Annotated in this window: 45 protein-coding genes (1 of these 45 running past the window's edge); 22 read left to right on the top strand and 23 right to left on the bottom strand. The window is 54.3% G+C overall.

Annotated elements, in window-relative coordinates:
• Nucleotides 1–206: 206 nt before the first annotated feature.
• Entirely contained in the window at nucleotides 207–722 is a 516-nt protein-coding gene (locus CGZ80_RS04125) for a hypothetical protein (protein ID WP_094411653.1), read from the bottom strand.
• Between the two features lie 196 nt (nucleotides 723–918).
• Between CGZ80_RS04125 and CGZ80_RS04130 the strand changes: the two genes are divergently transcribed.
• Both CGZ80_RS04130 and CGZ80_RS04135 read left to right on the top strand, forming a co-directional pair.
• Nucleotides 919–1,143 carry a hypothetical protein gene (locus CGZ80_RS04130; RefSeq protein ID WP_094411655.1) on the top strand — a complete coding sequence of 75 codons (225 nt, stop codon included), beginning with the start codon at nucleotides 919–921 and terminating at the stop codon, nucleotides 1,141–1,143.
• Between the two features lie 142 nt (nucleotides 1,144–1,285).
• Entirely contained in the window at nucleotides 1,286–1,909 is a 624-nt protein-coding gene (locus CGZ80_RS04135) for a hypothetical protein (RefSeq protein WP_094411657.1), read from the top strand.
• Nucleotides 1,910–1,977: 68 nt separating this feature from the next.
• Here CGZ80_RS04135 and CGZ80_RS04140 read toward each other — a convergent pair whose 3' ends face one another.
• Nucleotides 1,978–2,664 carry a lamin tail domain-containing protein gene (locus CGZ80_RS04140; RefSeq protein ID WP_094411659.1) on the bottom strand — a complete coding sequence of 229 codons (687 nt, stop codon included), beginning with the start codon at nucleotides 2,662–2,664 and terminating at the stop codon, nucleotides 1,978–1,980.
• 206 nt (nucleotides 2,665–2,870) lie between these two features.
• Here CGZ80_RS04140 and CGZ80_RS04145 point away from each other — a divergent pair, with 206 nt between their 5' ends.
• The 3 genes from CGZ80_RS04145 to CGZ80_RS04155 all read left to right on the top strand — a co-directional run bounded on the left by CGZ80_RS04145 (nucleotide 2,871) and on the right by CGZ80_RS04155 (nucleotide 12,553).
• The gene (locus CGZ80_RS04145) at nucleotides 2,871–8,795 is read left to right on the top strand and encodes a lamin tail domain-containing protein (protein WP_094411661.1); all 5,925 of its coding nucleotides are present in this window, start codon (nucleotides 2,871–2,873) and stop codon (nucleotides 8,793–8,795) included.
• Between the two features lie 159 nt (nucleotides 8,796–8,954).
• Nucleotides 8,955–9,341 (top strand): hypothetical protein, encoded by a 387-nt coding sequence (locus CGZ80_RS04150; RefSeq protein ID WP_094411663.1) that lies wholly within the window; start codon nucleotides 8,955–8,957, stop codon nucleotides 9,339–9,341.
• A gap of 179 nt (nucleotides 9,342–9,520) precedes the next feature.
• The gene (locus CGZ80_RS04155) at nucleotides 9,521–12,553 is read left to right on the top strand and encodes a M28 family peptidase (protein WP_094411665.1); all 3,033 of its coding nucleotides are present in this window, start codon (nucleotides 9,521–9,523) and stop codon (nucleotides 12,551–12,553) included.
• Between the two features lie 32 nt (nucleotides 12,554–12,585).
• Here CGZ80_RS04155 and pheA read toward each other — a convergent pair whose 3' ends face one another.
• Both pheA and CGZ80_RS04165 read right to left on the bottom strand, forming a co-directional pair.
• Nucleotides 12,586–13,653, bottom strand: coding sequence for a prephenate dehydratase (gene pheA, locus CGZ80_RS04160; RefSeq protein ID WP_094411667.1), 1,068 nt, complete (start codon nucleotides 13,651–13,653; stop codon nucleotides 12,586–12,588).
• A gap of 160 nt (nucleotides 13,654–13,813) precedes the next feature.
• A complete protein-coding gene (locus tag CGZ80_RS04165) occupies nucleotides 13,814–14,512 on the bottom strand; it encodes a class I SAM-dependent methyltransferase (protein WP_233148223.1) in 699 nt (232 codons plus the stop codon).
• Nucleotides 14,513–14,892: 380 nt separating this feature from the next.
• On the opposite strand from CGZ80_RS04165, the gene CGZ80_RS04175 reads away from it, so the two are divergent.
• Nucleotides 14,893–15,498, top strand: a complete 606-nt coding sequence (locus CGZ80_RS04175; RefSeq protein ID WP_094411671.1) for an RNA polymerase sigma factor — start codon at nucleotides 14,893–14,895, stop codon at nucleotides 15,496–15,498.
• 26 nt (nucleotides 15,499–15,524) lie between these two features.
• On the opposite strand, the gene CGZ80_RS28465 is transcribed toward CGZ80_RS04175, so the two are convergent.
• Nucleotides 15,525–17,501, bottom strand: coding sequence for a BPSS1187 family protein (locus tag CGZ80_RS28465; RefSeq protein ID WP_233148224.1), 1,977 nt, complete (start codon nucleotides 17,499–17,501; stop codon nucleotides 15,525–15,527).
• Between the two features lie 182 nt (nucleotides 17,502–17,683).
• Here CGZ80_RS28465 and CGZ80_RS04190 point away from each other — a divergent pair, with 182 nt between their 5' ends.
• On the top strand, nucleotides 17,684–18,868 hold the full coding sequence (locus CGZ80_RS04190; RefSeq protein WP_094411673.1) for a sialidase family protein: 1,185 nt from the start codon (nucleotides 17,684–17,686) through the stop codon (nucleotides 18,866–18,868).
• A 53-nt stretch (nucleotides 18,869–18,921) separates the two neighbouring features.
• On the opposite strand, the gene CGZ80_RS04195 is transcribed toward CGZ80_RS04190, so the two are convergent.
• Nucleotides 18,922–19,551, bottom strand: a complete 630-nt coding sequence (locus tag CGZ80_RS04195; protein WP_094411675.1) for a hypothetical protein — start codon at nucleotides 19,549–19,551, stop codon at nucleotides 18,922–18,924.
• Between the two features lie 181 nt (nucleotides 19,552–19,732).
• Between CGZ80_RS04195 and CGZ80_RS27840 the strand changes: the two genes are divergently transcribed.
• The 13 genes from CGZ80_RS27840 (at nucleotide 19,733) to CGZ80_RS04260 (ending at nucleotide 31,964) form a co-directional block, all read left to right on the top strand.
• Nucleotides 19,733–19,888: a hypothetical protein gene (locus CGZ80_RS27840; RefSeq protein ID WP_158222543.1), complete on the top strand. Its 156-nt coding sequence runs from the start codon at nucleotides 19,733–19,735 to the stop codon at nucleotides 19,886–19,888.
• Nucleotides 19,889–19,990: 102 nt separating this feature from the next.
• Nucleotides 19,991–21,610 carry a type II and III secretion system protein family protein gene (locus CGZ80_RS04205; RefSeq protein WP_158222544.1) on the top strand — a complete coding sequence of 540 codons (1,620 nt, stop codon included), beginning with the start codon at nucleotides 19,991–19,993 and terminating at the stop codon, nucleotides 21,608–21,610.
• Nucleotides 21,607–22,266, top strand: a complete 660-nt coding sequence (locus CGZ80_RS04210; protein ID WP_094411681.1) for a hypothetical protein — start codon at nucleotides 21,607–21,609, stop codon at nucleotides 22,264–22,266. Before CGZ80_RS04205 ends, CGZ80_RS04210 begins: the two co-directional genes overlap by 4 nt.
• Before the next feature lie 81 nt (nucleotides 22,267–22,347).
• Nucleotides 22,348–22,980 carry a tetratricopeptide repeat protein gene (locus CGZ80_RS04215; protein ID WP_158222545.1) on the top strand — a complete coding sequence of 211 codons (633 nt, stop codon included), beginning with the start codon at nucleotides 22,348–22,350 and terminating at the stop codon, nucleotides 22,978–22,980.
• A 165-nt stretch (nucleotides 22,981–23,145) separates the two neighbouring features.
• Nucleotides 23,146–23,475 (top strand): hypothetical protein, encoded by a 330-nt coding sequence (locus CGZ80_RS04220; protein ID WP_094411685.1) that lies wholly within the window; start codon nucleotides 23,146–23,148, stop codon nucleotides 23,473–23,475.
• A 136-nt stretch (nucleotides 23,476–23,611) separates the two neighbouring features.
• Nucleotides 23,612–23,956, top strand: a complete 345-nt coding sequence (locus tag CGZ80_RS04225) for a Flp family type IVb pilin (protein ID WP_094411687.1) — start codon at nucleotides 23,612–23,614, stop codon at nucleotides 23,954–23,956.
• 221 nt (nucleotides 23,957–24,177) lie between these two features.
• Nucleotides 24,178–25,722 carry a hypothetical protein gene (locus tag CGZ80_RS04230; protein WP_143543735.1) on the top strand — a complete coding sequence of 515 codons (1,545 nt, stop codon included), beginning with the start codon at nucleotides 24,178–24,180 and terminating at the stop codon, nucleotides 25,720–25,722.
• A 58-nt stretch (nucleotides 25,723–25,780) separates the two neighbouring features.
• Nucleotides 25,781–26,959, top strand: a complete 1,179-nt coding sequence (locus CGZ80_RS04235; protein WP_094411691.1) for a hypothetical protein — start codon at nucleotides 25,781–25,783, stop codon at nucleotides 26,957–26,959.
• A 67-nt stretch (nucleotides 26,960–27,026) separates the two neighbouring features.
• Nucleotides 27,027–27,518 carry a prepilin peptidase gene (locus tag CGZ80_RS04240; RefSeq protein ID WP_094411693.1) on the top strand — a complete coding sequence of 164 codons (492 nt, stop codon included), beginning with the start codon at nucleotides 27,027–27,029 and terminating at the stop codon, nucleotides 27,516–27,518.
• Between the two features lie 64 nt (nucleotides 27,519–27,582).
• Nucleotides 27,583–28,770, top strand: coding sequence for a Flp pilus assembly protein CpaB (gene cpaB, locus CGZ80_RS04245; protein ID WP_094411695.1), 1,188 nt, complete (start codon nucleotides 27,583–27,585; stop codon nucleotides 28,768–28,770).
• Nucleotides 28,767–30,086 carry a CpaF family protein gene (locus CGZ80_RS04250; RefSeq protein WP_094411697.1) on the top strand — a complete coding sequence of 440 codons (1,320 nt, stop codon included), beginning with the start codon at nucleotides 28,767–28,769 and terminating at the stop codon, nucleotides 30,084–30,086. The genes cpaB and CGZ80_RS04250 overlap by 4 nt, the downstream gene beginning before the upstream one ends.
• A gap of 5 nt (nucleotides 30,087–30,091) precedes the next feature.
• Complete coding sequence (locus CGZ80_RS04255; RefSeq protein ID WP_158222546.1) at nucleotides 30,092–31,021, top strand: type II secretion system F family protein; 930 nt, start codon at nucleotides 30,092–30,094, stop codon at nucleotides 31,019–31,021.
• Between the two features lies 1 nt (nucleotide 31,022).
• The gene (locus tag CGZ80_RS04260) at nucleotides 31,023–31,964 is read left to right on the top strand and encodes a type II secretion system F family protein (RefSeq protein WP_094411701.1); all 942 of its coding nucleotides are present in this window, start codon (nucleotides 31,023–31,025) and stop codon (nucleotides 31,962–31,964) included.
• Between the two features lie 34 nt (nucleotides 31,965–31,998).
• On the opposite strand, the gene CGZ80_RS04265 is transcribed toward CGZ80_RS04260, so the two are convergent.
• From CGZ80_RS04265 to CGZ80_RS04295, 7 genes are all read right to left on the bottom strand, one after another.
• The gene (locus CGZ80_RS04265) at nucleotides 31,999–33,576 is read right to left on the bottom strand and encodes an AI-2E family transporter (RefSeq protein ID WP_094411703.1); all 1,578 of its coding nucleotides are present in this window, start codon (nucleotides 33,574–33,576) and stop codon (nucleotides 31,999–32,001) included.
• A 78-nt stretch (nucleotides 33,577–33,654) separates the two neighbouring features.
• A complete protein-coding gene (locus CGZ80_RS04270) occupies nucleotides 33,655–34,479 on the bottom strand; it encodes a DUF6690 family protein (protein WP_094411705.1) in 825 nt (274 codons plus the stop codon).
• Nucleotides 34,480–35,088: 609 nt separating this feature from the next.
• Nucleotides 35,089–36,924: an ATP-binding cassette domain-containing protein gene (locus CGZ80_RS04275; RefSeq protein WP_094411707.1), complete on the bottom strand. Its 1,836-nt coding sequence runs from the start codon at nucleotides 36,922–36,924 to the stop codon at nucleotides 35,089–35,091.
• Between the two features lie 271 nt (nucleotides 36,925–37,195).
• Nucleotides 37,196–38,368 carry a hypothetical protein gene (locus CGZ80_RS04280; protein ID WP_143543736.1) on the bottom strand — a complete coding sequence of 391 codons (1,173 nt, stop codon included), beginning with the start codon at nucleotides 38,366–38,368 and terminating at the stop codon, nucleotides 37,196–37,198.
• A 227-nt stretch (nucleotides 38,369–38,595) separates the two neighbouring features.
• Nucleotides 38,596–39,522 carry a YihY/virulence factor BrkB family protein gene (locus tag CGZ80_RS04285; protein WP_094411711.1) on the bottom strand — a complete coding sequence of 309 codons (927 nt, stop codon included), beginning with the start codon at nucleotides 39,520–39,522 and terminating at the stop codon, nucleotides 38,596–38,598.
• Nucleotides 39,523–39,634: 112 nt separating this feature from the next.
• The gene (locus tag CGZ80_RS04290; RefSeq protein ID WP_094411829.1) at nucleotides 39,635–39,814 is read right to left on the bottom strand and encodes a YqaE/Pmp3 family membrane protein; all 180 of its coding nucleotides are present in this window, start codon (nucleotides 39,812–39,814) and stop codon (nucleotides 39,635–39,637) included.
• A gap of 73 nt (nucleotides 39,815–39,887) precedes the next feature.
• Nucleotides 39,888–40,166, bottom strand: a complete 279-nt coding sequence (locus CGZ80_RS04295) for a hypothetical protein (protein WP_094411831.1) — start codon at nucleotides 40,164–40,166, stop codon at nucleotides 39,888–39,890.
• A gap of 459 nt (nucleotides 40,167–40,625) precedes the next feature.
• Here CGZ80_RS04295 and CGZ80_RS04305 point away from each other — a divergent pair, with 459 nt between their 5' ends.
• Nucleotides 40,626–43,232 (top strand): CheR family methyltransferase, encoded by a 2,607-nt coding sequence (locus CGZ80_RS04305; RefSeq protein WP_094411715.1) that lies wholly within the window; start codon nucleotides 40,626–40,628, stop codon nucleotides 43,230–43,232.
• Nucleotides 43,233–43,324: 92 nt separating this feature from the next.
• On the opposite strand, the gene CGZ80_RS04310 is transcribed toward CGZ80_RS04305, so the two are convergent.
• The 6 genes from CGZ80_RS04310 to CGZ80_RS04335 all read right to left on the bottom strand — a co-directional run bounded on the left by CGZ80_RS04310 (nucleotide 43,325) and on the right by CGZ80_RS04335 (nucleotide 51,665).
• Complete coding sequence (locus tag CGZ80_RS04310) at nucleotides 43,325–43,960, bottom strand: ANTAR domain-containing response regulator (protein WP_094411717.1); 636 nt, start codon at nucleotides 43,958–43,960, stop codon at nucleotides 43,325–43,327.
• Nucleotides 43,957–44,418: an ANTAR domain-containing response regulator gene (locus tag CGZ80_RS04315; protein ID WP_094411833.1), complete on the bottom strand. Its 462-nt coding sequence runs from the start codon at nucleotides 44,416–44,418 to the stop codon at nucleotides 43,957–43,959. Before CGZ80_RS04315 ends, CGZ80_RS04310 begins: the two co-directional genes overlap by 4 nt.
• Nucleotides 44,419–44,698: 280 nt before the next feature.
• Nucleotides 44,699–48,220: a PAS domain S-box protein gene (locus CGZ80_RS04320; RefSeq protein ID WP_094411719.1), complete on the bottom strand. Its 3,522-nt coding sequence runs from the start codon at nucleotides 48,218–48,220 to the stop codon at nucleotides 44,699–44,701.
• A 191-nt stretch (nucleotides 48,221–48,411) separates the two neighbouring features.
• The gene (locus CGZ80_RS04325; protein WP_094411721.1) at nucleotides 48,412–49,605 is read right to left on the bottom strand and encodes an AI-2E family transporter; all 1,194 of its coding nucleotides are present in this window, start codon (nucleotides 49,603–49,605) and stop codon (nucleotides 48,412–48,414) included.
• 7 nt (nucleotides 49,606–49,612) lie between these two features.
• Nucleotides 49,613–51,307: an ABC1 kinase family protein gene (locus tag CGZ80_RS04330; RefSeq protein ID WP_094411723.1), complete on the bottom strand. Its 1,695-nt coding sequence runs from the start codon at nucleotides 51,305–51,307 to the stop codon at nucleotides 49,613–49,615.
• Between the two features lie 193 nt (nucleotides 51,308–51,500).
• The gene (locus tag CGZ80_RS04335; RefSeq protein WP_094411725.1) at nucleotides 51,501–51,665 is read right to left on the bottom strand and encodes a DUF1328 domain-containing protein; all 165 of its coding nucleotides are present in this window, start codon (nucleotides 51,663–51,665) and stop codon (nucleotides 51,501–51,503) included.
• A 551-nt stretch (nucleotides 51,666–52,216) separates the two neighbouring features.
• Between CGZ80_RS04335 and CGZ80_RS04345 the strand changes: the two genes are divergently transcribed.
• The gene (locus CGZ80_RS04345) at nucleotides 52,217–52,627 is read left to right on the top strand and encodes a response regulator (RefSeq protein WP_158222548.1); all 411 of its coding nucleotides are present in this window, start codon (nucleotides 52,217–52,219) and stop codon (nucleotides 52,625–52,627) included.
• Nucleotides 52,628–52,823: 196 nt separating this feature from the next.
• On the opposite strand, the gene CGZ80_RS04350 is transcribed toward CGZ80_RS04345, so the two are convergent.
• The 4 genes from CGZ80_RS04350 to CGZ80_RS04365 form a co-directional block, all read right to left on the bottom strand.
• Complete coding sequence (locus tag CGZ80_RS04350; RefSeq protein WP_094411731.1) at nucleotides 52,824–53,306, bottom strand: pyridoxamine 5'-phosphate oxidase family protein; 483 nt, start codon at nucleotides 53,304–53,306, stop codon at nucleotides 52,824–52,826.
• Between the two features lie 144 nt (nucleotides 53,307–53,450).
• On the bottom strand, nucleotides 53,451–54,974 hold the full coding sequence (locus tag CGZ80_RS04355) for an SDR family oxidoreductase (RefSeq protein WP_094411734.1): 1,524 nt from the start codon (nucleotides 54,972–54,974) through the stop codon (nucleotides 53,451–53,453).
• Between the two features lie 67 nt (nucleotides 54,975–55,041).
• Complete coding sequence (locus tag CGZ80_RS04360; RefSeq protein WP_094411736.1) at nucleotides 55,042–56,079, bottom strand: polysaccharide biosynthesis/export family protein; 1,038 nt, start codon at nucleotides 56,077–56,079, stop codon at nucleotides 55,042–55,044.
• Between the two features lie 86 nt (nucleotides 56,080–56,165).
• Nucleotides 56,166–57,671 carry the 3' portion of an AsmA-like C-terminal region-containing protein gene (locus tag CGZ80_RS04365; RefSeq protein WP_094411738.1) on the bottom strand. The gene runs 1,338 nt beyond the window's last position, so 1,506 of the gene's 2,844 nt are visible here — the last part of the coding sequence; its start codon lies beyond the right edge, outside the window; the stop codon is at nucleotides 56,166–56,168.

Genomic DNA, 57,671 nt, shown 5'->3' on the forward strand with positions numbered 1-57,671 from the left:
GAATAGGTTTCTGCCAATGTCGTTGTGTGTCAGGCAAACGCAGCGAATGGAAATCAACAATCAGCCGAAGCCCAACACCATGATGTCCATTGACCAGCGTTTGGGATACTCGGAAGCCATTCAATTCGCTAGCGTGCATCGCCATGCAGATGCGTCGAACTTCGGGCAAGCTGGATCACCGTCACTTCCAGCACTCTTTACTGCATTCACCTCCGCGACCGCAGCAGCATTGCTATCGCGCGGACGGTCCAAACCGTTACGAGAATGGACGACGTCGTGACGACAAAGAAGAAGATCGATGTGATCGTTAATGGAATGGAGTCAAACCATCGTCCCGCATTTGGGAAGATGCTCATCGGCACCATCTCAATGACTGGTTCAAAGGCATAGGGCATCGCACCAAACGCAGCACCGCTGAGCGCCGAAAGTAAAAGCAGAACGCTCAGGCCGCTCGGTTTTATCAATTGGCGAATGACAAAAAACGAACCAATGCTACCAGCTAGAAAAAACGTCGTCTGCAAGAGGTGATCCGAGAAGGACTGCATTCCCCAAACAAAAAAGACCATGTTCGCTCCGACAAAAAATGCGGTACCTACCCAAGAAGCTGCAAACGCCGACAAGATGTAAATCAACGACGCCAGCACGATCCGTCGAATTTCGGAATCGTGTTCTTGCGAAATACAAATGGTCGATGATTCGTAGGGATTGTTCGGTGAGGTCATCGTGTGCCCAGGCAGTGTTCGCTATCTTCTTTGGGGGTTCTTCACGGATTTTCGTGGGTGCAACTCGGCCTTGCCAAGCTTATTGTGGGAAAGATCGGCGTGGATGTACTTTCAGAAGCTTTGTAGGGAAGGAATCGTGTCGCGACGAGTTCGATTGGTGTTGGTTTAATTACCGAACAGCTTGGGTGGGAATGTGATGGGGGACCAACAAATTAACGATCAGTTCTTGCCGGATGGGTTTGAACGTTTGATCGAGGGCGTGGAGGCGGAGATTCGTTTGGAGGTTGAGCAAAAATATGCTGGGCAACTGGAAGGTTGTCGTTTTGTGAAACGCTGGTTGTTGCTGCGGCAGATTCGTCACGAAGTCGCTGAGTTGGCCCGGCAACGCACGGAATCGGTTTCGCCACAGTCGCTTTTTTAGGGCTGGTAGAAAGATGAAGTTTTGGTGTAGTTCTCTTCCACACCCTTGATGCGGTCGAGATAGAATGTAGCTCCCGCCCGATCAGTGTTGGCTTGCATTACGCTGACGTGATCGCTCTTTTCCTCCTCTGATCTTTCGCTTCATGATGAAACGTCTTGGTTTTACTTTGCTGCTGGCGTCCTTGTTTGCCTTCGTTTGTCCATCGGACGGCCAAGCGGAAGTAATCTTCTCCTTCGACACCGATGGCTCAACAAGCATTGATGTTGGGGCTCCAAAAACGAATCAGATTTTCGATGTCTATATTTCACAGACCGTTGGCGATACCGACGAAGTGCTGGGGATTATCGCCGACTTTCAGTTGAGTGGCGGAAGCTACAGCAGCGGTCAAGTCAGTTCGGTGGGCACTGGAACCGCCGGTTTCTTTGGTGCCGGAAACTTACTGACCTCTCAAATCGTCAATGGCGGTGCGACCCTGTTTACGTTGAACCAGGAGTTCGACAATCCGCAATCGATTTCAAGTGTCACGCCAGAGCTGTTGTATCGAATCGAAGTTGACACGTCGGCACTGGCGTCTGGGACTTACGAATTGGCCTTCGATGACACGACGTCGGTGTTGTTTGACCCTGCCCTGAACCCCATCGCGGTAGGGTCGACGCCGTTGCAGTTCACGATCACTGCGATTCCAGAGCCAAGCTGCGGGCTGGCATTCTTGGCGATGGGATTTGTTTTGCGACGCCAGCGACGTTGCATCCACCGAGCATGCTGAAGTCCAAGTGATTCGTCGCTGCGGTTGGCAATGCAAGCCGATCTTGATCGCAAGAGAGTCTGCGTATTTTATCGGACCGTTGATCGCTTACGGCGTCCACAGCAAATGCCTGTGGCAAGGATCAGACATCCTGCCAGGCTTGAGGGTTCTGGGATCGCGGTGACGACAAAGCCTGGTGAGCCGATGTCAATTCCTGCGCCGCCCGCACCATCGAAGGTTGCTCGAAAAGCACCGTTGACTCCTTCGGCACTTTGTCCGAGATAGCTTCCTGACGAGTCGTAGGCAAAGGTAACGCCTTCGGTCGCGACGCCGAAGTCGACCGAGTAAACGAGTGCACCCGTGTTATCGAACAGGCGTAGCCCATCGCCGCCAGAGCCGAGGCCGGGGAATGTGTCGCGGTGAATAAGATTGACGGTCGGGTTGCCCCAGTCGGTCAGCCAGCTTGCTTCGGTGCCTTCCGGTTCTCCGGTCACGATCAAGGCCTGGCCTGCGGCAAGCGAGGTGACCGAGCCGAAGTTGGCTGTGCCCGCTTCTTCGCTTTCGTCGTCCCAACTCCATCCGGTCAAGTCGATCGTCGTGGTCCCGTTGTTATAGATTTCGAACCAATCGGCATTGCTGGTTCCGCCGCTGCCCGGATGCGCACTGTTTGCCATCACTTCGGTGATCACAATCGCAGCTTGCGAAGTCGTAGGCGAAATGAAAGAGACGGTTGCGGCGAGTAGGACGGCGATCAAATGCTTGGACGAAATAGTCATGCGTTTGCTCTTGAGAAGTGCGGATCCGGTGTGGAAGAAAAGTCCAGGGGATGCGGATTATAATCTCGTTAAAGATTGATGTGTGCTGTGTTTTGATCCGTTATGATATTAGCGGCAGGACATCTGGCGGAATCGACTTTCAGGTTGTTTGAGAAATCGCCCATGGTGTCGTTGCGATTTCCCTCCTCCTCGCTAGTCACACATCAATGATCTCACCCCGCCCGATCATGCGTCACCTGCGCGCACGCTCCCAGCAGTCTCTCCGCCGGACTAAGAAGCGACGTCGTTTTCAGCTGGAAGTGTTGGAATCACGGCGTGTGCTGGCATCCGTTCCGGTGATCAGCGAATTCCTCGCGTCGAATTCTGACGGTTTGCGAGATGAGGACGGGGAAAGTAGTGACTGGATCGAAATCTATAACCCTTCGTCCGCCCCCGTTGATCTTGAAGGCTGGGCATTAAGTGATGAGGAAGGCGACAGTAATAAATGGGTGTTTCCTGCGGTAACGATCGATCCCAATGATTTCTTATTGGTTTTCGCATCAAGTAAAAATCGAATGGACCCATTAGGCGAACTGCACACGAACTTTAATCTCTCGAGCGATGGCGAGTACTTGGCACTATTGATGCCGGATGGCACGCCAACGACATCGTTCGCGCCGGCTTATCCGGCGCAAACCACGAATGTCAGTTTCGGATTCGAATTTCTTATCGACACATTTGTCGGTGACAGAAGCCCGGCGAAATTGCATGTCCCGACCGACGATTCACTTGGCGAGACTTGGTATGCGGAAGGCTTTGACGACGCTTCGTTTGAGAACGTTGATCTTGGCATCGGCTATGGCGTCGGGACTCCCGGATTCGCACTTCGGTATGTGCGTGCCCAAGCGGGCGTTGGCTTCGATGGCACTGTCAGTAACTTGACCGAAGCGGAATTGGTGTTGTCCGTTCCGGAATACCAGGCATTGTCGACAACCGAAACCGTGCCTGTGATCAACTTGTTGGGGTCTGGGCCGGGAGGTCACTTTGGTGATGATTTGCCATTTCCCACGCAGTCGGTGGGAGACGATTACAACCATTTCGCGATCGAAGCGACAACGACGATTTCAATCCCTAGTGCGGGTGCGTGGTCGTTTGGCGTCAATAGCGATGACGGCTTCGGATTGGAACTGATGCGTGATGGCGAGGTTTATGCCTCGTCGTTTCCTTCACCACGCGCGGCGAACGATACGATCGCGACGTTTGATTTGCCAGCTGCCGGCGACTATCAGGCGCGTCTGGTCATGTTCGAAGCCACTGGCGGGGCGAGCGTTGAACTGTTCGCAGCCAGTGGGACCTTTCAAACTTTTTCAGACGAATTCCGGCTTGTCGGAGATATCGACTCCGGCGGCCTCGAAGCCGCGATTGCGTATATCGCGACGGAAAGCGATGTGATCGAAACCGACGTGCAAGCCGAGATTCAAGGAGTCAATTCGGGAGCCTATCTGAGAGTGCCTTTCCAAGTCAGCGACGTCGCTCAAGTGGAATCGCTTCTGCTTGAGATACAGTACGACGATGGCTTTGTGGTCTATCTAAATGGACTCGAAGTTGCTCGGCGTAACGCTCCAGAAAACATCGCTTTCGATTCCGCAGCGACAGTATCGCGTTCGTTGGAAGACGTTCGGACAAGTGAACGGATTCTGTTGGATGATAACGCAATTGCATCATTGCAGGACGGAGACAACGTGCTGGCGATTCATGGGTTAAATGATTCGCTCGACGACGACCGTTTTCTGATCGCGACGACGCTTCAGGGCATTCAGTTGTTGGGCGACAGTCCAAGTCACTTTGCCACACCGACCCCCTTGGCAGCGAACGTCGATGCGGTTGAAGGATTTGTCGAGCGTGTCACTGCGGACATGCCGGCGGGCTTTTACGATTCACCGCTATCCGTTTCGCTGGACTCAGCAACACAAGACGCGATCATCCGTTACACCATGGACGGTACGGAGCCCAGTTTGACCAATGGGTTTGATTACAGCATGCCGCTGGAGATCGACGCGACGACGAACTTACGTGTCGCGGCATTCAAGCCGGGCTATTACTCACTGCCGAGTCGTACCTGGACGTATCTGTTTCTCGACGACGTGTTACTGCAATCGAATGATGGGTCCGCACCCGACGGTTTTCCGCTGACGTGGAACACCAACGTGGTGGACTACGGGATGGATCCGGATGTGATCGCGTCCGAAACGGCCGGCGCGGTGAAAGACGCTCTGCTGTCACTTCCGACTTGGTCCGTGACCACGGATGTCGAAAATCTTTTCGGCACCACTGGCGTCTATGCCAACGCACAACAAGACGGACGCGATTGGGAACGCCCTGTATCGCTGGAAATCATTAACGCGGACGGATCGGATGGCACGCAGGTCAACGCGGGAATCCGCATTCGCGGCGGTTTCAGTCGTTCAGACAACAATCCAAAGCATGCGCTGAAATTCTTTTTCCGAAGTGCCTATGGCGATTCACAGCTTCAGTATCCGGTTCATGGGGATGCCGGAGTTTCCGAGTTCAAAAAGATCGACCTGCGGACACCACAGAACTACTCGTGGAGTTTCGATGGGAATGCGTCGAACAATTTTGTCGCCGAAGTCATGGCGCGAATCAACCAGCGAGACATGGGGCAGCCGTCCACACTCAGCCAATGGGTGCACCTGTATCTCAACGGGCAGTACTGGGGAATGTATCAAACTCAGGAGCGCGCCGATGCCAATTTTGCGGCCTCGTATTTCGGCGGCAATGCGTCTGACTATGACGTTCTGAAACCCGAACGAGGCGACTATCGAGCGATCGCCACCGATGGCAACTTTGACGCGTACACGGATCTGTGGAATCAGGCGACCGCACGCGCGGGCGATGGTGTCACGCCCGCGTTCGTAGACAATGCGGCATACCTGAGAGCTCAAGGCTTGAATCCAGATCGCACCGAGAACCTCGACTATCCGGTGCTGTTGGACGTCGATTCGCTGATCGTTTACATGATCGGGATTATCCGCGGCGGCAACCTGGACGCGCCGATCTCGAACTTCTTGGGAAACAACCGAACCAATAACTACTTTGCGATCCGTGATCGGACGTCACGTGTCGGATTCAAGTTCTTTCAACATGACGCGGAACATACGCTTCGCAATGTCAACGAGAACCGCAATGGGCCGTACAACCACCCCAACTTTGAATCAGACGTTGGCTACTTTAATCCGCAGTGGTTGCATCAGCAGTTGATGGCGAACGAAGAGTATCGTTTGCGATTTGCCGATAAAGTTCAAAAAGAATTCTTCAACGACGGCACGTTGACGACCGCCGCTCAAATTGCGAAATGGCAAGCGGAGGTTGCCAAAATTGAACAGGCCGTGATCGCCGAATCGGCCCGTTGGGGAGACGCCAAACGTACGATCCCATTGGGACAGGCTGACTTTCTGAACGCGGTGGCGCAAATGATCAACGATTATTTGCCGAGACGCACGCCAATCGTTATCGACCAACTACGGAACACGGTGTTGACGCTGAAAGATGATCAGGGCAACTACAGCGTGAATGTTCCTGCACCGCTGTTTCCGACGATTTCTGCACCTCAGTTCTTGATCAACGGGGCGTTCCAACATGGCGGAGTCATCGCCCCGCAAAGCGAGCTCGCCTTTAGCGCACCGCAAGGTCAGGTTTACTACACGACGGATGGGAGTGATCCACGCGAGTTCGGCGGTGGAATCAATCCCAACGCTTCGGTCTATGACCCGCAAACGACGAACACGACGCCCATCGCTGCTGGTGCGGTGTGGCGGTATCAAGATACCGGAGTCGACTTGGGATCCGCTTGGCGAAGCGAGGGATATGATGACAGTGCTTGGTCGACTGGGGATGCCGAATTGGGATATGGCGATGGCGACGAGAACACCGTTGTCTCCTACGGAAGCGACGCGGGCAACAAGTTTATCACGACGTATTTTCGAAAGCAGTTTGAGATTGATTTTTCAAACGGCATGGTCACGGCGGTCAGCCTGCGCTTGCGGCGTGATGACGGAGCGGCGGTGTACATCAACGGAACGGAAGTCGTACGCGACAACCTGCCTGGCGGAACGCTGACGGCCGGCACATTGGCCAGTTCCGTTGTCGGTGGCGCAAGCGAATCGGCCTTTTTTGAGTACTCGATTGATCCGTCACTTTTTCACGACGGCAGCAACACGATCGCGGTCGAGGTGCATCAGATCAGCGGCACGAGCAGCGACATCTCCTTTGACGCAGAGTTGCAGATCAGTCAACAAGACGCGCCGCCAATCGAAATCGATGACTCGGCCCGAATTCTGACGCGTGCGTTTGACGGTGTGAATTGGTCCCCGTTGGAACAAGCGGATTTTTCAGTTCCTCTCGTTCCCGCAGCGGCCGAGCATCTGCGTGTGACGGAGTTGCACTACCACCCAGCCGCACCGCCGGCGGGCCTGCCCGCGCCGCTGGATGACGACAACAGCTACGAATTCATTGAACTGCGAAATGTCAGCGACGAGACGATTTCGCTTGAAGGCGTGACGTTCACTGACGGAATCGACTTTACGTTCGATGGGAGCCGTCTTCCTTGGCTACGCAGTGGTGAGATCGCGTTGGTCGTGAAAAACATCCAGGCCTTCGAAGCTCGCTACGGGACAGGGTTGCCCATCGCGGGCGAGTACTTGAATACGTCGTTGAGCAACGGTGGTGAAACGATCACGATTCAAGACGCACTGGGGCAAACCATCCAGTCGTTTACCTATGACGATGGTGGCGATGGTTGGCATCCGACCACCGATGGTGACGGCCCCTCATTAACGATACTCAGCACCAACGGCGACTACGATCTAGGAACGAATTGGCGTCCCAGCTTCGCTTCCGACGGAACACCGGGAATGGAAGAGAACGATCCGCCATCGGACATCTTGGTCACTGGCGGATCAGTGGACGAGAACTTGTCAGGTGCCTTCGCCTTAAGCTTGACCGCGGTGGATGTCGACGATTTCGAAACGGCTGAATTTGAATTACTACCCGGCGCTGATGCCAACGCATTTGTCTTGACTGGCAACGAGTTGTACGTCGGGGGCAATGGTTTGGATTTCGAGGCTGGCGCATCGAGAACGGTTAACGTTCGTGTGACTGATTCAGCGGGTGCGGTGTTCGATAAAGCGATTGAGATTTTGATCAACGATTTGAACGAGGCACCGATGGCGGACGCGGGTGGACCTTACGCGGCTGTCGTTGGCCAGCCATTGGTACTTGCCGGCTTTGGTAGCGATGTCGACAACGGACAGTCATTGACGTACGAGTGGGATCTCGACTTTGACGGCACTTTCCAAGTCGACGCGGTCGGGCAATCACCGACCGTCACCTTTGATGGCGAGGGGACGGCCAACATCGCCTTGCGAGTTACCGATGACGGCGAGCCCGTTTTATCCGCAATCGCGACGTCAAGCGTTTCCGTTGCATCGCCTGGCGAAGTTGTCTTGGCCGGCGTCGCCTATGCGGGAGCGACGGCAGCGTTCGGTCCTGATGCGGTCGCGCCAGATATTCTGCCGCTCCGTCCGGGGCAAACGGCTGCCTATGAAAACATCACCAACTATGTCCGTGGTTTGAATCGCGTCGTGATCGACTTGGCGGGGGCTGCGAACGAGAACGTATCCGCTGAAGACTTCGAGTTTCGTATCGGCAATTCAGATGACGTCGACAACTGGACGGCCGCGCCGTCACCGATCGATATCCGAACCGAAGCCAGCGTGGGGACCGACGGGGCCACGCGTGTGACGGTGACATGGGCCGACCAAGCGATCAAAAATCAATGGCTGCAGGTGACCGTACGGGCAACTGAAACGACACGTCTATTGAACGATTCCGTGTTCTACTTTGGCAACCAAGTTGCCGATACCGATGGCGCCGCTGCTGGGCAGACGCTCCGGGTGACGGCAGTGGACACGTTGCGAATTCGGGCGAATCAGTCAGCGCTTCCAAATTCGGTGGGGATCACGAACGACTTTGACCTCGATCGGGACGGGCGTGTGACGGCGATCGATTCGATCCATGCGAGGCAGAACCAAGTACTCTTTGGCGGGCTAGTGATGATTTCGCCGCCCGCTTGATTTCGTTGTTTGGCAAGTCGATCTCGTGGGGACCGTAGCGTGGACGTGACATGGAAACGTGTTGGTGGTTGTCTGGCACGCTGCCGCACGGTTCAATAGTCAGTCCATCGACGGTGTTTTAGCCGTCGTTCCCGCCTGCCTGCACCATGCGCAATCAAGATGCGTTCGCTACTGAAGTACCTTGCCGAAAAGTGGAATAACTGGACCGGCGACCATGAGATGGAGCTTGCGATCCGCAAGCATCTGACCAAGAACGGCTATTTTGGTGGGACGGTCCAACTGGAAAATGTTCGATTGGTAGCCGTCCAGCGTCCCGGTTGGCTGCAAATTTATCGTTTCGATGCCACGGCGCGGCTTCAAGTGGAGCAAAGTGATGGCCCCGATCCCGATCCGGTTTATCATCAACTCTATGGGTTGGTCAAAGACGACATTCGTCACAAAATGACCATCGTCCGCGTTTTCCAGCACCCTGCCGAGCGACGCGAGCTGTACCGCCGCTGGGCGGAAGGCTTGATCGAGCTGCGTGGGGCGCACGGGCTGGGATAACGGCCTGTTGATTTTCGAGTGTCGTCTTTCGTTCTGCAAAAATAGCGTTCTGTACCGCTGCTTTTGCGCAACCAAACGGGACACAGGGACAGAACAAATTCGAAAATCAACAGGATGATTACCGTTGGTTTCAGGCGTCCTCCCCTACACCATTTCCTTTCTGATAAATAGACATCGTGATGCGAATTCACCAGCCATTGTTGGTCCTGCTGCTCGGAATCGGCGGGGTCGCTGTCGGACAAGACGCCGCGAAATCGTCGTCCACCGAGGCCGAGTTTTCACCTGAAAAGGAAGCCGAGCTGATTTCGTCGGCGCGGCAGATCACCTTCGAAGGACGCCGTGCGGGTGAAGGCTATTTCAGCAAGGACGGCAGTAAAATGGTGTTCCAAAGCGAGCGTGATCCGGCCAACCCGTTTTACCAAATCTATTTGATGGATCTGGAAACCGGTGACATCGAAAAAGTCTCGCCGGGGCAAGGCAGAACCACTTGTGCCTGGATCCATCCCGACGGTCAACGTGTGTTGTTTTCCAGCACGCACCATGACCCTACGTCGGTTGAACAACAACAGGACTTGATTCAGCGTCGCCTGACTGGCGATGTTCCCCGGTATGAATGGAATTACGATCCCGAGTACGAACTGTATGAACGAGAGCCGGACGGTTCGTATAAACGCTTGACCGATGCGCGTGGATACGATGCGGAAGCGAGCTACAGTCCGGACGGGACCAAAATCGTCTTCGCATCAAACCGATCGGCGTATCAAAAAGAACTATCCGAACGCGAAGCGGAGTTGCTGAAGAAAGATCAGCAATACTTCATCGATCTTTACATCATGAATGCCGACGGCTCGGACGTTCGGCAGCTCACCGATGTTCCAGGCTATGACGGTGGCCCTTTCTTTTCACCAGACGGAAAACGATTGTGCTGGCGACGGTTTACCGAAGACGGCCTAAAGGCTGAGATCTATACGATGGATGTCGATGGCAATGACGTCCGTCGATTGACTGAAATCGATGCGATGAGTTGGGCGCCGTTTTTTCATCCCAGCGGCGACTATTTGATTTTCACAACGAACCGTCACGGATTCGCTAATTTCGAACTGTATTGTGTTCGGGCTGATGGGAAAGGCGAACCGGTTCGCGTCACGTTCACCGACGGGTTTGACGGATTGCCAGTGTTCTTGCCTGATGGTGAGCACCTTGCTTGGACGAGCAATCGGACAGCTGAAAAACGCTCGCAAATTTTTATGGGCGAGTGGAATGATACCGAAATTCGGCAGCGACTCGGATTGGATACAAGCGATCGACCGCGTGATGCGTCAGACGCCGCGAAGTTGGCGGCGGAACAATCACGCCCCGAATTTACGCCGCAAGATGTTGCCCGACATGTCGACTATTTAACACGTCCGGAACTGCAAGGTCGCTTGACGGGAACAGAAGGCGAACGCCGTGCGACGGCTTATGTCGCGGCTTATTTGGAAAGTCTGGGATTTGTTCCCGCTGGCGAAAACGGAACCTTTTTTGACGAGTTTGAATTCCCGGCCGGATGCGAAATCGTCGAGGGAAGCACTCTGACGATCGGTGACCGGCAAGCAAAACTCGATCGCGATTGGCGACCGCTGGCGTTTTCAGCCGACATGGATTTGGATCCGACAGAAGTCGTGTTTGCCGGCTATGGAATGCGGGTCCCCGGATCGGAGGACGTGCAGGAATACGACAGCTATGTGCATTTGAATGTCGCAGGACGCTGGGTGATGGTGTTTCGTGACATGCCCCAAGACATTTCTCCTGAGCGTCGCCAGCAGATGGCTCGCTACAGTTCGCCACGACGCAAGGCATCCTTTGCACGTGACTTGGGGGCCAAAGGGATCATCTTCGTCGCCGGGCCGACGAGCAAGGTGAAGAACCAGTTGATCCATTTCGATTCGGCAGCGTCTGCGTCCGGGGTCAGTATTCCCGCCATTTCGATTACGAATGAGATGGCAGCCGCGTTGTTTTCCGAAGCCGATGGAAACCTAGCCGAACAACAGAAATCGCTTGATGGCGGTGAGATGGCCTTGGGGTACCTGCTCGAAGGTTCGAAGGTGGGCACCTCGGTCCAAATCAATCGCAAAACGGGTGTGGGCCGAAACGTCGTTGCACGTTTGGCGGCTGATGATTCGGCCAGCGAACCAACCTATCCTTTTGTCGCCATCGGGGCCCACGTGGATCACCTCGGACTTGGGGCGGGAAGCAACTCACTTGCCCGAGAAGACGAGCTCGACCAGGTTCATCAAGGTGCCGACGACAACGCTTCGGGCGTCGCGGCGATGTTGGAGATCGCACAATACTTGTCGTCCGAAAAGCATGCCGGACGATTGAAGATGAAACGCGATTTGTTATTGGCCGCGTGGAGTGGTGAAGAGCTTGGGTTGTACGGATCGCAATCGTTTGTCGATTCGTTCGACAAACTGTTCGAGGACGCCCCCTTGGCGGACGTTGATCCGGAACAGCAGCAGATCGCACAGGCACACGGAATGACGAATGATGCGCGGCCTTTGACGGGTGCGGTCGCCGTGTATCTGAATTTGGATATGGTTGGCCGTTTGCGTGAAAAGTTGATTGTGCAAGGAATCGGCTCGTCACCGACGTTCGAATCCTTGGTCAACCGCCGCAACGTTCCCGTCGGGCTGCCCCTGTCGCTTGACAAGACAAGCACCCGATTACCAACGGATGCGTCGGCATTCGTTTCACGAGATGTGCCAATTTTGTCGGCCTTCACGGGAGCTCACGAGGACTACCACACGCCGCGTGATACCAAGGAAAAACTCAATTACGACGGCGCCGCCGATACGGCAAAGCTGTTCGCTCTATTGTCTCGCGGCTTTTTGACGGATGACTCGGTGCCCGAGTTTAAACTGGACGAAGGCCCACGTGACGAAGAAGAGGTGCCCCGCGCCAGACTGACCGCATCACTGGGCACGGTGCCCGACTACGGATCGGGGAAAATCAAAGGGCAAAAGCTGAGCGGTGTACGGCCCGGTACTCCCGCCGACGAAGCGGGTTTGCAGGGCGGAGACGTCGTCGTTGAACTAGCCGGACGTACGATCGAAGACATCTACGATTACACGTATGCGATCGAAGCACTCAAGATCGGCGAGGAAACGACGATCAAGGTGAAACGTGGTGATGAGACGTTATCGATTAAGATCACGCCAGCCGCTCGTGAGTAAATCGAAGTGGAAAGCGGGATCATGGCGGACGGTTAGAGCCGAGCGACTGGATAGGACCCGAGGACTTCGAGTCGGCGTGTCATGGTCCCTAAATTGGCGATCGCTTGTTGTGCGTCTTGGTTAGCCCGATGGCCAGCGAATTCGACGAAGAACAAGTATTCGTTTCGGGAGTCGGGTGACGGGAACGATTCGATCCAGGTTAAGTTCAACCGTGCTTCGCTGAAGACGGTCATCGCTTCGGCCAGCGCGCCCGGTTGGTGTTCGACTTGGAAAAGCAGCGATGTTTTGTCATCGCCGGTCGGTTCCGTTTCGTCGCGACCAAGTACGGCAAATCGAGTCACGTTGTCTTGGCGGTCTTCGATGTTGGCGTTGATCACGGTCAGCCCATAGGCTTGTCCGGCGGCCAAACTGGCGACGGCGCCGATGTGTGGTGACGTCGACGCGGACTCTGCAGCAGCAGTCGTGCTGCTTACTTCGATCAGCCGAGCGGCCGGGAAATTCGAAGCCAACCAATCGCGACATTGCGACAACGCTTGCGGTTTGCTGTGGATTTCGGTGATGTCGTCACGACTGCCGCTTGCCAAGAGGTTGTGGTGAATCGGAAGCAAGACTTCCCCACAGATCTGCATGTGCCGTCGCACGAACATGCCGAGCGTGTCGACGATTCGGCCGTCGGTACTGTTTTCGATAGGGACCAGACCACTGACTGCGTCGCCACGATGGACCGCATCGAAAACGGCGGGGATACTCGCGACCGGCGCGAAGGTGGCTGCTTCGCCAAAGTGTTTGATCGCAGCGAGATGGCTGTAACTGTATTTGGGGCCAAGAAAGGCGACGGCGGCATTGCGGACTTGGCCGCGGCTGTGACTGGCAATCTGTCGCAGTGTCGTTTCCAGCGATGACAAGGTCACGTCATCGATCGAATCCCCCGCCTCGCTGATCAAGTCTCGGATCGTTTGGGCGAGAATGATGTTTTCTTGGCCGACGGTAGGGAGTTGCCCACGTTCGGCGAGTGCTTTGACGAGCTCGTCACGCTGCCGAATGATTGACAACAGCCGTAGGTCGAGTTGCCGCAGGTCGTTCGAATCGGAAGATGACATGGCGTTTGGAGGCGGAATTTCAACGTGGTAAAAAACGATGGCCGGAGTTGCCAGGGAATCTTACCTTCCACCATGCGGCCTGACGAGCGCTCCTATGAAACCCGTTGGTCAGCACTTGGCAGCGTTTTCGTCCGATTGGTCAGGGTCTTCGTCCGATCGGTCAGGCGACGGAGTCGAACCGACGCTGCCAGCCTTTGTTTTCGCCCTGCTCGACCTTCGTCCAACTGTAAACTCGAAGGGGGGGCAGGTTTCTAGAGACGGTTTGCTTTCGCGGATTTCCAAACAAGGGGTGGGCGTGTTTGGTGACATCATCGCGCAATTGGTAGGCCAAAAAGACACCGGTGTTGTCAAGGATATCGTAGACCTGCCGCGTAATTTGTTTCGCAACCTTTGGATCGATTGCGCTGAACGGGATGCCTGAGACAACGACATCGCATTTGCGAATTCCGTGCTGGCGAGCGATCGATTTCAATTGCAACGCATCCCCAATTTGATACGCGAATCTCGAATCTGTAATCTCGCTTAATGCTTCCCCGAAGACTTCGGTTTTTTCGATCGAGAGCAGTCGAGAACAATGCGGCATCTGATCAAGCAATGCGGACGACGTTCCACCAGCACCTGGTCCGAGCTCGATCACTGTTCTTGCTTCACGGATGCACTGGCGATTCGCGATGCAATTCATCAACTGTGCCGAGCTTGGCAAGACCGTCGCAACTTGCCGAGGATTCTGCATCCAAGCCCTGAAGACGCACCAAGTGCGTTGTACGAATGACGGTTGAGTCTTGGTGATGGGGCGTCCGCCCAGTTGGCTGGCTGACTGGCTGCTGGGCGGGGTGATCGCTTCGACGCTCGATGTCATGATTCGTCAGGCTAATCTCGATGTGTCTCTCTTGGCTGTCGCAAACCACACGTTGGTTGCGATTCCTGTGACCCTTAGCAACCGGTGTGCCCATCCTACTTTCGTGTGTCAAATGCGATGAAAAACCTGCCAGATCGTCCGGCATGAAGATTGCTCTCTTTCATCGAGCAACCGTTCGTCGAATGTTTGGATGAGATGCCATAGTCCGAATGAGGGTTCGAGTCAGTCCAATGTCCTGGCGGAAAGCTGGACGAAAAACGTTCTTGTTGGTTGGGCTTGAACAATCCATCTGACGGCCGTGAATGATTGCTGTCCGCTGGATTGGACTTTGTTCGACGCGGTGCCCCCTGATGCCCCTACGAGATGCCTGAGGCGGAGAGATGAAAGACGTCGAAAACCTTGCCTGTGATGATCCGAATTTAGTTCGAAGTGCTTGTGATGGTGATTCCGAAGCCTTCACAAGGTTGATTCAGTGCAACCGAGACAAATTGTTCGCGTCCCTTTGCCGCTTTCTGAATTCGCCTAACGATGCCGAAGAAGCTTTACAGGAAGCATTCGTACGGGCGTTTACGCGTATCGAATCGTTTAAACGGAAAAGCAAATTCTCGACGTGGTTGTACCGAATCGCATTCAACACCGCGATCACGAACCGTCAAAGTCGGCGGCGATCGGTTTCGATTTATGGCGACGAGCAGCAGTATGCGTTTGATCTTGAGGATCCGCACTTCGACGATGCCGAGGAATCGATGATTCGCGAAGAGCAGAAGCAGCTCGTCCATACCGCGCTCGAGCGACTGAGTGACGACCACCGCGCGATTCTGATTTTGCGCGAGATGGATGATCTCGCTTACGAAGACATTGCCGACGTACTCGACATACCGATCAACACCGTGCGCAGCCGACTGTCGCGGGCTCGCGAACGGATGAAAGAAGTCGTCGTTGAGTTGCAACAGATGGTTGCCAGCTCGTCGGCCGAACTCGCGTGATCGACGCCCACGTCGGCTAGTGTTTATCAGTCATAAGTCACGTGAACACGCTGGCAAGACGGATCCTCATCGGTGGCAACGCCGACTGAATCGACCGGGTGTGTCAGGAGGTAATTCCATACCGGTTCGTACTTGAACGTTCCGTCGTTGCTCTTTGGAGAACTGCCGCCAGGTGTGACGGAAGAGTGTGCTCGATTGGCATCGCCTCCGACATCCAACGATGAAATCAGTCGTCGCGTGTTGTCGTACGGTCGATCACGGTGGTCCACGTTGATGATCGGGCCGAACTGATTCAGACCAAGCATTTCCCATGATCGGCAGTAGTGGTCGCCGGTCCAACCTCCATCGAGCACGTGCGAGAATCCGAAGTAGCGACGTGGCGCGGTGGCCGACCGGAGTTGTTGCCAGTCTTGATCTTGATCGCGAGGCCCACAAAGCATGACGACGCGACCGACTTGCTGGTGTTTCGCAAATCTTGCTGCTGTGGTGCTGCCGTGTGACGCTCCGGCGAGAATCACTTTATCCCAACGCAGTCGTGAGCCGTTGTCGGCGAGGAATTGATCCCAGTTTCCCTGCGGATTTTCCTTCGCAAGCCAAATCACAAATTGTCTGGCACGCTCGGCCATCCCGTCGGGCACTTCTAAGTCAAGCTCGTCGCTGAAATCCAACCCACTTGCCGCTTCCAATCGGACACGTCCTCGGGCAAACGCATCGGACGGTTTGGGGCGACACAACTTGCCGAACCAACCGCGTGCGTAGCTCACACCGATCGCATGGATGCCCAACGTATTGGCTGTTTGGAACAGTCCTTCGTTGTGCCCCATCAGCCAGATCATCAGCTTGCCTCGAGACGCGGCACGAGTGTCAACCGATGCATGCTGCATATCTGCCGGGCGTTCGTCGGTTCCGAAGGTGAATCCGATTTCAGGATATTCTTTCGCACGTGGATCAATCTGACTCGCACGCGCTTTCAATTGGTAACGCTGCGGGGTCGGATCAGCAAAAGGCTCGATTGAATCCGTCGCGATTCCACGCAAAATGTCTCCGCCTCGATTTGCCGCCGCGTGTGCAGTCTGTTGCAAGAATGACGCGTACTCTGGCGTGATTCCCTTTGGCACGAATGCATTGCCGATCACGCTACGATCAAAAAGGCATTCAAACCAAACGCAGGCACCCAGATATTCGCCAGCGACATTGGCATGATGTCCGTCCATGCGGATGCTTTGCTTGCCGTTCCGATTCTGCCAGCGGTATCCGACATGCAACGAGTGTGTTTGGTCTGGCAGTGCGGGTGCGACGAAGGTGTCGAGTGATTGCTCGTCTGGGCGATATCCGAATTGCTGGTCGTTATCCGCGGCCCAAAATGCGTCGCCGACGGGAAAGCGTTTGGCGTTCAGTTTTTGGACGATTGCGGCATAGGCGTCACGCAGTCCCAGATACATTTCATGCTGAGTTTTCGGTTCGTTCGGGCCGGTGTTGAAAGATGTGAACCGCGGGTCGTCTTTGCGATAGGCCCATGTTTGATGGACAACCAGTTGAGCTTGCGGAGCAAAGCGGTGAATGATGTCGGCGAGTTGGTCCGCATAAGGACGGTAGGTTTGCAGATCGTGGCTCTTGATACTTAGCTGTTGAATGGTGACCACGTCCCAAGGTTCACTTTGCAAGGCTTCTTGCAAACTCTCGCCATTGGAATAGCGAGAGGACTTGTCGGTCGGATCTTTTTCAAAGGCCAATGCTTTTGTCGCATGCAATTGCAATGGCGAGCCACCAATGTCCAGTTTCTTTATCGTCAGCGGGCAGTTCGCCGCAGCTGCGATGTCATCCAAGTATTCCGTCGCGTTGCGGGTGAAGCTATTGCCGATTGCCAGAACACGAACGTGGGGAACTGTCTTTTCATTTGACGGTCCTTCGTCAGCTGAAAGTGGAACGGGAGATTGAATGAGGGCGGAAAAGAAGATAAGGGTTGCGAGTACGACAACCCGTGGGGTGTTTAAATCAAGCATCAGTCGCAGGGGATGGCAGGTGGGAGCAGTCGCGGACGCGAATCGCGGCACAGTGTGGAGCAACATTCTAGACGAACCACGGCCACGCATCGCACGAGGGAACGCTCGGCTGGTTAGAATCGATGCATTGGCAGTTCAAATCGCCAGTTCCCGCCACAAACGCCTACCTCTTTTGAAGCTCAATGATTCGACACGTAAAATCGATCTGTCTGGTTTGCTGTTTCCTAGCTACCACGCCAATTTGTTCAAATGCCGATACGCCCGAAGAGGCGTTCCCGACCAGCGTCGTCTTTCGTTCCGGCGAGCAGGGGTACAAAGTTTTTCGCATCCCTTCGATTATCAAAGCCGCGAACGGCGATGTGCTCGCATTTTGTGAAGCCCGACAGGGAGGCGATGCGAGCGAGATCGATCTTGTGCTCAAGCGGTCCGTCGACAACGGTGCGACGTGGAGTGAGCTGACCGTAATCCAAGAAAGCGAATCGTTTCGCGAGCTCTTTGGCGACGACGTTCCGGCGATCACGATTGGAAATCCCTCACCAGTTGTTGATCAGTTGGACGAAGACCACCCTGGCCGGATTTGGCTGCCCTTCACGCTTGAAAATGATCGCGTTTTTGTCGCCTACAGCGACGACCATGGGAAACATTGGTCGCCGCGACGGGATATCACTTCCGACATCAAGCTGGAGCATTGGGGATGGTATGCGACCGGACCCGTGCATTCGATTCAACTGCTGCACGGATCACATCGCGGCCGACTGGTGATTCCAGCGGATCATCGCTTGGGCGCCGCCGGAAAAGACCAAGGTGCACTCGGGGCTCACTTGATCTATAGCGACGATCATGGCCAGTCCTGGCAGATTGGGGCCATCGACGAAGATTACGAAGACGGGATGGATTCGAACGAGACGACCGTCATTGAACTGGCCGACGGATCGCTTTATGTCAATACTCGAGACCAGAACGGGCGAGCTCCTGGGACAAGAGGAGAAGCTTGGAGTCGAGATGGCGGCGAAACGTTCGATAGCCAAAGCGAACGCTATCGGTACTTTCGCCCCGTAGAAGGCGTTATCGATCCGCCAGTCGTTCAGTGCAGCTTGCTTCGTGCAGACAAGGACTTAATCCTGTTCTCCGGGCCAGATAGCGATGGCGTTTCTGGAAAAGGACGCAGTGACCTTCGGCTGCGCTACTCGACCGACGAAGCACAAAGCTGGCATGACGGTCCGACCATCTTCACCGGACCCGCGGCATACAGTGACATGGTGTCGCTTGGCGATGGCAGCTTGGGGGTGTTGTATGAGGCCGGGTTGAAAAGCCCCTATGAGTCGATTCGGTTCTCAACCGTACCCGTTAGCCAGATCGTGGAGTAAGCCGCCGGGCGGCATCCCAAAACTTACGATCGCGATTGCGGATAGAGGTGACGTTACTGCGTTTGGTTTCGCGCATCGTGCAGGCGAATTTTTGTCCCCAGGATCAACTCCGGTTGCCCCGTCGCCTTCAACGTCTCACTTGACGATGGATTCATCGCGTGGACGTTTGCCGAAAGTGGTTCATGTTCGCGCTCCCACTGCAATCGCGCCTTCTCGTGGGCTTTCCAGTCAACAAATTCGAGTGGGCGGTCCTGTTTCAAAACATCGTTCATCGCATCGATCGCTCGCTTGCGAAACGAGTTCGATTCGGAATAGACGACCGATTGTTCGACGGATTCATAAATCGATTGCAGCTGACTGGTTTGATACGGCTGTTTCACATCGACCGGGCGTGGTTGCGCGTAGTGCTCGTGAACCGTATGCGGACTATAGGGGCGGTGGTAGTAATCGATCCGCAATGTTTCGTAGGGGACACGGCGATAGAGCGTCCCGATCGGTTCGGAGATCGGCCACCTCTCACCAGTCACGGCACGGCAGGTCGACGCTTGCGATTGATCGCAACACGGCGGGGAGGCAGCGCTTGCGAGACCTGCAAAGACGGCGGCACAGCACAACAACCCCAGCGTGAAAGCGTTGGGTCGAAACCGCTTGGCGGGGCGAATCTGAATTGCGGCGGAATTCATGTGTGGGCAAATCGAGCGGGGCAACTGGTAAGAGCAATGAACTGATCGGTCGAACGAGTTTGCTTTGCCGACTGTTTCTGTTTATCCCGCGGTGCTTGAGATCTAGCATTTTGTCCAGTCTGCCCGGTCTCTCTGAATTGCAATCCAAAGCAAATGCTTGCATTGCGGCGTTGCTGGTTCAGTGAAGGATCCGATCGAAATTTTGGAGAAACAGACGCTGGATTTTGTGGTGGGGAAGCGGTATTTGGATGCGGGATTGCCTGAAAAACGCTGTTTCACGGTCTTGACTGATTTGCCCTATCGCCCTGGCGAAACGATTGCGTATTTCACGCATTAGCCATTCCGTGAAAATAAACCAGCATTTTTGTCCACCTGATTCCCAATGCATTGCCATTCCATTTCGCTGCACGTCGCGCGACTTGCGATTCGAGGAATCGCAATGTCGATCGCGCTGTGCTGTGTCATTTTGGCAAACGTTTGGGTCATGCCGGCGAACGTTTGGGCACAGGTGCTTGCCGACCGCCCGGTGGCTGATAAGACAGGGCCGCTCGAAAACCCTTCGCAGATCTCGATCGAAAAAGAAGACTCTCTGATCGAGGAGATCTATGAACCCGAGATGTTGCTGCGAGTGGAACCTTCTCAATCGAAGATCATTCGCACCAAAGTACCGGTTCGCCGAACGGCGATCACGAACCCAGCGATTTTAGACATTCATCTTTTTGACGATGACGAGATCGAGATTATCGGCAAAGAGGTAGGCGAGACCACGATCACGTTTTGGTTTGACGTGCCAGGAAAAGGCACTCAAGTGCTGCGCTACTACGTCGAAGTTGACAACGCCCAACAAGAACAGCGTCGTCGCGAGGCACGCTACAAATCGCTGCAATCTCGAATCAACGAGTTGTTCCCAAACAGCCAGATCTATTTGTTCCCAATCGATGACAAGGTCATTGTGCGGGGGCAGGCCCGCGATGCAAAAGAGGCGGCGGAGATCATGCGATTGCTTGGCGACAACCCCTACGGACGGAACGGAAACAATGGGTACTACGATCGAGACACCGTCAACCGAGACAACGACGGATTGAATGATCACTTTGACGATTGGGATTCGAACAACTTCATCAACCTGTTGCGTGTCCCGGGCCAACAGCAGGTGATGTTAAAAGTTCGTGTCGCAGAGTTAGTGCGCAATTCGAGTCGTGGTGCGGGTGCCGATTTCACCACCTTGATTCGATCCCTGGATTTGCGCAGCTCGGTGGGTGGGGCTGGCAATTTGTCAGTCATTTTGGATGACGGTGATGTGGAGTTTTTCCTCAAGGCGATTTCGACCCACGGCTATGGAAAGATTCTCGCTGAGCCGACCTTGGTGACGATCAGCGGCAAGCCCGCGCGTTTTTTGGCGGGGGGCGAATTTGCCGTGCCGACCACGGTTGGCGTCAACGGAGTTGGTGCCGCCACGACGACGTTTCGCGGCTTCGGCACCGAATTGAGCTTTACGCCGACGGTCACCGACAAGGACCTTGTCCGACTGGAAGTTTCACCTTCGTTTAGCACGCTGAATTCTGATGCGACCGTTGGCGGTATCCCAGGGTTGAATTTGCGAAGCGTTCAGACCACTGTCGATCTTCGCGAAGGCCAGTGGCTTGCCATCGCCGGCTTGATTCAAGAAGAACAAGGCGGCCAACGCACGCGTGTACCAGTGATCGGTGACTTGCCGGTCGTCGGACAGTTGTTTTCTAACCGACAAACGTCGCGATTCGAAACCGAGTTGGTCGTGCTGGTGAGTCCTGAATTGGTCCATCCGCTTGAGACGGAAGAGGTGCCGTTGTTTTTGCCTGGCGTGCATGTGACCGATCCGACGGACACGGACTTCTTCGCCAGACAGCTGATCGAAGGCTATCAAGGCTTTGAGCATCGAAGCACGGTTTGGCCAGAAGTCGTCCAGCAGCGCGTCGGACAGGACCCGCGCACGATAAAAGATCGCGTCCACACAACGCTCAAACGAACGCTTTCGCTACAGCAAACTTACCTTTCCGGTGAAAGCGGGGTTTCCAAATGAGCGCATCAGACTTATTCAGGAAAACGTCGGTTGCTGTGAATGCGATGGTCGTGGTCGTCGCCATTGCCGTCTTTGTACTGGGGTGTCGTGTGCCGACGCCGATGGGAGAAGTGATCGAGCCTGAAGTGCTTGGGACGGCGGTCGATTCGATTAACCGGACTCAGGAAGAAAACGCTGAATTGGCGAAGTACATCGTCTATTCGCATGAATTCGAAATCAATCTTCAAGAAGATCCATCACGCCGGGCTGCGGGCGAGAAATCGAACAGCATCTTTGACTACGTTGGCGAACCTCGTGCACACGGATTGCGTTTGACGCCGGCCGGTGAAGATCATGTGCGTCAGATTGCTCAGTGGGTTCAACAGACCGAACCACACGAAATCACGCCTCAGGTGGTCGTCGAGCGAAGCAACACCAGCAAGCTTTGGACGACCGAACATCACTATCCGGTTCACTACAACGAGCAACTTGACGAATTGAGGCGTCAAGTCGTCGCGAAAGTGCTCGAAAGCTATGGCGTATTGCATGCCGACGAGATCGTTGTCGTCGCACCCGCATATCCGACCGGAATCGAAGCGACTGAAGCGGCAGCTGCGTTCGAAAATTCGATTTACAGCTATCGCAACAATACACAGCGAAGTCGTCAAGGTAATTAAGCGATGCCCAAACGATTGACGAAGGCTCTGTTGGTTTTGCTCGTCAGCCTTGCTTGTCCGTGCGGTCAAGGATGTAGTTCATTGACGCAAGGACAAATGGACTTGTTGGCGATCACGTCAAATGACGGCGGGGATCCCGATCGCGTCGACATCCGATTTGGGATTGCCCGAATGGTTGAGCGTAACGGAGACGCCAGCGGGGCAAAGCAACAATACGCATCCATCCTGGAACAGTTTCCCAATCATCGCGACACTCAGCATCGTTTGGGCGTCGTGTGCATCAAGCTTGGGCAATTACCCGAAGCGATTGGGTATCTCGAAGCGGCAGCGGAGGCCCCGAAGCCCTCGGCCGAATTATTGGGGGATTTGGGGTACGCGTACTACCTGGATCGGGACCTGGGTTTGGCGGAAGAGAAACTGCGAGAAGCAATTTTGATTTCGCCAAATGACGAACGGATCGTCAACAATTTGGCGATCGTTCTGGGCGAACAAGGACATGCCGAAGAATGCCTTTCGCTCTTCCGGCGTGTAGGCAGCGAAGCAGAAGCACAAGCCAACTTGGGATTTGTCTATTCGACGACTGGTGACTTGGATCGGGCCAAACATCACTTGCACCAAGCATTGGAACTGGATCCAAATCTAGAAAAAGCGGCCAAAGCCCTGGCCGAATTTTCGCGTGTGGAACAGCGCGAACAGCCCCCGGTGGGCAGCTGAAGTCAACTCTTTAGTGACTTTCTTCAATTTTTTAGTGGCGTGAGGGTCATCCCTCATTTTTCGACCTAGGTTTCTGTCGAGTGGAAGCAATTCACTCAACACACGACTGAGTTGGTCAGCTTAAAGACTTGGTCGTTCCCACTCTATTCCTTGGAGATTCTAACAGTGAAAGCCACTGCTCAAAAACTTTGGAATGACGAAGCCGGTTTCGTTGTTTCGATCGAATTGGTTCTGATCTCGACGATCTGCGTCATCGGTTTGTTGACCGGTTTGACTGCTGTTCGTGATGGCGTGATCAGCGAACTGTCGGACACCGCGGGTGCCGTTCAGGACCTGAACCAGTCGTACAGCTACAACGGTGTAACCGGTCACGCTTCGTCGACCAGCGGATCGAACTTCATCGACGCGACCGACTTCTGCGATGACGCCGAAGACATCTCGGGTCAAGCAGACAACTGCATCACCTTCGACGGTCTGCCTGAAGACGAAGCTTAATCGAATTGATTCGAACAAGCTTGCACAACGACAGGCTGGTGCACTCCGGTGTTCCAGTCTGTTTTTTTACACTTATCGCATCCGTGGCAAGACCTTTCGATCGTCCGCAACAACCGGCGGTTTAGCGATTGGGATTATGTTGGCAGAACCAAGTCACTCCGTCGGACAATCCGTTTCCCGACGTCTCGTCGCATTGTGGCAAGACGATCGTGGCTTCGTGATTTCGATCGAGTTGATTCTGATTGTCACGATCTTGGTTATCGGTTTGATCGCGGGACTGACGGCCCTTCGTGATGCGGTCGTTTCGGAATTAACCGATGTCGCCCGCGGCGTTCAGCAATTGCACCAGTCTTATCAAGCCAACGGTGCCACGGGCGCAGCTTCCTCAACGTCCGGTTCCGGGATCATTGATCGAGTCGACGTCGAGACCTCCGACGTTTCTTTTTGTACCGCCGTCTATGGCCTGGATGAATCGTTGTAGACGGCTTGGGAAAGGGACGATTTCCCACGCCCGATTTCGCTGCACAACGTTCACATTGGCCTGATCGTTATGACCGTCAGGTTCAGCAAGGTCCACCGGATCTGAATTTATTCGCTTTCGGTCAGATTTTCTAACGTCGTTGGACGAAGACATTTTCGCCAGCTCGCTCGTGAAACATTGGCTGGCACCCCACAACCCCACATGCCCCAAAATCCGTCGCCGTGTCTACCAATCTTAGGCAGACCGCATCCGGCTATCAGCTTGAAGCGGTGCTTCCAGACAGTTTCGTATTGCGCTGGACCCATGCTGCGCAGTGTGTTGGCTTTGTCAGTCTGTTTCTGATCTTTTGCTACGTACCGGTTGCCAACCCCGCGACTTGGAATCAGGTCGTACGTGGCGCGTCGGTGATGTCTGCTGCCGAACGAGTGCCGCTTTCCGAAGGTATCCGAAACTTCCAGTTCGACTGGCTTTCCAGTTCGATTATTTCGGGACTGTATCAACTCGGTGGGGCGGAACTGCTCTCGATCGGGTTTGCCTGTTTGCAAACAGTCATTTTGTTTGGGTGGAGCCGATTGTTTGTCCGTCTGAGTGGTCGATGGTGGACGTCTTTGGCGGCGATCGTCTTGGCGGGCGTTTGCATTCCGATGTTGGGCGGACTGACAAGTCAAACGTTTGGACAGATCGCTTTGGTGGCATGTGCATCGCTGTTGGTCGCCCCCGCGGAAAGCGAATCACGCCTGGTGAGCTGGAAACAAGCGAGCCGATCGCGGTGGATCGCGATGGCAATACTGTTTGCTGTTTGGTGCAACCTTGATGCGTCTTTCATCGTCGGATTGATTTGGTTGTCGCTCTTCGCGATCGTTTCATTGGTCCAAACGGGAATACAACAAGGTTGGGCGACGGCTTTCGGATGCGGCGAAACGAAACGCCGTTTCCTGTTGGTCGAGATTGCTGCTCTGGCAACCTTGGTTAATCCGCAAGGCTGGCACCTTTGGGAAGCTCTGCTGTGGTGGCCTGATAATCCACTGTTCAATGCGATCGGTGGTTGGAATCCAAGTGCGATGGCAAGCCCGCTAGGTATCTTTGTCTTTGCGACATGGGGCATTTGGTCTGCACTGAAACGCGAAGGCCAATGGATGGCATTTTGGGCAGCATCGATGTTGATTGCGACGATCGCGATCGCCTGCGATTCGGCCTTTTCGATATGGTTCGCGCCCATCACGTTGCTTTCAATATCGGCCGTTGTTGGTCGGACAGAAGGCGTCGCCGAAGTTGCGTCGAATATTGATGCGACTGAAAAGCCGCTGCGATTCGCATTCACTTTGGTTTCCGCGCTCGTGCTTTGGATGGGCTTCAGCTTTTCACCGATGGCGGCGTACGTTCTGGGCGGAAAGACACGGACTGCCGAACAGTGTCTTGGAGATGACATCCCCATCGCGTTTCGAAGCTACTTGCAAGGTAAGAAAATCAACGGAGTGCTTTACTGTCCAGACAAATGGAGTGACTGGATTCAAACGACTGTGGCAACTCCTGTCATGGTTGGCAGCGATCTGACTAACGTGCCCGAAAGTGTTCGACAAGATTATTTCACGATCGCCCAAGGCAATGCTGCTTGGAGCCGGATCGCCGAGAAGTATGCCTTCGGCGGAATCGTAATCGACAAAACGAATCAATCGAGCTGGGTTCGCCAGGTGCGTCGCGGTGTCAGCCCATGGGCGATTGCCTATGAAGACACTCAAGTGATTTTGTTGCAAAAACCGCAGTGACGATTGGTCCGCCGCGAGCCTTTCTCTTTTCTCTCCTCTGGGAATCTTCGTCGCTACGATGACAAAGTTTTACGCTATTCAGTTTGCCGTTCTGATCACGTTTGCCGGGATCGGTTTTCAACGTCAACGCCAAGTCAATCACCGCCCGGTGATGCCCCAATTGCGTGATCGTCCTCGCGTGGTCGGACCGCTTTACGACTACCCATTGGCCGTCACCGACGAGCAACTGCAACAGGTTCTCTACAAGCTGCGTCCCAGGTTTTTAACCCAGCCAACCAAGATCAACTTCATCGATCATTCGATTCGGATGTGGGGACCCAGCGTCGACGTTGATGACGATTCGTTGTCGGGAAAGGAAATGTTGACGTTGTTGCTCGATCATCAAGCGTTTGGAAAAGTCTGGGATCCAACGATGCCCTTGCTAAAACGCGTCGAAGACGGAATTGCAGTCTCAACTCAAGTTGGGCGGACTTCGGTGAGTCACGTCGACCACATGATCGGGACACTTTGTGAGATCGGCATTCCGCGTTCCCAGCCCTTGCGGGCGGTCAACGGAATGGGGACCGTCGGTGAAATCCTTGAATACGGATTGAAGCATTTCCGTTTGAACCAACGTGAATACGAATGGACGTCGCTAGCGACCGCTTTCTATGCCATTGACGGACAGAACTGGTTTACCCGTGAAGGCCAAGCAGTGGACTTCAATACCTTCGCCGACCGATTGATGCGTCAGGACCAGCCTGAAGGTGTCTGCTATGGGCAACACCGTCTTTACACCTTGACGATGTTGCTGCGGATTGATGACCAGGTCCGTGAAGAAGGCCTGCAGCAGTTACTACACCCTGAAACGCGTCAATCGGTCATCGATTATCTGTTGGTCATGAACCAGCGTTTGCTGTGCTCACAGTCTGCCCAAGGGTTCTGGGATGGCAATTGGCCGAACGCCGTGCAACAGGTTCCCGATCCGGCGACGAATGAAACCAGTCGTCGAATTTTGGCGACGGGACACGTTTTGGAGTGGTGGGCAATGGCACCTCAAGAGTTGGTCCCGCCGCGTGAAATCATCATTCGCGCTTCACAGTGGCTCGCGCGTGAAATCATCGCCATGGATGAAGAGACGGTGGAGAAGAATTACACGTTTTTGTCGCATGCCGGTCGAGCGTTGGCGCTTTGGCGTGGCGGGTTGCCCAGCGATTTTATCCGTGCCGGTCACCAACACGTCGCGTTGAATCCGTAGTTTCGCACGCTCTGCGGTTTTGAACTCTCGCATCCTTTTCTGCTACTCGTTCCTTTCGGAATTCCACATGGATCTCAACTACGTTCCCCTGGTCGCGATGATCGCTTTCACATCGGTCGCGACCGCGATGGATCTCAAAAGCCGTCGCATTCCAAATTGGCTGACCGTTACGACGGCGATTCTTGGTCTCGTTTGGAATCTATACGCCGGTCACCTGTCGGGATTGCTGACGTCGCTCGGCGGCTTCGCGACCGGTTTCGGAATCCTGTGCACGCTGTGGCTGATCGGTGGTGGCGGTGGTGGCGATGTCAAAATGATGGGAGCAATCGGCGCATGGCTTGGTCCGATTCCAACGTTGATTGTGTTTCTGGCAAGCACCGGCTACGCGATCGTCTGTACGGTTGCGATGTTGGTTTGGGGAGCCGCATCACCAAAAATGCAGACGGCACCGGCAGCAGACAGCAACGAGTCTGCGGCAGTGCTGAAACATGCGGTGCCGTATGCCTTGCCGGTCGCATTGTCGGTTTGGTCGTTGCTGCTGTTTCACCTTGTACGCTAGCCAAAGCGGCCCGCACTTGTCTTGTCTGTTGATGTCTTGTTTGCCAAATCTTGGCGGTTGATCCATGAAAGCCACTGCACCACGCAAAGCCAACTCCGGAACGATTTTGATCGGGGTTTTCGCTGTCACGATCGGATTGGCTGGAACGTACGTGATGCGCATCGCGTTGCAAAAAGACCCGCCTGTCGTGGTCGTCGAACAGCCCGAACCAGAACCCGAGCCACCACCGAAACCGGTTCGGGTAACGGTTCCATTGGCAAGCCGAGATATCAAAGCAGGGACCGAGATCACGCTTGACGATGTGGCGATCTATCGATTGACCAAAGAAGAAATCAAAGAGTCGGTGGGTGAGTCTTCGTTTATGACCAACCCGAAGCAGATTATTGGCAAGGTCTTGCAGGTCGATATGAAACGCAGCGAGTCGTTTAGCACAACGAAACTGCTGCCCGCCGGTAAGTATCCTGGCGTTGCCGGTCGATTAAAGCCCGGTTTGCGCGCGGTGACGATCCAGATGAGCCCTGACAATGCCTTGCTGGGCTTTGCCAGTCCTGGTCAGAGTGTTGACGTGTTGTTTCACTATGGCCAAGAAGACGGAATGACCGGCAGCGGTGGGAAATCGGGACGCGGATTTCAACCCGCACACCACGTGTTTAATCCGCCGGGACTTCGCGATTATCGTGGCAACCGGATCGGAGGTTCGGGCGGTTTTGAAGATTCCGAGTTCCAAAGTGCGACTGCGACTTTGATTCAGGGAGCTGAAATTCTTGCGATCGGGATGGCCAGCACACCCACGGACTGGGCCAGCCCATTGGCGACCGACGAAACGGTCCGCGTGACGCTTGCCGTCGCACCTAAACAGGCCGAGATGATCCGTGTTGCCGACGGACACGGCGAGCTTTCGCTGACGCTTCGAGGCCCCGAAGACAATCAGCTAGTCAGCTTGGTTGATCCGGTCACGCTCGACCACATCATCGATTTTGATAACACGGTTCACGAGATGGAAATCTATCGGGGAACCTCGCTTTCGAAAGTCCATTTCGGATCCAATCGATCAATCAAAGAACGCGTTTTCAGTTCACCCAACGAGCCAACCTCTGGGATGGTCGGGAATCCGGCGATGAATCCATCGATGGTACCAACCATGGTTCCTGCCCCAGGCTACTACGGGATGCCGTATGCCGTATCGCCTTATGGCGGATTTGTCGCTTCACCAGCGGCCGCTGATCCTGCCGAAACGGAGGCGGTTAAATGAGCACGTTGTTGGAAATGCCACAATCGATCTTTGCCCCCTACAAGGATCGTCATCGTGAGATCCAATTCCAGGCCAAGAAACAGGCGGTCCATCATCGCATTGTTGAAAGCTTGGATGTGTCTTCGGCGGAAGAGATGGACCGCGATCAATTGATTGAAGAGCTGCGTTACTTCATTGAAATGTTCGATGACGAAATTGAATGGACAGAAGAAGAGCACGAGCGATTGCTGTTCGAACTGCCTTGGGAAATGTTCGGAACAGGACCGCTGGAGTACTTGTTGGACGATTCGGAAATTAGCGATATCCTGGTTAATCAGGCACATGAAGTCTTCATTGAGCGACACGGAACCCTGCGCCCATCGGATGTACTGTTCGCAGATGACGCACACTTGATGCGAATCATTCGCCGCATTGTGACGCAGGTTGGACGACGAATCGACGAGTCGTCACCGATGGTGGATGCCAGGCTTGAAGATGGCTCGCGGATCAATGCGATCATTCCGCCCCTCGCATTGGATGGTCCAAAACTTTCGATCCGACGCTTTGGCAACCGTCATGCGAACCTGGCGAGTTTGGTTGCCAATGGCACGATGAATGAATCGATCGCGGAGTTTTTGCGAGCGGCCGTCACAGCACGTCAAAGCATCCTAATCTCGGGCGGAACGGGATCTGGAAAAACAACGATGCTTAACGCATTGTCGTCTTGTATTCCAGACGACCAACGAATCATCACCATCGAAGATTCGGCGGAATTGAGGTTGCAGCACCGTCATGTGGCTCGGCTTGAAACACGGCCTGCCGGCAGCGAGAACGTCGCCGAGTACAGCCAGCGAGACTTAGTTCGCAACAGTCTGCGCATGCGACCCGATCGGATCATTGTTGGCGAAGTGCGTGGCCCAGAAGCTCTCGACATGCTGCAAGCGATGAATACCGGTCACGAAGGCTCGCTGACCACGATTCACGCGAACGATACCGTCGACGCAGTTTCCCGTTTGGAATTGATGATCGCGATGGCAGGCCTGGATTTGCCGTTAACTGTTTTACGATCGTATATCTGCAGCGGGATTTCGTTAATCGTCCATGTTGTTCGGATGCAAGGCGGCGGGCGCCGTGTGATGCGAATCTCGGAGCTCAATGCGACTGAAAGCGGATTTGAACTGATCGATGTTTTTTCGCTGCGGCGGACTGGGATCGATGACAACGGAAACGCGACTGGTGAATTTGTGATCGGCCGTCGGCCGCATTGTGTGGAATCGTTCGCAGAACATGGTGTCTGTTACGACGACTCATTGTTCAATGAAACGCTCGTCGGGTGATGCAAATGGTGTTAACTACCCTCGATATCGCGACGTTTTGCATCAGTTCGGCCGTCGCGGGAACGGTCGTTGTTTTGGCGAAGCGATCTGGTGCGGAAGCATCCGAGGCTGCGACGTTGACACCCACCCTGCAAATTCGACGCGACAAGCGACTTTTAGAGAACACTGCCGATGCACCGTTGACGGTTCGATTCGATCAATGGCTTGAGTCGATCTTGATTCGGTCTGGGATGACGATCGACTGTGTGACCTACATCGTGTTATTGATCGCAATCGCAGTCAGCCTCGCTGCAGGAGGATACGTGTTGAAGCTACCGATCGTGTTAGTGGGAATCGCAACACTAGCGGTGGTACCGATCGGGTTGATCGTCGCGTATGTCAAAATGAAATTACGGCTTGGCAAGTTTGAAAAGCAATTCCCCGCATCGCTCGAACTGCTGGCGCGCGCAACTCGTGCGGGCGAGAGTCTAGGAAACGCTTTTAAGATCGCTGCCGAGTCCAGCGAAGAGCCTGTCAAAAGCGAACTGTCGCAGTGCGTTCGTCAGATGAATTTAGGAATGTCACCAACGTCGGTGGTTGGCGATCTGGCGCGGCGAGTCGATTCGAGCAACGTTCATTTGCTGTCCCACGCGATCACGATTCATCACGAGTTGGGTGGTCGCTTGGCAGAGTCACTCGATCGTCTTTCGACGGTGATTCATAGCCGGTCGGAATGCGAACAGAAAATCAAATCAATGACCAGCATTGGACGATTCGCAATCTTGGCGATTGTCGTGATGGGGATTTTCGTGCTCGTTTATCTGATGACGGCCGAACCGGATTACATCAGCAATTTGTTCGAGAGCAGTTTGGGGCATAAAATGTTGGCGTATGCGGCAGTCTCGGAATTGGTCGGATTGGTCTGGGTCGGATACACGTTGAAGTCAGATTTGTAAGATGGACGATCTTACCTCCGTATTCGTTTTTGTCACTTTGACCGCGTTGACGATCTTGGTTGCTCGCCGCCGTGGTGCATCGGACAAGACGGTCGAAGCACCCGCCGCACGGCTATTCCAGGGGCCGGTGTTTGGAAGCTGGACAGAAGAGTTTGCCGAAATGTTTCCGACCTCGGCGACGAAGCGTGAGCGACTGCTGAAAGACTTGAGTCTATCCGGAGCACACCAGGCTCATTCCCTTGACGAATTCCTTGCTTGGCGAAATCTAATCGTACTCGGCGTCTTCTTGGCCGCATGCGTTGGGTTTGCACTTGGGATTGCAGATGGCAACGAAGTGTTTTTTGTCGGCGCCGCTGGTACGGCATGTTTGGTTTCATACGCGATCCCACGTTTGGCACTGAGCGGCCGAGCGGCCAAGCGAAAGCGAGAACTCAGTCGGGCAATTCCAGACGCGATCGATATGATCGCAATGTCGCTTGATGGTGGCGTTCCGCTTCCACAAGCCATTCGCCAGGCGGAGAAGCATTGCCGCGAGCTGTACCCCGCATTGGCGAGTGAGCTGCGCGTCATCGATCGGCAATCCGAGTCTGGCGGGGCGGAGCACGCGCTCAACGCATTTGCTGACCGAATCGATATGCCTGAGGTCGCGGCGTGGAGCGCGATGATGCGGCAGAGTCAAAAGTTGGGCGGCAAGCTATCCGGTTCGCTGCGTGACTATGCCATGCGGATACGACTGGATCGGCAGACACAGGTGGAACGTGCCGGGAATTCGGCGTCACTGAAACTCTTGTTGCCCGTCATCTTGTGTCTGGCTCCGCCGATTGCCATCGTTTTGGTGGGGCCCGCGGTCATCGAGTTCCGTGATTTCATCAACCGCAATAAAGACGCGACCCAATCGGTCATCCAGCAAGCTCAAAGTACCGATGGGGTGGTCGAGCTTTAAGGCCGGAAGCGTCTTCGGTTGTTTTTCGTACCGATTACTCTGACGCCAAAGTCGCTGGTAATTCAGGCTCAACCGGTTCCCCGGTTTCTGGCACCCCGTCACGAAGTTGCAGTTCGTGATTGAGGATCTCCAGCAGTGTTTGCAGGAAAACGACAACCATCGGCCCAATCAAAATACCGATCGGTCCGAAAACGGGGACTCCACCCAATACGCTTAGTAAGGCGATCAAGGGGTGTAGTTCGGAGTGGCCGTGAAGCACGATCGCTTTGATCACATTATCGATCGACGAAACGAGTGCCGCACCATAGATCAAAAGGAAGATCGCCGCACCGTAGCGCTGATCGACTGCGGCCAAGTACACCGTGCACGGCAGCCAAACGGATGCCGCGCCAAGGAATGGAACGAGCGACATCACGGTCGTGACCAAGAACAGCAGGATGTACGATTCGAAGCCCAAAAAGAAATACGCGATCGCGGCCAATAGACCTTGAACCAATGCGCTCAAGACACTGGCAAGGACGACTGCTCGGCTCGTTTTTTCGAACTCTGTCAGCAACTGCCGTTCATAGTTGTCGTCCAACGGGCTCAGCCGCATCAACGTACGGACCATCGCTGGGCCATCGACAAAGAAAAAGTAGATTGCGATGACCATGATCAACAACCCAAATGCGGTGTGCACGAATGCTTTGCCCGTTGCACCTGAGAACTTGACGAAACGAGGTTGAATAAACTCGCGCACGGATCGAATCGCGTCCGCAAAGTCACGCTCGCTTGGGTTCGTCAATAGCTTGACTTGGGCCTGAAACGAGCCACCGAGTTTGGCGTTGATCCAGCTGTGGATTGCCGCAGACGCGACGACACCCTGGCGGTGGAATCGCTCTGCCAAGGCGATTTTATCAACCGGATCGACGCCCTCTGTCGAATTGAGTTTGTCAATCTCTTCGACGGTCGTTTCGAATTCCGACAAACGTTCGAGAGCAATTTCACTGGTGTTTCCGGTCGGCGATTCACCAGTCGTTTTTTGATCGAGGAAGATGATCAGCTCTTCGGACTCTTCGACATACGAATTGGTCTCATCGGGTCTTTCAATATCACCCAGCAAATTGGCGAGTGTGTCAAGTCTTCGGTAACGGTCGGCGTACTCGAGTTTGATGCCCAGTTTTTCACGGCCTCGATCCATTGCCGCTTTAATGTCATCCAGGTCCGTTCGCCCGACCAAGCCGGTCAACTGCCCGACAGCCACGGTGATCAACAATATGAATGGCAACAGCACGATCGTCAGAATCAATGACGTCGTGGCGGCCGCTGCCAGGGACTTGCGACCACCGAGTCGTTCGAGGAACCACTCGTGGATCGGATGAAAGATCACCACGAGTGCTGCGGCCATAAAGAGCGGGATAAAGAACCCGACCATGACCTTATAAAACAGCATGCCAACGACCAGGATGCCGGCAAGCAGCACAACCACTGAAAGCACACGCGACAAAGGCGGCGTCTCGGTCAGTGCAAGTGTTGGCCCTTTACCAGTGTCCGTTTCAAGTTCGGTTGAGACCTCGGCTTGTGGTGTGACCGATGGCGGCGTTCCGCTTGGCGTCTCTTCGGGTGATGGCACGTCATGTCTCCGTCGTCAAGTTGGCATTCAATCAAGCACCGGCCATCCGCACTCGGTACGACAAGCGGCCGGTGTCTGTTACCAGCGTCCGGTGTGGTGATCCGTTTCGACAATTTTACGTGCCTCGGCGCTGATTCCATACGGCAAGTCCGGATGGTTCAGTTCGAAGAATACCGTGTATTTGTGGTGAACGGCATCGCTGAAGACAACTGGTGCGTGGGTCAGTCGGAAAAAGTGTGTCGGACGGCCGTTCCAGCGTTTCGTAAATGCACCAGCTTCTAAAGCGGGTTCACGCTGCAACCCATAGCCGCTGACCATCAGCCGTTCGAGTTTCGTCGGATCACCAGTGAAACCATGGAACGTGACACGCTGCAAATGGTCGGAACTGTCAAAGTAGTACGTCAGTGTTCCGGCCAAATCGTCGGCACGAATCCCCGTGACAATCGGGACTCGAAGGCCTTTTAAATTCAGGTTCGCCAGAACCGTGCTCACTCGCGAAAACTGGGAGATCACCCAGTGCGGCGAGATGTCGAAGCGAAGCAATTGCCCGATGTCTTCGACCTGATGACCGCTTAGCGTCGGTTGTTGGTTGGGGTTTTCTGAGATCGCGCCTAGCTTTTGTGCCAAGTCCGAATCGTAGCGATACTCTTTGTGTCGAACTTCGCGAAGCTTTTCAATTTCGTAAAGCGACGTATTCGCGTAGCCCCGTTCACGCTGTTCTTCGTTTGACGGAATTCCGTGCGCAAGTGAATCCTGCGGCTTCACCTCGACCGGAACTCCTTCGGCAAACAGCCCGTTGACGCTTTGCATTGCCGATTGACCCATTTCTGTCTCGGTCGCAACGTAGGGGCCGATACCGGCGGCGGCGAGAGCGGCGATGATTTTGTAGCGAATGGCAAGCATGTCGATACTCGGGGGCTCGGGACTAGGCACACAACTTCCTTCATCGGAGCGCTCGATCAGACGACTTTTCTATTTTGCTTTTGCTTCGCTTGGCGAGACTTGTGACGGTCATGCGTTTACCAATCCGGCTTCCTGCCATCTGCTGTCACCGCGATGAGGTAAATAAATACCAAAAGGAGTAGCAATGGTGAGGGGAGCAATAAGGCCTATTGGTTTGGCGAAGGTCGTTTTGGAAGTGACTTGATTTGGAATCGCTATGCAGAGTTCCAACGCTCGATGAGTGCTCCGCAGCAGGTAGCGGATGTCGCAAGTTCGACAATCAATGGCAACTTGGGAGCTTCTCTGAAAATATCTTGAGCAAAAGTTTGAAAATGCCGGGTAGCCGCCATTTTGCTACTGTCACCAATAAGCAAGTGCGATAAATTCTGCGCACGAAGGATGGGCCTCAAGGGGCACGAAGCCCACCATGATCGCCGCCAGCTTGTCATGAGTTGGCGGCGATCAGCTTTTACAGCCAGAGTATTCCGGCGCTAGCATTACTGCGGCGATCGACGGAATCTCAGAAGGACTAGACAAGATGCCTGACACGGCATTATTGTGCGCTCGAAGTCAGTTTTCGAGTTCTTCCCAACGCACGTAGAGATCAGCGAGCTCGTTTTGGAGCTTTTTCAATTTCGCGGCATCTGTTGCCACCTGATCACCGCCGTTTTGGTAGTACTCCGGCGCCGCCATCAGCGAGTGTAGTTCGGCGATTTGTGATTCAGCGACTTCAATTTTTTCGGGGATCGCGTCGAGTTCGCGTTGTTCTTTGTAGCTCAGCTTTTTGACAGGAGACGTGCTGTTGGCGGTGGTTTCAACAGGCTTCGCATCGAGCTCACGAGGCTTCGTACTCTGAACATTGGCTTTGGATTTGACAGCTTGCGAATCTTCGGTCGTCTTGCGACGCTCAACTGCTTCACGCCAATCGTCGTAGCCGCCGACGTACTGCCGCACATTGTCGTCTTCGAAGACAAGCGTGCTCGTCACAACGTTGTTTAGGAACGTCCGGTCGTGGCTGACCAACAACAGCGTGCCTTCGAAACTGACCAGGACCTCTTCCAGGAGCTCAAGTGTTTCGGCGTCTAGGTCGTTGGTCGGTTCGTCAAGAATCAGCACGTTGGCAGGCTTGGTCATCAATTTTGCAAGGAGCGCTCGGTTGCGTTCACCGCCGGAAAGAAACTTGACCTTGGTGCGTGCCCGTTCTGGGGTGAATAAATAGTCCTGCAGATATCCAAGGACATGTTTCTTGGCCGATCCGATTGTCAGTTGGTCGCTGCCTTCGCCAACGTTTTCCTGGACTGTTTGTTCCGGGTCCAAGGTATCCCGAAGTTGGTCAAAGTATGCGATTTGCAGTTTCGTACCCAAGCGAACATTGCCCGAGTCTGGTTCCAGTTGCCCGAGAAGTAGTTTCAGCAAGGTGGACTTACCGGCGCCGTTGGGGCCGATCAAGCCAATCTTGTCGCCACGCATGATCGTCGTCGAAAACGACTCGACAATTTTACGTTCGCCATAGGCAAAGCTTACGTCTTTGACGTCAGCGACCAGCATTCCGCTCCGTTCTGCTTCTTGGACAGACAATTTCGCGGTACCAACTTGCTTTTGACGTTGTTGACGTTGGACACGCATATCCTTGAGGCGTCGGACCCGGCCTTCGTTTCGAGTCCGTCGGGCTTTGATCCCTTGACGAATCCAAGCTTCTTCTTCGGCGAGTCGTTTATCAAACAGTGCATTCTGTTTTTCTTCGGCCTCGAGTGCCTGTTCTTTCCGTTTCAAGAACGTGCCGTAGTCGCAGGTCCAGTCGAACAGTTGCCCTCGATCGATTTCCCAAATCCGCGATGCCAGAGCTTGCAGAAACGACCGGTCGTGCGTGATAAAGATCAGCGTTTTCGACCAGCGGGAGAGGAAATCTTCCAACCAGAGGATCGATTCAACATCCAGGTGGTTGGTAGGCTCGTCAAGCAACAACACGTCCGGTTGGCTGACAATGGAGCGTGCCAGCAGCACACGGCGTTTCATTCCGCTGGACAAAGAGCCAAAATCCAGGCCACCATCGAGTTGCATGTCGCTGAGTGTCCGCTCGACACTGTGGTCGGCTTCCCAAGCCAACGCCGGATCGGATAGTAATTCCTTCGAGACGCCGGCTCGGACCATCTCCTCGATGGTGCCTGATTCGTCTTGTGGAACGTCTTGGACAAGACGCCGCACGGAAACCGTTGATGGAACTTGGATTTCCCCATGGTCGGGGGCCAACTCGCCTGCCAGCATCTTTAGAAGGGTTGTCTTTCCGGCCCCGTTGCGTCCCAGCAAACCAATCCGGTCCCCCAATTCGACCTTCGCACTGACTTCATCGAGTAGGTTCGGGCCACGAAATCCGATGGAAATGCTGTCGAGAGAAATAACGGCCATAAAACTTTGGATCGGCGATCAGATCATGGGAGCAGCGGCGGCAGACGCAGCACGCGTCAAATGGCCAACCGCAATTCGGGACACAGTTTGAACGTTGGGGGCCTCGCATCGCAACCCGGTGTCGGACCTACGGTCGGAGTGCCCAAGCGACGCCTGCGAAATGGCACGAAGACAAAAAAAAGACGAGTGTCTGGGTCAGACACTCGTCAGTCGGGAGGGCAACTGTCCCAACACAGTTTCGTTGTGCAGGTTTGGCCTAGTCTTTTGTTGTCTAGATCTTCGGGTGGCGAACGACGTGTCGATCAATCTCGGTGATTTCGCCGTTGTGAGCCATCTCACGGGCGAGCAATACGACACGATCCTTGACCTTCGCGGGAACGCCCTGAACAACCAAATCCATGCCTTCCTTCAAGTTCGGCACATTGCGACTTGGACCGAAGTCAACCATCAAATTCTTGTCAGATTTTGTCTTCAATTTGGCCAGTCGATGTTCCTGGCCGTGGACGGTGACGGTCTTTATTTTTTCAACCGTCCCTTGATAGCTTCGCCCACTGCGGTTGACTGTTACCGACTCGTGCGGAAGCTCGACATGTTTGGCAACAAGCAACGGCTGACCTTCGACTTTCATGATCAGACCCTCTGCCGTGACTTCCGATTTTGGCTCCGGCATTTGCTTGAATAGATTCGTTGGTCCCAGGTCGATGACAACCTCCTGACCTTGATCGGTATTCACCGTTGCGACAAAGTGCTGTTGGTCTCGCACGTCGACCTTGTTCACTTGAGCGATTTCGCCGGTGGCAATTCGTGGTGCCGACGTCATCGTCTTCTGTTTGTCCATCGCTTCCATTTTCGCATCGCGAGAGTCGCCTGCTTCGTTCAGCGATACATAATCGAATTCCTCGTAGACACCATCACCGTCCGCATCGGTGTAGCTCGCCATTGCATCGTACAAGCCATCGCCGTTGAGATCGTAATAGTTCGTCAGGTTGTGATCGTCCCAGAACAAGTACCCGTCGTCATATCGTTCGAAGTACTGGTGGTGTTTTGAGCTATCGCTGGTCGGCAAATTCGTCGTTAGCGGATCACTGGAAACCTTCGATGGGGACGTATTCACCGTGTCGGTCTTCGGGTCGGAGAGCTTTGGTTTGTTGGCGGTGTAAGACCCTGAGTCGTTGTCGCTGTCGGAGCTAGTAACGTTGTCGCTGAATTGGAACTTCTCATCATCCCAGCGTCCAATTGCCTCGTCCGTTGGATTGTAGTCGTTGCCATCAAACCACTCCGTGATGTCGTACCAAGCGTCATCTTCGTAGTAAGGACTGTTGCTGCCTACTTCCGATTGACTTTGCGGTGTTGTAGCCACTTGTTGAGCGTTGCTTACGGTTGGAACCGCAACAGAAGCAGCAAGTGCGGCGGCAAACATCAATCGTTTTCGTTGAGTAGTCATTCTTTCTCCTTGTTTGAATAGCGTGATCACCACGACGCCGTGTCGTAGTAGGAGAAAGAGGATGCAATGCCGATGCCAACCGCCTATTTCTCTGAACATTGGCCGATTGATGAAGGATAAGTGCACGTTTTGGGCAATCGGCGACCGAGCAAAGACGAATCATTGACCAATCGCTGCGAAGGTGGATTTGATCTTCTCTGCTGCGGTGCGGTGCTCGGCAGGTCCGACTAGGACGTGGCTGTTGAGGGCGTTGTGCGTGTGGATTCGACGACTCGCACGGCACCATGCTGCGGACGAATGCCACCGCCATACTGGACTGCGTAAACTTGCGTCGCTTCGGCGCCAAGTAAAAAGATCATACTGCTGTAGTAAACCCAAACCAAAATCACAGCCAATGACGCGGCCGCACTTCCGAGTTCAGCGCCTGGTGAGGATTGACTGAGATAGAACTGCAGCCCAAATCGGCCAAGCAAAAACAGCACGGTAGTGATTCCTGCACCGACAGCAACGTCTCGCCAGCGGATTTCGGCATCCGGCATGAATTTGAACAGCGATGCGAATAGGACGTAGGTCACGAAACCTTGGACCACGTAATTGATCGATTGGGCGATCAATTCATCGGTACCGATCAGCCCGGTCACTTGGTTACCAACTGCCGACAGGACGGTCGACACGATCAGTGAAACGAGTAGCAAAAAACCGAGTCCCAGGATCATCGCCAGTGACAACAGTCGTTTGAGAAAGAAGTCTTTCACGCCAGAGCGGCTGGGGTCTGGCTTGACCGACCAGACGCGATTGAGCGCATCCTGAATTGCGCTGACGACGCCGGTGGCTCCGACGATAATTGCGGCGAAGCTGATTACCGTTTTCCACCACTGGCCCCCGGTTTCACGGTCGCTTTCGATGATCGAAGCGATCTCGTCAGTCGCGGCCTGATTGCCGATCATCTGAGCGGCTTGCTGTTGCAACAGCGTTTGTGCGTGCTCCTCGGCTTGTTTTGATTCGTAGGTCAATGACAGCCCAAACGTCATGACGGTGACCAACAAGTACAGCAGCGGCGGCAAAGCAAACACGGTGTAGTACGCCAGGGAGGCTGACAGCGTGGTACAGCCATCATTCGAAAAGTCGTTGAACGTTTTTTTCAGAAAGTCCATGGCGTGGCCGTGCCGTTGCAGTTGACTTGTTGGGTATTGCACTTGATCGGCCGGCGACAGCGGGTCTGCATTTCGCAGACCTCGACCTGAGCATGTTCCGACCGATCGTCGTTTACAAAATGACGATCAAGGCGTGAATGATGCCAATGACCCAGAACCCAATCAGCGTAAGAACAATGTTCAATAAGAACTGAGTTCCCATGCCGCGGTCCATGAACACCGCAAGCGGCGGTAGCAAGACAGCAAGGATGACTTTTAACAGAGTGTTTGTTGTTGTCGGTGCAGTCGACATGTCGTTTACCATTGGTAAAAAGGTTTCTGGGTGTGTCTAGACGGAGGAGGAGAGTCGCGTTTCCTGGTCGCGATTACTCGTCGTCTTCTGGCAGGTCGACGTCAACATCTGGAACTTCGATTTCGGTCTTCTTCATGTCGACATCGACATCTGGAACTTCGATCTCTTTGGTCTTGGTCGATACATCAACATCGGGTCCGTCGACATCGAATTCTGGAAGTTGTCCCGGGTCACCGGTCACTTCAACGTCGACGTCTGGCAGTTCGCCTTCTTTCGTTTGGTCAACGTCACAGCCGGAAAAAGCAAACACGGCCAAAGCACAGAAAAACGCATTTCGCAATTGAATCTTCATCTCAATTCCCACGGTGTTGGAGTCTGAATGCCGCGCCGACGACGGCAAGTTGATGTCGGCGATTGCACCGCTCTGAAGTGATGTCGGTGCAACGAAACGGCAGCAGATGCAAGGGCTGTGCCAATGCCGTTCGTTTGCGAAAGTTGCGTTTGAGTGGTCACTCAAATGCCAACTTGGAACGAAACAGGCCATCAGTGGATGAGAGTGCTGCTTCGCTGTGCGATTCGATGACAACAAACGCCAGTTGCGGTGCCGCATCGCCAGAAAACGCTCGGTGATTTGGGAAAATCGATGTTTGCCGCTCTTTTGGAAGCACTTGATCCGCTATCTTCAGAATCTACTCGCCGAGGAGGTGGCGATCCCCTCTGTGGCGAATTGGGATCGATTGGGACTAGGCGAGAGGAAAGCTGGCGAAGGCCGATTGGAAAAAGTGTTTGATCGCAACCCGGGCATCGAATAATGAACAGCGGCAAGATGGTGCGTTCTGGAGTCCAGTTAGCTGCCAAGCCAGAGGAAGGTGATTCATGCGACGGCGGAGCTGATACCGGGACGGAGCGTGGAAACCAAGAATTGGACCAGCGTCTTCCGGCAATCGTCGGCATCGGTGCATCGGCAGGTGGTATCGAAGCGCTTGAACGGATGTTTTCTGCGGTCCCGTGTCATACCGGCGCTGCGTTCATCGTCGTTCAGCATCTTTCACCGACGCATGAAAGCCACCTGGGGCGGTTATTGTCACGCGTTACCGACATGAAAGTCGAAACTGCCGTGGATGGGATGACGATTCGACCGAACACGGTTTATGTCGGTAGCCCTATGACCGACTTGCTTTATAGCGGAGGGTGTTTGCGAGTGATCGCACGGCCGGAAGACAACGGTCTACGCCGCCCTATTGACCGCCTTCTCAAGACGCTTCCCGATCGGGCAACGGCGCGAACGATCGCGGTGATTCTTTCGGGGACAGGCAACGATGGAACCGAAGGATGTCGGAGTCTTTCAAAGAATGGTGGTTTTGTGATCGCGCAACAACCGTCTAGCTGTCGGTTTGTATCGATGCCACGAAGTGTGATTGCTGCACGTGTTCAGGATGTCATCTTGGAACCAGATCGGATTGGTGATGCCATCCGCAATCATTTGAGCGAAAAAGGTAATGTCGACGACCAACAGGTCTTCGACTCATCGGAAGTTGCTGAGACCGGGTTGCAATTGGTCTTCTCGCGTTTAACAAAGATGTTTGGAATCGATTTTTCGACTTATAAATCCCAGACAATCGATCGACGAATCGCGCGGCGAATGCACCTAACCGGCATTGAATCCGTCGAAAAATACGCCCAGCGGTTGATCATCGATACCGAGGAGGCCTGTCGCTTGTATCGCGACCTATTGATCAATGTGACAAGCTTTTTTCGTGACCCAGATGCATTTGATTTTCTGCAGCATTCGGTGTTGCCTTCGTCTTTCGAGAATCTGCAAGGGTCTTGCTTTCGAGCTTGGGTGTGTGCTTGTGCGACCGGTCAAGAAGCTTATTCGATTGCAATGGCCATCCAAGAAACGATTGACAAGCTACAACTGAAAGTTGATTTCAAGGTGTTCGCAACCGACGTTCACGAAGAGTCGCTGGCCAAGGCAGCCGCGGGAATCTATTCGGCGGAAGAGGTTCGGAATTTGTCCGAGGAGCGACTGCGACGTTTTTTTGTGGATGTCGACGAAGGATACGCGGTGAGCAGCAGTTTGCGAACGCACGTTGTCTTTGCGACGCACAACGTGATACGGACACCACCGTTTTCGCAGATAGACCTAGTAACCTGCCGCAACCTGCTGATCTATCTCGACCGCGAAATTCAAGATCGCTGTTTAAGTCGGTTTTACTTTGCGCTGAAAGATGGAGGAACGCTGTTTCTCGGACCAAGTGAATCAACGGGACAACTCAAACCGGGCTTTGAAACACTGCACAAGACGTGGAAGATTTATCGTCGCGGCGATTCTGAACAGATCAACTGTGAAAGTTTTGAGACATTTCGAGAGCCGACACATCTTGAAAAGCTTGGGATGCAGCCGACGCCGCGTCGGAAAGGAACATTCGATCGTCCCGAAAAGCTGCTGACGCTCTACGACGCCGTGTTGGCACATTCAATGCCTCCCGGGATTCTGGTTTCTGAAAGTCTTGATGTATTGCATTCGTTTCCTGGATTTGAACGCTATCTCAAGTTCCCTGAAGGCAGGACCACCTCACAATTGTTGGACTTGATCGAACCGGAGATCAAAGAAGCTGTTCGAGGTGGAATTCGCAGGGCTTCGCAAAGTCAATCCGAAGTGGAAATGCCGGCGATGATGCGAACGCGGGAGGTTGGCGCGAGCGTGATCGTTTGTGTGTACCCGATCGCAATTCCAGGGCACGAAAGTGAGTTTTACCTTGTACAGATCAAAGGCGATGTACAGATCAAAGGCGATGATATTACCGGCTCAGGGTATCACGGTTCGAACGTTTCGTCGGAGGAAGCTTTGGAAGGCAGGCGATACAAGAGCGACGTGCAACAGCAGTTGATCGAGGCGAGGAGGAATTTGGATGTTACGATCGAGGAGCTGTACTACGCGGTCGAGCAATTGCAAACGGTGACGACTGACCTGCACTTTGCTAACGAACAGCTTCAAAGCACGCAGGAGGAACTTGAAAGCGTCAATGAAGAGATGGTGATCGTGAACCGTGACCATGAATCAGCAATCCAGCTCTACGATCAGGCGGTGTCGGACATCAACAATTTGACGGAGTTGTTTGATGCAATCTTCATTATCGTTGATCGCCAATTGAGAATTCGGCGAATGTCACCGCAAGCTAGCGATTTACTAGCTCTCGATCCCAAGTACGTTGGAGGCAGCGAGGATGCCTTGTTGCGTCGGATAGACGACGCGACAATTACATCTCGGTTGTTAGACGCGATCGATATCGGCAGCGAATCTATCTGCCACATCAGTATCAAAAATGATCGCTACTCAGCACAGATTAGATCGTTTCGAAGTGGCGGTGAAATCACCGGTGCGATGGTGCTCCTGACCAAAGCGTCGGAATGAAATGACGGATTCTCAAACGAGACATTCGTCTGAGTTTTAGTTTCTGGAATCCTTTGCAATTCCAGTTCCCGTCTGTCGCGTCGCCCCTGGCGTTAGCGTAGATCCGCATCGAGGTCTTTGCTGTGCTCGTCTAATCCGAGCAGTGTTCCGCCGTCGACGATCTGCTTGGCAACGTCGGCCAGTCGGCGACGCGACTGTCGCGCGGTGTTTTGCAGAAATCGGTGCGCTTCCGGCTCCTCAAGTTGTCGGACTTGCATGATGATCCCTTTGGCACGTTCGATCTGCTTTCTGTCCTCAAGCTTCTGTTCCAAGTGCACCACTCGCTCTTCAAGCGATTGCAGATGACGGAAACGTTTTTGGCAGAGATAGATCGCCGGCTGGATCGCTTCGGCAGTGACCGGTTCGACAAGGTAGGCCATCACGTGATCTTCCATGGCCCGTTCGACGTTATCGAGTTCGTCGTCGTGAGCCACGATGATACTTGGCGTTGGCATCGTTTTGCCGATGCGAATCAGAGCCTCGATTCCATCCATGTCCGACAGTTTCGGAGATGCAACCAAGATATCAGCCGGGGCCTCAATCGACCTCTCGATTAACTCGTGCCCCCGGTCCGTTGCCATCGGGACCTTGTGACCAAGCGTAAGCAGGATCGTTTCCAGGATCTCTCTGACGGCACAGTCGCCGTGTGCTAGATAAATCGTTTGTTGTTTGTTGACTCGGTCTATCATGATTCATCCTCCGAACTTTGATCGGCAAGACCATTGATCTCGCGTTTGATCTCCTCGCACCGTTGTTCAAGTAGTTTGGCTTGACGAAATCGGCGTTCGGCCAGGAAGAGTGCCGGGCGAAGATCTCGATCACTAATGGGCGCGACAATCACGCCCGTCAAATCGTCCAATAGCAACCGCTCCACTCGGTCAATGTCCTCGGGACAAATGACCATAACCGCTGGGCATGAGCCCATGCGTGCCAACTCGTTTGCGATAGCGAACACATCCGTTTTGCGAAATCCGGTCCCCAGCACCGCAATGTCGGGTGGGTTTTCCTGGCACCGCCGGAACAAAGTCGCCGGGTGATCGGTCGACAGTTCCACACAGTGGTTCAGTTTTTCTAGCGTTGCCTGGATGATTTTGCGCGAGGCATCATCACCGTGAGCAAGGTAGATTCGAAGTTTCGGCTCCTTCATGTCGTAATCGCATCGGTGGTCAGCGTGTGGGAGGCGTGCGATGCCAAGGGGAAGAGCCACGGGGAAAACCGGCTCGACTTGGACGCTCGCCATTGGCGATGACGTGTGCTAAATGCAAAGGCCGGGCCAAAACGTCGGCGGGTAGACAGAAGCGGAATTCGTCCTGTTTGTCACCAAAAGAATTGCGCAAAACGCAGCTCGGACGCGAAATTGGTTGATTTTCAACCAACTCGGACTCAATCGAGAGGTCCGGTCGTCAGTGAACGTGCTTCAGTTGCGTTCAGTCACAGCACAAGCCATCAACCAAACGAAGTAGCTTGTTCGCATCGATCGGCTTGCTGAGGTAATCATCGCAACCGCTGGCAATGCAGCGGTTCGAGTCTCCATCCATCGCTTCGGCGGTAACTGCGATGATGGGGCCGGTAAAGTCCATTCGCCGCAATCGCGAAGCCGTTCTATAGCCATCAAGACGTGGCATTTGCATATCCAAGATGATGCAATCGATAATCTCGTCCGCTTTCAATGCCTCTTCATAGCGATCGATCGCGTCGAGTCCGTCGACGGCCTCCACGACGGTAGCACCTGCCTTGGTCAGGATCCGTTTGCTCAGCAGCCGAATATCGGGGCGGTCATCGACCACCAGGATGTGTTTATCCAGGCGAATGTTGGCGATCGAGTACTCACTTCGCTCTTGGATAGAATTTTTCACGGGGCTGACCATTGCAACGCCTGGTAGCGGCGGCGCTTTGACCTGGAACACAAATGTGCTGCCTTCGCCGATTTTGCTTTCGCAAGAAATCTCACCACCAAGAATATTGGCGAGTCGTTGACTGATCGCCAGTCCCAGCCCTGTGCCACCGAATTGACGATTAATTCGAGCATCGCCTTGCGTAAACGGCTGGAAAAGCAGTTGTTGTTGCTTTTGCGTCATGCCGATCCCGGTATCGGAAACTTCGAATTGAAGGAAACCGTCTTCGTCGTCGACGTAGCGAACGGTCACGGTGACGCCGCCCTGCTTGGTGAATTTGATCGCGTTGCCGATCAAGTTGATCAGGATTTGTTTAAGCCGTTTGGGATCGGTTCGAATCACTTCGGGCATCAAGCCGTCGTAGGCGACGTTGAGGTCCAGTTGATTCTCCGCCGCGCGAACGCTCATGATCGATTGCACGTCGGCGACTAAGCTGGCCGGTTCGAAACGTTGGCGAGTGATTTCGATCTTACCGGCTTCGATTTTGGATAGGTCGAGGATGTCGTTGATGATTTCCAGAAGGTAGTAACCATTGCGGCGGATCGTGCTGAGGTGTTCATCACGTTCACGACCATCGGTGGAAGCCTGTGCCAGTTCCGTGTAACCCAAGATGGCTGTCATTGGGGTTCGGATCTCGTGGCTCATATTGGCCAGGAAAGCGCTTTTTGACACGTTGGCTTCTTCGGCCTGCCGACGCGCTTCGTCCAATTTGATCTCGGTTTGTTTTCGATCGGTGATGTCAAGTTCCACACCGATCAGTTGCAACGGTGAGTCATCATCGTCGATGCTGACATGTGCAAGCGCTAAGATCCAGTGGATCGAATCGTTCCGTACGACTCGGTATTCTTCTTGGAATGCGGTGCGGTCTTCCAGGCAAGCGCAGAGTTTCTTTTCGACGCGATCGCGGTCTTCAGGATGGATGCTTTCGATAAAGGAGGCCAGCGAGTTGCTCGGTTGGGAGGTGAGCTTTCCACCGAAGTCGCCACTGGTGTCGCTGGAGAACCAGCGGTCCTCACCGACATTCCATTGCCACAGTTTCAAATTTGCGGCGTTTAACGCCAGCCTTAAGCGTTGTTCGCTCTTGCGAATCTCCGACTGTTGCACAATGGAGTCGGTGACGTCTTGACCGGTGGCGACAACGAATTGGACTTCACCGTCATCACCGATGGCAGGTTGGTAAATGAAATCCGCGTAGCGTAGGTCCCCCCTGGGACCATTGAACGGCAGTACTTCGCGGTACGTCTTTCCCGCCAAAGCGTCTTGAAAGTGTTGGTGCAGTTTGGCTTGCGATTCGGGTTGTCCCGACCACCACGACGAATTCCAGAACGGAGTTCCGATCTCTTTGTCGCGTTCGATTTCGAAGGGGATGGTGGCGGCGTCGTTGAGGTCGACCAAGCGGCCGTCCAAATCGATGACGAACGTGTAAAAGAAGCTTTGGTCAAACAGAACACGCAGCTTGCTTTCGGCAGATTGGATTTGTTTGAGTGCTTCAGCAAGCTTTTGTGTCTCACGGAGCAAATAAACTTGGTTTTCTTTCAACCGTTGCTCGTATCGCTTTCGATGGGTGACATCGGTTGCCAATACGTACACGCCAATCTGATTTTCGTCGGGGTCGACTTCGGGGATGAAGATCACATCCTTGATCGTTTGGTCGAGCTCGTTCGGAAGTGTCAGTTCGAATTTGCATCGCTCACCGGCAAGCGAGCGGAGCAAATGGGACTGAAGTGATCGATAGACGTCTTCACCAAGGAGTTCGTACACCGAAACACCAATCGCTCGATCAGGTTCATAGTCGAACTGGGCCGCGAAGGCTTCATTGGCGAACTGAATTTTTTCCTCTTGATCAATCAACGCGATCAATGCGGGCATCGCGTCAGTAACCGAACGTAGTTGTCTGCTTTTCGCTTTGAGACGACGTTCGGTACGTTTTTGATCGGTAATATCCATGATGGCACCGATCAGTAACGTCGGATTGCCGTTGCCGTCGCGTTCGACCGAACCGTCACCGCAGATCCAAAGCCATTTGCCAGTCTGATGACGCATCCGGCATTCGATGTGATAGTCATCGCAGCGTCCGACAAACGTCTTTTGGATTTCGCGTTCGACCTTATCGATGTCGTCGCTATGAATGAAGTCTTTGAACGCGCTGAACGTGTCGTCAAATTCGTCGCGTTTGTATCCGAGAAGTTGGTAAAGCGAATCAGAGAGTGTGACCGTGTCAGTGTTGACGTCCCACTTCCACGTTCCCAATCCGCCGGCGGTCAAAGCAATTTCGACTTCGCGCCTGGATCTGGCCAAGGACCGCTCAAGCTGCCTTCGTTCGGTGGCATCCCAGGCGACACCGATTAGGCTTGTCTTGCCTTCGGCATCTTGGATGCATTTCCCACGCATGACGACCCAGGAAACTCGTTTCGGGTCCCTGCGGACACGAAATTCTGCGTTGTATTCGGTGCCGTCATTGCATGCCGTTGTGATTCGTTTTCGAACCTCTGCCGCGTCATTGTCGTGGATTTGCCCAAACAGTTGCTCACCCCGGCTCAGCGTCCCAGACGGTTTGCCGAACAATGCGCAGAAGACTTCGCTGGCAATCAGTTGGTCGGTTTCTGGATCAAGTTCGAAGACACCCAGACTGGACGCTTGCGTTGCGAGGGCAAGACGCCGTCGTTTGTCTTCCACCGTCCGGCGAAGCGAATCGACTTGAGTGACATCTTCGAAGGTGATCAGGAAACGCGCATCGTCTGGGTTATCGATTGCAAGCGGCTGCACGAGTACCTGCAGATGTCGACGAGAACGACCATCATGCCAAGCGCCATTGGCACCGGATTGGATTCCCGATTTGAGTGTTGTCGCGACCGGCTTCATCAAGATCGCGAGCACATCGCGGCGAAGCGAGTCGGAAAGCGGTTGGCCAACGATCGTTTGACTCGTGAACCCATCAAACTTTCCGTGGTGATCGACAATCTGCATCGACGATGTGATTACGACTGCCGCTGGGGCAAACTGTTGCAGCAAAGTCTGCCGCATTAGCTCCCCGCTATCGCCATCACGCTTCATCGAATTTTGTTTTTACCACGGGGAAAACGGATGCCAACGACGATTCGTCAGCCAGCAATCCAGTTGATTGACAGAGGCTCGGTCGTATGGCAGTGGCCCTGAACTGGGCGAAGCACGCCTAACAATAACACTTACTTTAAAGCAGGTCGAACGAGATGGCCACCTAGGGGAACTCTCGTTCGGTGTGACACCTAACAATCCGGGTTCACTTTCAGCCCGATGGCCAAGCCCGGATCGGGCGTCTGTTTACTGTTCGCAGTTTCGTCGGACTGCCGTTTTCCTCCCAAGAACTCTGCGATGCCTTTGGAACATTCGTAGTGCTCGCTCGCCATCCGAATCGCGATCAAGATTGGGACGGACAGTAAGACCCCTGCCAGCCCCCACATCCAACCCCAAAAGACGGTGGCGATAAAGACCAACACTGGGTTCATCTGCATCGATCGTCCCAAAATCGTCGGGGTGATGAATTGCCCCTCAATCGTGGTTAGCGTTAGGAACGTCGAAGTGATCACGATTGCGTAGTAGAACGGCTCGAAGGTCAACAGCGCGACGACAAACAAGATCGTCGCACCGGCAAACGCGCCGAGAACTGGTACGAAGTTGAACACGCATGCCATGACTCCCCAAAGCAAAGGTGACGGCATACCGAGCAACCACATCGCGACCGAGACGCACAGACCCAGTGTGATGTTGATGACGGTGACCTGTGTTAAATAGAGGCTGAGTCCATCCTGGACCCCATCGATGGCCGCGAAAAAGTTTCGTTTTGTCCTAAAGTCTGGCAACGAATGCAGCATGCTTCGGATCAGTTCGTCCCCAAACGCCAACAAGAAATACAGCAGTACCGCCGAAACAATTACCAGTGAGACGACATTGCCCGTGCCACTGATAAACGTCAGGTTGGCATTCCAGTTTGGCTGCTTGATTTCGACCGGAACGGGTTTTTCGGCAGCCTCTTCGCGTTCGGCTTCTGCGGTGAATTCGGTTGTCGCCTGATTGACCGCATCGAGCTTGTCAAAGACGAATCCCAGTCGTTTTTTGACGTTTTGGATATACTCGGGGGTCTGAACCAACGTCTGACGGGCTGGCTCCATCACCAGGTAGCTCGGGACAACGATTAACACTAAGCTGCCACCGAGGATAAGTCCTGACGCTACGGATGAAGGGATGCCGAGATGTCGGCCGCGGCGCACGAGTGGTCGCAGCGTTAAATAGGCAAACACCGAAATCAATATCGGGATCACCAATGAACGCGCGAAATACAGCGCGTACAGAACGAGCATCCACGCGCAAACGATGTTCGCTTTGCTACTCAATTGCCGCTGCAAGAGTGACGTTGCCGAATCAGTTGGTTCGGTGGAGTTGTGGGGCGATTGGGCAGGCATCTTCTAATCACTTCCTGTTGTCAGCAAAGGTCGCTTGGTAAACCAGAACACACCCAATCAAAAACGAAAGCAGAAACATCAGCGTCGCCAACGCGGGGTAGCCAAACAGCATCCACTCGGACTCCAACTGCATGATGATCGAGGCACCGATAATCATTGAGGCGACGATCAGTCCAGAAGTGATTCGGTTGGCGATTTTGTGGACGCCGCTAATCAAGGTTGCTTCATCAATCGCGTCGACGTTGATTCGCAATTGATTTTCGCTCAGCAGTCTCGTGATTCGGTTGATCCGTTCAGGCAGGTTGGATGCCAGTTCGGCTGATTCAAGTAGCGCCGCAGCGACCCTTCCCGGTTTCGTCTGTTCCCTCGCACGGCTCATCAAAAGTGCTGCGGTCCGTGATCGGATCATTTGGTGAATATCAAAGTCGGGATTTAGCATGTGAAGGGTCGTTTCCAACTGCAAAAACGCTTTGCTGAGCAGGATTAACTCGAATGGCATGGTCAGTCCACATTCACCGGCAACTGCCATGAAGCGAACGAGCGTGTGTCCGACCGACATTGATTCGAATCGTCCAGTGGAGGACGCCACAATCCGAGCGCCTTCGACCCGGAAGCGTTCGGCATCGAATTCTTCATCAGCGTGTCCGATTTCCTGAGCCAACGCGGCCGCACGCTCGCCTTCTTGTTCTCCGAACGCGAGTAGAAGTGCAGCCAGTTTGCGGCGCATCATCGGAGGCAATTCGATAACCATCCCCGCATCAATCAAGGCAAGATCGGCGCGTTCCAAACACCGTCGCGTGGCCGAATGTTCCTCTGAGCGTTCCTCGGCTCGCGAGTTCAACAGAATGAGGTTGCCCGGATGAGGGTCTGCGTGGAAAACGCCATCAATCAGGATCTGTTGCAGGTAGGCGTTGACCAAGTCTTTCGCGATGCGTTCGCAATTGCGTTCGAGCAGTACAGACCCATTTGCATCTTTTATCGGAACGCCAGAAACGTACTCCATTACCAATACGTCTTCGGCCACTAGCTGTGGTACGGGACGCGGAATGCAGAGCGTTGGATAGTCGGCGAGGTTTTCGCCCAACGTGATCAAGTGATCTGCTTCACGCCGGAAATCGAGTTCTGATTCGAACGCATATTCCACCGCTTGGATCAGCATCCCGAAACGAAACTGTCGGCCGACCTTCGTTTCACGGTCAACCAGCGATGCAATTCGCTTCAAACTGCGAAGTTGTTGTTGGACTTCGCTTTCGATGCCCGGACGACGAACCTTCACGACAACATCTCGACCGTCTCTTAATTTAGCCCGGTGGACTTGACCAAGCGACGCGGATGCTAAAGGGCGCTCATCGATACTGGCGAACAGTTGAGTTGGTTTGGCGTCAAACCGGCTGGAAATGATTGATTCAATCTTTTCCCATGTGAGCGGTTTGACATTGTCTTGAAGACGGCTGAGTGCCCGGATGTATTGACGCGGAACCAAGTCATCGCGTGTGCTGATGATTTGTGCCAGCTTAATATAGGCACACCCCAGTCCTTCGATGTCCTCGGCAAGCTCTTCCGCAGACCGGTAGGCGTCCGCGTCGTGATCATCGTGTCGACGCAATCCAAGGTGCCGAGCCACATCCGCAAACCCGTGTTTGAAAAGCAATGATGTGAGCGCAGCGTATTGTCGTCCGTTTTGCGTCAGAAGGTGAATCATCGTCGTTTGCTTGGTGGCGATCCAGCCGGCGAGATTCGACGGCGACTGAGTTAGTTAGTCATTTAAGTAAAGCAACGTTCGCACGCCGCGAGCCGCATGTTTGAACTCTCTCAAATGCTGTGCCTGATGGCCAGCAATGAGAAAGAACGTGACGACTCGCCAGTGTGCAGACGGTGCGTTGATCGTGCCGTGCTTAGACGGCAGGGCGACGTCCCATGATCAGGCTGACGATGAACAAGACCAAGAAGACGAAGAACAAGATCTTCGCGATCCCAGCTGCACCAGCAGCAAGCCCACCAAATCCAAAAACAGCGGCGATCAGAGCGACGACGAAAAAGACAGCGGCCCAGTAAAGCATGGTATTCCTCAAAGGGGTTGGAGAGCTCCTGGCCCAACTGTGGTGTTCACAACGTTTTAAAGCCGGGAGAGGATGGCCTTTCGGCCGAACGGGAGATCCCCTTTCGCAAACCCCGGGCCAATGAGCAGACCATTTTTCAGATTGAATCCAAGATGCCACGATTTGCCGCCTCGATGCGTTGTCAATGGTCGATCTGCGACCAGGCTGCTCGGGAAGGTTGAGGAACGCCGATCGTTGTTGAACCAGTCTTTGCAATCCGACTCAGTTGGCTCGCGAGCGGGCCATTTGGATTTGATGGTAAACCGAACAGCCGGTGAGACTTCATTGGGCAATTGGAGCGATCAGGCAGCAAAACAGGAGCTCAAACGCATCGAGCCAAGTCACAGCGGAAATGTTGGGTCGGCAATGAGGGCGGAGATTCCCAAACATGTACTGCCCTTCGCTTAATGGCATGCGATATGCGTGCAGTCGAATTCCCACAAATGAGCGGAGATTCGATGAGTCGAAACAGAGTCAACAAGCATTGCCCGGAAGATCAACGGCCAGCACGTGTGCTGGTTGTTGATGATTTGCCGGCAAGCCGGTTGCTTTTGTATCGCGTCTTCTCCGCGCTCAAATACGATGTCTCGCTTGCCGCTGATGGCGAGGAAGCATGGTACCTCATGGTATCGCGACAGCCTTTCGATATCGTGCTCACAGACCTTGAGATGCCTGCGCTAGACGGCTTGCAGCTGGCGCAGAGGATTCGAAAGAGCGGGCGGGACGAGATTCGAGACCGTCCGGTGATCATCCACAGCTCAACCGATCCGGCGCAACTCCGAGATCCGATTGCCGCTGATCCACTAACGTTCTGTTTGCCGAAGCCGCTTGAGGTGGGGCGGTTGAAAGAAACGCTGGTGAAAATTCAGGAAGCGGTTTCCGGTGCGGCCGACTCCACTTCCATCAAGCTGCCGCCGTTCTAGGTCACAAATAAATCTCGCCCCCAGCGACGTGCGAAGCAGAGTGAGTGAAATAGTTTGTTAGGGCGGGCGTGGGTTTGAAACGCCAGTCGCCACCAATTCGAAGGTGGTGACGACCGGCACGTCGCGGCAGAACGCGGCATTGGCTGCGCCAATCGTCTGCCGCCGAGCGACTTGTTAAGTACCCTCGGGCCGATAGTTACAACGTCACGGCCGCGTTGAGCGAGTCGTCGGGCGTGGGGCGTTCGCCCTGCACGTACGCCTTTCCGGCTTTGAGCAAATACTTGACACCTTGAAAGCCTGAATTGTCCCAGTATTCGCCACGGACCGGGTCTACGCGGAGCAACACAATTGATGGGTCTGACTTGCCCGCAGGGAACCAGACCTTGAACGCTTCGTTCCAGATCTCGTCGATTTTTTGCCGATCTTCGACGGCCTGGCATTTACCGGTGAGCGAAACAAATTTGCCGGAGCTTTGCATGGTCACCGCGACGTCTTGATCAAGCATCAAGTCGGCAATTTTTCCGGAATTGCGGTCGCTTACGAACCACATTGTTCCGTCATCATCGACTTCGGCGATGGCCATCGGTCGGGAATCCAATTCACCGGAACTCGTCCGAGTGACCAGCATCGCGTTGCGAAAGTCGCCGATGAGTCCGATTAGTTTTTCATGTTTATCCATTGCTCTGTGCCTCTTGTTCGGGGAACGATGCGACGGATCGAAATGTTCTACCGCAGACCCGTCGGTTGACGGGACTAAAGGGTGCAAGCAATGTGCCAAACAAAGTCAGGCAATTCGCGCGAAACGGTCTCCGCGGCAAAAACCTTAGGGTTTTGTGCGAGCGTCCGTCTTCGAAGAAGCCGGCGCGGCACTCTCAGGGACACGATTGGGGTCGCCGCCCGATCGACTCTCCACGGCTCGCTTGATACCGCGAAGCATGACGGGAAAGACAAAGCCATGGAGTGGATAAACGGAATACCAGTACGCCAACCCCATTAGTCCCCGCGGACGAAAACGGGCCGTCATCTCGACCTGTGTCGAATCGGAAGTGATTGGGCGAACCGTAAAGTCCAGTTCTGCATCGCCGGGCAACCACATTTCGGCCCTGAGTCTGAGTTGCCGATTGAGATCCAATTTGGTCACACGCCAAAAATCCAAGGCTTCGCCGTAGTGCAGTTCGGTAGGGTGTCGGCGCCCACGGCGCAGTCCTGGGCCACCGACCAGTTGATCCATCCAGCCACGCAAGCTCCACAACGGACCGGCGCCCCAGTACCCATGCTGGCCACCGATCGATTTGATTTCGGCAAAGGTCGCTTCGAGTGAACCGTTGACTTGGATTTCACGTTTGTCCTGCATTGTCGCGCCGCCGGCCCAATCTGGGTCGTGTGGCATCTCACCGGCGGTGGACCACCGGGTCTCGATCAGGCCATCACGGGTACGTCCCACAGCCGCTTCGATCGCTTCCTCAATCCCCAGGCATTCGCCGGGCATCAGACGCAGCGCATCTTTGTTGCGACAAACGGTTCGATTGCGGAGACCTTCGGCAAGCGGACGCGCGATTCTGCTGTTGACGGGTGTGACTAATCCGATCCAGAGGCTGCTCAGCTTTGGCGTTAGGACAGGGACCGGCACGATCGTACGACGTCCTAGGCCAAGTTTTGACGCCGTGATCTGCATCACATTTTCGTAGGTCATGATGTCTTTGCCACCGATGTCAATCGTTCGGCCAGACGTCTCGGGAACTTGTAAACAAGTCACCAAGTAACGCAACACGTCGCGAATGGCGATCGGCTGTGTTTCCGTTTTGACCCAGCGAGGGGTAATCATGACCGGCAGTCGCTCGACCAAGTATCGCAAGGTCTCGAACGATGCCGAACCTGATCCGACAATCATTGCCGCTCGGAATACGGTCGCTAGCACACGACCACTTTGTAAGATGTCCGCCACTTCGCGTCGGCTGTTCAAGTGGTTCGATAGGTTCGGCCCCATCTCGCCGAGTCCGCCCAAGTAGATGATGCGTTGGCAGCCCGAACGCTCGGCGGCTTTCAAGAAACACTTTGCGAGCTCGCGATCCCGCTGTGCATAGCCGCCACCTGCGGACTGCATTGAATGCACTAGGTAATAGGCCGCTTGGCAGTCACCAATCGCTTCGTCCATTTTGGTCGCGTCATCGATTCCGCCAGCGACCACGCGAAGCTTGGGGCTATTCTGCCATGCAAATTTCGATAATTTGCCGGGGCTGCGCACTAAGCAAGTGACTTCGTATCCCTGTTCCAACAGGCGAGCGACAAGACGCCCGCCGACATAGCCGGTCGCTCCGCAAACCAAGATTCGTTGTGGTGTTTCCATGACAACATGGAATCGGTTGACGAATTCCAATCAGTGCGTGTAACTGCTACGTGGACAACGTAGCGTCCTATTGACGATCGCTTTCGATCACATCACCGAACTGCAATTCGCCATCAAATGAACGTGTCGAATTCTTCGGAGCAGTCAAGTCTTCGGCTGCCGACGGTTGCAGCAACGGGCGGCGAGAACTGGTCGTATCGTCGTTCGCAGGAACGGGATCAAGTGTCGCTGACACACCTGCGTCAAACGCCGGCGGGTCGACCGGTGGAATCTCGATCATTCCGGGCATCATAAAGTCCATCGTATCCGACTCGATCAAGCTCGGGTCGCGACAAGCCACTTGCTTCCTGCAACAGCGATCGCAGGTCTGGCTGCCTTTGACATAGGCCAACATCTCTTCACAGAACGATTGTCGCGCGACGAAGATCCGATCGCCAGGTTTGAGATGGTAGTTCGTCGTCGAGTCACCAAGTTGCGTGATCGCACGATAACAAACCGGCAAGGTGATTCGGCAGGAACACGGACTGGTCGGTCGGGCAAGCAAAATATCGCATGCCGATGCCCGGGCGGTCAGGCCGCCAGCTTCCATGATCGCGTCCAAGACCGTTTCGTGTCCCGTCAAGGTGTATGCCCCGGGGGAATTGACCTCGCCGATGACATAGTACCGATGGATCGGCTGGATCAAGCGAACGTTCACACGCACCGATTTCTGTTCGGTGTTGCTAACCACCGTTTGAACCGCCGATTCAGCTTGCTCAATCGTCATGCTGGAAACGACCACACGACCGTATCGGCCGAGATCAATCGTGCCGTCCGCCATCACTCGCTGGTCGGCAGGCAGTTGGATCGTCAGGTCCTCTGTTTCAAGGACTTCGACCAACAATTCATCGCCAGGGGCCAAGTGGTGTGTCGGGCGAACCTGCTTCGCTAACTCACGCGGAACGTTCGGGTGCCGCGTGGTCTTGTCAAGAATTTCCTTCGTATCCCGCGTCATCACATGAGCGATCGGGTACGCGGAAAAACCGAGTACACTGCATCCGGCCGAGCAAAGGACCGGAACGAGAAGCAACGCCGTCAGACCGATTCGGTGGATTTTCTTGTACATGCTAGGAATGATCGGTCGATGCCCGACGAATATTTGCAACGACCAAGCGTGTCACTACAGCTTACCAGTTGATGGTGGGCTTTTGATCAGTTCGAAAACAAACTGTTCGCTGTTGAGATCGTGATCAATTCCTGCAGTGCGAATCGTTTGGCGGTGGCTCGGAATGACTCGCCAGGTAACAAGCGGACGATGGGGGTCTTGGCGGTACCGCTGATGTCGAACACAAACGTTCGGTCGCTTAAGATTCGGTTGACTTGGCCGATTGGCGACGCGACCAAAAGATCGGAGAGGCCGACCAAGTTGACCAAGAAGTCTTGGCCTTGGAAGTTCCCCGTCGACAAGACCATGCCGATGTCCATTCGCGTGTCCAACAACCCGACGCGGCCGTCGGCTCGAACCGCGACGCGATCCGATAACATCGCGACCTCGTCGAGGTGAATTGCTCCGGAGGCGATCCGGCCGACTGCAATCCCTTCGCTAAATCGTGTTCCGACAAGTGACGACGCCCCCAGCAATACGCCGGCAGTTGAAAGGCCCGGTACGGCGGAAGCATCCGTGCCACCTAGACGGAATTGAAAATCGCCACGCAGACTTCTTGCGTCGACGATGCGGCGACCACTGAGTGTCAAATCGCCGGTCACGTCACCTTGCCCGATGGTCGCAGTGCCGACATAGGTATTGAGCAATCGTTCAAAATCGACATGGGCGATTCGCCAGCGGCTGTCCATATCGATGGAACCACGGTTGGACGCGGGAGAAGACAGCGATAGCTTTCCCGACACCAAACCGCCAGCCAGCTTCGATTTCACACTCGGGAAATCGGCGGTCCAGCGGAGGTTTTTCGAGTCGAAGGTAACGACGAGCGAGCTGTGCGCGTCACCGACCGGCAAATTGAATGTGGACGCATCATCGACCATCGCGTTCCCGGTGATTCGAAGTTTATCCAGGGGGCCACTTCCCAGACCCGTCACGCTAACTTGACCGCTGACCGTACCTGCCAACCAAGTCGACGCATCGGGACTGATCGGCAACAACATTCGGCTTCCGTCGGCGCGTGTGAGGCGAAGCTGCAATGTCCTGCGCCCGGCACCTGTCGACCAGGTCCCCTGACCGGCCAGGCGTCCGCCCGCATAAACACCTTGAATGGAGTCAATCGCGAGACGGTCTGGATGAATTGCGACCAACGTGGTGAGGTTGGGGATCAACTCTGTGTTCGCCACGCGAACAGCTTTTAGCACAATCTCTGCGGTGATCGGTTGACCCGAATCGGAAAGCGACAGTTCGTTTGCAGTAAGATCCAATTGGCCGCTGTAAAGTCCTGCGCGCTGGCCGCCCAAAACGCTTGCTTGTTCGATCGAAAGGTCTTTGACCGTGAATTGGTCAATCACAACACGCTGGAGCAACTCGCTCCAGCTCGCCTGAGGTGTAGCAGCGGAAGTCGAATGGATTGCGACGCGTCCGCCAAGAACTTCGCCATCGACGGCGGCTTCTAATTGCTGGCCATCAATTCTGGCTTCCGCCATGAGCTGCCCAATCGGTTCGCCGCCTGCCGATAGCTGGCTGATCTGGACGATGGCGTTTCCACGATGCGC

Origin of the sequence: Rhodopirellula sp. MGV, from assembly GCF_002251265.1 — a bacterium.
Classification (GTDB): domain Bacteria; phylum Planctomycetota; class Planctomycetia; order Pirellulales; family Pirellulaceae; genus Stieleria; species Stieleria baltica_A.

Bases quoted from the DNA above. Each gene is read 5' to 3' on its own strand.
- CGZ80_RS04125 (WP_094411653.1), bottom strand. From the start codon at position 722: ATGACCTCACCGAACAATCCCTACGAATCATCGACCATTTGTATTTCG.
- CGZ80_RS04130 (WP_094411655.1), top strand. From the start codon at position 919: ATGGGGGACCAACAAATTAACGATCAGTTCTTGCCGGATGGGTTTGAA.
- CGZ80_RS04135 (WP_094411657.1), top strand. From the start codon at position 1,286: ATGATGAAACGTCTTGGTTTTACTTTGCTGCTGGCGTCCTTGTTTGCC.
- CGZ80_RS04140 (WP_094411659.1), bottom strand. From the start codon at position 2,664: ATGACTATTTCGTCCAAGCATTTGATCGCCGTCCTACTCGCCGCAACC.
- CGZ80_RS04145 (WP_094411661.1), top strand. From the start codon at position 2,871: ATGATCTCACCCCGCCCGATCATGCGTCACCTGCGCGCACGCTCCCAG.
- CGZ80_RS04150 (WP_094411663.1), top strand. From the start codon at position 8,955: ATGCGTTCGCTACTGAAGTACCTTGCCGAAAAGTGGAATAACTGGACC.
- CGZ80_RS04155 (WP_094411665.1), top strand. From the start codon at position 9,521: ATGCGAATTCACCAGCCATTGTTGGTCCTGCTGCTCGGAATCGGCGGG.
- pheA (WP_094411667.1), bottom strand. From the start codon at position 13,653: ATGTCATCTTCCGATTCGAACGACCTGCGGCAACTCGACCTACGGCTG.
- CGZ80_RS04165 (WP_233148223.1), bottom strand. From the start codon at position 14,512: ATGACATCGAGCGTCGAAGCGATCACCCCGCCCAGCAGCCAGTCAGCC.
- CGZ80_RS04175 (WP_094411671.1), top strand. From the start codon at position 14,893: ATGAAAGACGTCGAAAACCTTGCCTGTGATGATCCGAATTTAGTTCGA.
- CGZ80_RS28465 (WP_233148224.1), bottom strand. From the start codon at position 17,501: ATGCTTGATTTAAACACCCCACGGGTTGTCGTACTCGCAACCCTTATC.
- CGZ80_RS04190 (WP_094411673.1), top strand. From the start codon at position 17,684: ATGATTCGACACGTAAAATCGATCTGTCTGGTTTGCTGTTTCCTAGCT.
- CGZ80_RS04195 (WP_094411675.1), bottom strand. From the start codon at position 19,551: ATGAATTCCGCCGCAATTCAGATTCGCCCCGCCAAGCGGTTTCGACCC.
- CGZ80_RS04205 (WP_158222544.1), top strand. From the start codon at position 19,991: ATGTCGATCGCGCTGTGCTGTGTCATTTTGGCAAACGTTTGGGTCATG.
- CGZ80_RS04210 (WP_094411681.1), top strand. From the start codon at position 21,607: ATGAGCGCATCAGACTTATTCAGGAAAACGTCGGTTGCTGTGAATGCG.
- CGZ80_RS04225 (WP_094411687.1), top strand. From the start codon at position 23,612: ATGTTGGCAGAACCAAGTCACTCCGTCGGACAATCCGTTTCCCGACGT.
- CGZ80_RS04235 (WP_094411691.1), top strand. From the start codon at position 25,781: ATGACAAAGTTTTACGCTATTCAGTTTGCCGTTCTGATCACGTTTGCC.
- CGZ80_RS04240 (WP_094411693.1), top strand. From the start codon at position 27,027: ATGGATCTCAACTACGTTCCCCTGGTCGCGATGATCGCTTTCACATCG.
- cpaB (WP_094411695.1), top strand. From the start codon at position 27,583: ATGAAAGCCACTGCACCACGCAAAGCCAACTCCGGAACGATTTTGATC.
- CGZ80_RS04250 (WP_094411697.1), top strand. From the start codon at position 28,767: ATGAGCACGTTGTTGGAAATGCCACAATCGATCTTTGCCCCCTACAAG.
- CGZ80_RS04255 (WP_158222546.1), top strand. From the start codon at position 30,092: ATGGTGTTAACTACCCTCGATATCGCGACGTTTTGCATCAGTTCGGCC.
- CGZ80_RS04260 (WP_094411701.1), top strand. From the start codon at position 31,023: ATGGACGATCTTACCTCCGTATTCGTTTTTGTCACTTTGACCGCGTTG.
- CGZ80_RS04270 (WP_094411705.1), bottom strand. From the start codon at position 34,479: ATGCTTGCCATTCGCTACAAAATCATCGCCGCTCTCGCCGCCGCCGGT.
- CGZ80_RS04275 (WP_094411707.1), bottom strand. From the start codon at position 36,924: ATGGCCGTTATTTCTCTCGACAGCATTTCCATCGGATTTCGTGGCCCG.
- CGZ80_RS04280 (WP_143543736.1), bottom strand. From the start codon at position 38,368: ATGACTACTCAACGAAAACGATTGATGTTTGCCGCCGCACTTGCTGCT.
- CGZ80_RS04285 (WP_094411711.1), bottom strand. From the start codon at position 39,522: ATGGACTTTCTGAAAAAAACGTTCAACGACTTTTCGAATGATGGCTGT.
- CGZ80_RS04290 (WP_094411829.1), bottom strand. From the start codon at position 39,814: ATGTCGACTGCACCGACAACAACAAACACTCTGTTAAAAGTCATCCTT.
- CGZ80_RS04295 (WP_094411831.1), bottom strand. From the start codon at position 40,166: ATGAAGATTCAATTGCGAAATGCGTTTTTCTGTGCTTTGGCCGTGTTT.
- CGZ80_RS04305 (WP_094411715.1), top strand. From the start codon at position 40,626: ATGAACAGCGGCAAGATGGTGCGTTCTGGAGTCCAGTTAGCTGCCAAG.
- CGZ80_RS04310 (WP_094411717.1), bottom strand. From the start codon at position 43,960: ATGATAGACCGAGTCAACAAACAACAAACGATTTATCTAGCACACGGC.
- CGZ80_RS04315 (WP_094411833.1), bottom strand. From the start codon at position 44,418: ATGAAGGAGCCGAAACTTCGAATCTACCTTGCTCACGGTGATGATGCC.
- CGZ80_RS04320 (WP_094411719.1), bottom strand. From the start codon at position 48,220: ATGAAGCGTGATGGCGATAGCGGGGAGCTAATGCGGCAGACTTTGCTG.
- CGZ80_RS04325 (WP_094411721.1), bottom strand. From the start codon at position 49,605: ATGCCTGCCCAATCGCCCCACAACTCCACCGAACCAACTGATTCGGCA.
- CGZ80_RS04330 (WP_094411723.1), bottom strand. From the start codon at position 51,307: ATGATTCACCTTCTGACGCAAAACGGACGACAATACGCTGCGCTCACA.
- CGZ80_RS04335 (WP_094411725.1), bottom strand. From the start codon at position 51,665: ATGCTTTACTGGGCCGCTGTCTTTTTCGTCGTCGCTCTGATCGCCGCT.
- CGZ80_RS04350 (WP_094411731.1), bottom strand. From the start codon at position 53,306: ATGGATAAACATGAAAAACTAATCGGACTCATCGGCGACTTTCGCAAC.
- CGZ80_RS04355 (WP_094411734.1), bottom strand. From the start codon at position 54,974: ATGGAAACACCACAACGAATCTTGGTTTGCGGAGCGACCGGCTATGTC.
- CGZ80_RS04360 (WP_094411736.1), bottom strand. From the start codon at position 56,079: ATGTACAAGAAAATCCACCGAATCGGTCTGACGGCGTTGCTTCTCGTT.